Origin of the sequence: Streptomyces sp. NPDC005202 (assembly GCF_040608235.1) — a bacterium.
Taxonomy (GTDB): Bacteria; Actinomycetota; Actinomycetes; order Streptomycetales; family Streptomycetaceae; genus Streptomyces.
The window spans coordinates 171109-226941 of the sequence record NZ_JBEXHW010000002.1 but is presented as its reverse complement, the minus strand read 5'-3'; the positions used below and the strand labels follow the sequence as shown (position 1 = coordinate 226941).

Sequence of the window (55833 nt, the reverse complement as noted above, 5' to 3'; positions counted from 1 at the left end):
GCGCGCGAGCGCACCGCCGCCCTGACGCTGCAACGCGACCTGCTCCCTCACCGTGTACAGGGCGGTGCCGCCGTCGAGGTCGCCTCGCGCTATGTGCCGGCCGACGCGGACCACGGTGTGGGGGGTGACTGGTTCGACGTGATCGAGCTGTCCGGTGTCCGGGTGGCCCTGGTCGTCGGCGATGTGGTGGGACACGGCATCAACGCCGCGGCGACCATGGGCAGGCTGCGCACCGCCGTGCGCACCCTCGCGGACCTCGACCTGCCCCCGGACGAACTGCTGGCGCACCTCGACGACACGGTCCGGCGACTGAACGACGAGGACGCCGACGTCTCCGACCCGGTCCCCGCGGTGGTGGGTGCCACCTGTCTGTACGCCGTCTACGACCCGGTCACCCGACGGTGCACGATGGCGCGGGCGGGGCATCCACCGCCCCTGATCGTCGACGCGCAGGGCAGGGTCACCATCCCCGACCTGCCCGCCGGAGCACCGCTCGGCCTGGGCCTCGGCCTGGTGCCTTTCGAGTCCGTGGAACTGGAGCTACCCGAGGGGAGTGTGCTCGCCTTCTACTCCGACGGCCTGGTGGAGTCCCGCGGCGAGGACATCGACGTCGGCCTGCAGCGCCTCGGCGCCGCACTGGCGCAGCCGGGTGCCTCCCTGGAGGACCTGTGCTCTCGGGCGATGAAGACCTTGCCGGCGCAGGCGTCGTACGACGATGTCACCTTGCTTCTTGCTCGGACGCGCGCACTGCAACCCGCCCAGGTCGCCTCGTGGGACCTGCCGAACGAACTCGTCACCGTCCCGACAGCCCGGCACCTTGCCGCCCGTCAGCTCAGGCAATGGGGTCTGGAGCCGCTGGTGACACCGGTACAGTCGATCGTCAGTGAACTGGTCACCAACGCGATCCGCCACGGTGGCGGCCCGAGCCGCCTGAAACTCATCCAGCACCGGGTCCTGACGTGTGAGGTCTCCGACACCAACACCGGCCAACCGCGCCCCCGTCATCCCCGCATTCTCGACGAGCACGGCCGCGGCCTTTATCTGGTCGCTCGGTTGTCGCGCAGGTGGGGTTCCCGCTCAGCAGCAGACGGCAAGGTCGTCTGGGCCGAACAAGACCTGCCCTCCACAGCCGGCGCCCTCTGACGGCCGACAGCCGACACAGCATCCCCCTCTCTCGTAGCCGCGGGCTCTCGTCATGGAAGCCAGAGACATGGACATATCGAACACTCAGAACACCGGCCCGGCAGGCGCCTCCCAAGGAGCGACGAGTGTCTCCGGCGCCGGGGGCAGGCCGCCCGCCTTCGACGGTCTGGCCGCAGCCGTGCTCGACGATCGAGGCACGGTCGTGGGGTGGACCGGCACAGCACAGGACCTGACCGGGTTCTGCACCGACGAGGTCCACGGCCGCCCCGTGCAGGAGCTGGTGGCCGGCCTCCCGCACGACCCGCTCAGGGCCGCACAATTGCCGGCGACCGGCCGGGTACGACTGCGTCACCAGTGCGGTAACACGATCGACGTCACATTCCGGACCACACGGGTGAACGGCTCGGCGGACTTTCTCGTGCTCGCGGCCCCCACTCCTCATGTCGCCAACCATCGGCACGGCGCAGCGCTCCTGCGCGCACTGTCCGCACAGAACCGGATCACGATCGCTCTGCACGACACGGATCTCACCACTGTGCAGACGAACGCCATGCCGGACACTTCCGACGGCCGTCCCGTACAGCCGGGCGCCCGGCTGGGCGACGTGCTGTGCGCCGAGGACGCCGAGAGCATCGAGGCGGTACTGCGGCAGGTGCTCGAGACGGGTGTCCCGGTGATGCACAGGAGCCAGCGAGTGAGCTGGCGGCACCATATGGCGCGGCGGCATGCGCTGTCGCTGTCCGCCTTCCGTCTGGAGGACGCGCGAGGACGCCCCGCGGGGGTCGCAGCCCTGTACATAGACGACACCGACCAACTGCGTGCCCGCCGACAGCTGGATCTTGCCCATGCGGTTGCCGAGCGGGTGGGGGGCTCCCTGGATGTCGTGCGGACCGCGCAGGATCTCTCGGACGTCCTGTACCCACCTTCGGCGATCTCGCCGCAGTCGACCTTGCGGAAGCTGTCTTCGACGGTGATGAACCCGCCGAGCGGTTGGGCGGCGGGGATCTGCATCTGCGCAACGCGGCCCTGGCGCCGGCCACCGCGGTCTGGCCGCCCGGCATCCAGCGCGGCAACCTCCCCACCCCTGTCCGACCGCCCCCTCCTGCTCCGCTTCCAGTATGGCGAGACGGTCGTCTACGGCCGGGACGACTACATCGCCCTGATCGGCGGCCCACAGTCGGCCGATCAGCTCCTCCCGCACGACACCCACGCGGTCTTGGTGGCACCGCTGCACGCCCGCGGCCTCACCCTCGGCGCGATCGTGGTCTGGCGCACCGGCCCATCCGAACCGTTCACCGAGGACGAGGTGGATCTCATGAGGCAGATCGCCTCACGGGGAGCACTCGCCATCGACAACGCCCGCCGCTACACACGCGAGCACAGAGCGGCCATGGCCCTGCAGCAAAGACTCCTTCCCCCGGCCACGACCGACACTCCGGCAGCCGAGACCGCCGGCGCCTACACACGCCGTGGAGCGGGCACCAGCGGCGACTGGTATGACGCCATCCCCCTGCCCTCTCTCCGTCTGGCCCTCGTCGCCGGAGACGTGATCGGCCACGGCATACCCGCCAGCGCCACCATGGGCCGTCTGCGCGCCGCCATCCAGACCCTCGCCGACCTCGAACTGGAACCGGACGAGCTACTTACCCGGATCGCCGACCTGGTCCAGCGCCTCGCGGCGGAAGCACCACCCGGCGACCATGACGTCATGGGCGCCACCTGCCTGTACGCGGTCTACGACCCGGTCACCCGACGCTGCGCCATGGCCAGTGCCGGGCACCCGCCGCCCGTGCTTGTACGGCCCGACGGGACCACTGAAGCCGTCGACGTTTCCCCAGGGCCGCCCCTCGCCGTCTGCGGCATGCCGTACGAGACAACCACGATCGACCTCGATCCGGGCAGCGTCCTCGCGCTCTACACCGACGGCCTGGTCCACCGCGGCGCGCTCGACAGCGACGATGGGCTCCGGCGGCTGACCGATGCCCTAGCCACCTCCTGCCGCCCGGACCGCGCCTTGGACGAGACGGCCAGGGCCCTCCTCGCCGATCTGATGGCTGTACGGGGTCTGGCGTCGGTTGAAACCGCTGTGTGATCCTCGGCCGCGGGGAGCAGTTTCCGCAACGGGGAGGGTACATGGCTGTACCGAGAGCTGTCGTGTGGCCACGAGACCCGCATACGGCAGCCAAGCACGACCTGCTCAAGAAGTACCTGCAGCCCTGGGCGCGCATCTTGCTGACCCACCAGGACAGCGTCACCTACGCGGAGGGCTTTGCCGGCCCCGGGGTCTACGAAGGTGGCGAACCTGGGTCGCCCGTCGTCGCCCATCGGGTCTTCGCGGAGGCCCTGCGGCAACGCCCCAAGAGGGTGCGCATGGTCCTCGTCGAAGAGGACGCCCGTCGGGTGGAGAAGCTGCAACGTCAATTGGTGCTCGCGTCCGAGCGCACTCCCAATGAGATCAGCGCCCGCATGCAGAGCGACCTCCACACCGGAACCTGCCACCCCACGCTCCTTGAGAGGCTTCGCGCAGGTGGGCACCTTGGCAAGCCGCTCTTCGTGCTGCTGGACAGCTATGGCGGCCCGGACATCCCATTTTCTCTGTTGCAGCAGCTGGCCCAGTTCCGGCGAACCGAGGTGATGCTGACCTTCGTACCGAACTTTCTTACCCGCTTCGCTGAGAAGAGCGACGGCCACCGGGCCGCCGGCGACGCCGCGTTTGGTGGCACCGAATGGCATGGCGTGTGCACACAACCGGCGGGACGCAAGTTCGCGTACCTGCGTGATCGGTATCGAGAGTCGATCCAGCGAGCCGGGTTCACCTACACCCTCTACTTCGAGATGGTGGATGAAGGCGGGCACCCGCTCCACCTCCTCTACGGGACCCCTCACGAGTTGGGCGTAGAGAAGATGAAGGACGCCATGTGGAGTGTCGATCCGCATACGGCGTTCAGTACCGGGATCCCAAGGACGTGCAGCAACAGGCCCTGGACTTGGAGTTTGAGCCCAACACGGATCCACTGCGCCGCATGCTCTTGGAGTTCATCGCCGAGCTGCCCGGAGGGCGGGCGGTCGAAGACCTCCAGCAGTACACGCTGCTCGAGACGGTCTACCGTCCCGCTCAGGTCATCTCGCTCATCGAGAAGATGCGGGACGACAAGGTCGTCGCCACAGAGCCGCGTCGTATCACCAAGAGGACCCAGGTGTTCCCCTACATCGAGAAACCCGGACAAGGCGAGCTCTTCTAGGGCTGATACGACGCATTGGTGAGCTCCACCGGGTGAGCTTTACGGGCGGCGGCGAAGACCGCCCTGCGGGCACTGAACGGGTCGTGGGCCGAGCGCAGCCATGGGTGGGTGGCCAGGGCGGCGGCCAGTCGCCTGCACTCTTCCTGGGCTGCGAGCCACCCTTCTCGTTCTCCGTGCGTGATGTCGGCTCGTCCCGCCGCGATGTCTGCTCCCGCCGGGAGGGCTTCGGCGAGGGCTTCAAGGCGCTGAAGGGCGGAGTCCAACGTCAGCCTCGCCGTCACCATATCGCCGGGGATCTCCCAGCCGTCCACGTTCCACACGGACTTGTACTCGGGCGACGGTTCCTTCGACAGCCAGTCGGAGGCGTCGATGGGGTCGCCGTTGTCACGGGGGCGTGCGAGCTCTGCGCGAATCCAAGGTGTCTGCGCCATAGTGGCAGCGCGGGTCGGGCGGGAGCGGCTCGGCGGGGAGGATCGTGGCGGCCGAGCCGGCAGCCGACGCCGGCAGATAGGGATCCGGTTCCGGACGGCCCTGCAGAAACTCTGCCTTGTCCGACGGCTTCACCCACATGTGCCAGCCACGCCGCCGCCCGGTGCGCGCTCGCATGAACAGCGTCACGAGCTCGCCTGTGGCCGTCATACGCACCATGTCGTCGTAGTGCGCCTGTGTCGATTCCCATGTGGCGTGCCAACCGCCGCAGCGCGTATCCGTCTTGGGGCATTCGTGTTGCGTGGTCCAGTCGCAGCGGACCATGCGCAACGCCTTCACCCCTCCTCGTACGCGCAAGGCGTCTCGGCTGCCCACGTCCTGCCACCGCTGGACGTTCAGCCTGGCCCAGGGAGCCCGGTCGATGGCGAGCGAGTTCTCGTTCGTCACGAGCCACAGCGGTGTCAGGCCGTCGTCCACGGCGGTGCGCGTCCTGGTGTCGACGGAACTGCTGGCGATCGGTGAGATCTGGATCTCGTAGCCGATCTTCTTTCCGCTGACCCCGTCGACCGTCACGTCGGTACGCCGACGACCATGTGCGGCTCGGTCTTCGACGGTGACACCGAAGCCCTCACGGCCGGCTGTTTCGGCGGTGTGGTTCTTCAGGGTCTTGTGCAGCTCGCTCTCGCCCGCTGTCTCGGGCACATGGCCTTTGGCCACGTGCCGGGCGTGGTACCGGCCGTTCTTCTCGACGATCGTCATGAACCCGGGCAGACGGTGCCGTATTCATGGGCTCCGAGGCAGTAGAGAAGGTCGGGCTTGTAGTTGCGGTGAATTTCCTGCAGGAGCCCAGGGTGCTCCGGGTGGCCCAGGTCTGATGCAGTCAAGCCGATAGTGATCCCGTAACTGCGATGCAGCACGTTGTGGATCACGTGTTCAGGGTAAGTCCTGCCTCTGACAACGGAGTTGGCCGAATCGTCAAGCAGCCCATCGCAGCATGCGTCGTCACTGTGTCCTTGTTCGCGCACTCGCTGTCGGCACTGGGCGTCGGCTGTCGAATGGTCTCGGCTGGCGGTCGGTTTTGAACACAGGGGTCCGTGTGCCGTGCGGGGCGGGAGGATGGGCGCGTGCTGTCCCGGGCCTGGGGTCTGACTCATGACACCTGTGACCAAAGTGTCTAAATCACACAGTGTCGGCCGTTGGCCGGGGATGGTGCGTTGTCGGTACCGGGCTGGCGGGGTGTGCCCGATAGGGGCCTGCCGGTCGCTGTGGCGTCCTCACGATTCTGACTGCCCGACGCGGCCCGGTGCCGGCAACGCGACGCGCCATCGAACCGGAAGGGGAACGGGCATGTCCACTTCGATCGTGCCCAGTACGTCGCCTGCTCCGCAGACCCGCCGTCGCCGCCCTGCCGGGGAGGTGGTTTTCAGAGTGGACACGCACCGGGATGCCCATGTGGCTGCGGTGCTCTCCGTGATGGGGACAGTGCTCGCCACCGACGAGTTCCCGGCCAGCGCGGCTGGATACCGCGATCTACTGAAGTGGGCCAGGAAGTCGGGAGCCGTGAGGCGGGCTGGAGTGGAGGGGACCGGCTCCTACGGGGCATCCCTGTCGCGCTATCTGCTGGCCCACGACGTAGACGTGTTTGACGTGAATCGGATGGACCGGGCAGATCGCCGCCGGCGCGGCAAATCGGATCCGCTCGATGCCCAGAACGCGGCGCGAGCCGTGTTGAGCGGTCGAGCCCGCGCCCGGGCCAAAGCAGGCGACGGGCCGGTGCAGATCGCGAGAATGTACGAACTCACGAAGGTGTCGGCCGTCAAAGCCCGCACGCAGGCCATCAACCAGCTCAAGGCCGTCCTCATCACTGCCGACCCCGCTTTGCGGGAAGAACTGGCCGGACTGGGCAATGCCGAACTCTTCCGTACGTGTGCGCGGTTTGCTGACGCGAGCCGTTGCGAGAATGTCGGCGGGGAGTCGGTGCTGCAGGCAGCTCGGATCACGCTGGGTCTGCTGGCTCACCGGATCGGCCAGCTCTCCGAGCAGATCCGGGAGGTGGACGCTCGTCTGGCCCGGCTCGTGGAATGTCATGCCCCGCAGCTGCTCGCAGTGGTGGGGATTGGTCCGGACACGGCGGTCGCTTTGCTGATCACGGTGGGGGACAACCCGGAACGTCTGGACAGCGAGGCGTCCTTCGCCGCTTTGTGCGGTGTCAGTCCTGTCGAGCGGTCCTCGGGACGCCGGCAGTTCCGTCGCCTCAACCGCGGTGGGGACCGGCAGGCCAACGCCGCGCTCCACCGCATCGTGTTCACCCGCCTGCGGGTCGACCCGCGTACTCAGGAGTACTACGAGCGCCGCATCAAGGAAGGCAAGACCAGGCGCGAAATCGTCCGTTGCCTCAAACACTATGCGGCCCGGGAGGTCTTGCACCTGGTCGCACAGTTGCAGCCAGGACCCCGCTCATAGGGGCTGTGTGGGAGGCCGCTGCGGGGACCGGAGTACGAGCAGGGTGATCTCGCTGGGGGCGAAGACGCGGAACGGCGGGCCCCAGAAACCGGTGCCTCGGCTGGTGTACAGGAGGGTGCGGGTGCCGTGGCGGCGAGGCCGGCGAGGGCGGGCTGGTCGATGCGGACGAGGTGGTGGAAGGGCCAGATCTGGCCGCCATGGGTGTGGCCCGAGAGTTGGAGGTCGATGCCGCCTGCTGCGGCCCGGTCGACGAACTTGGGCTGGTGGGCCAAGAGCAGGACGGGCAGGTCGGGGTCGGCGCCGTTCAGGGCTCCGGCGAGGTGGGCGCGGTGGCCGGTCAGGCCGGAGGACTCGGCGGTGACGTCATCCACGCCGGCGACCACGAGGGTGTCGCCGCCGCGTTCGAGCAGCAGATGACGGTTGCGCAGCGGCTCCCAACCCAGCTCGTCCATCAGGTCGACCCAGCCCTGGGCCTCGCTGTAGTACTCGTGGTTTCCGGTGACGTAGACCCGGCCCCGGGTGGCTCGCACGGTGCCGAGAGGAGCGGCCTGGGCGCGGCGGCGTTCGGCCGTGCCTCGCGTCACCAGGCTGTGTCGCCGGATCCGCCACCGTCACCCATAGCCCCGGGGACGCCTCCGTCCGGAGCCTGTGCGTCCGGTCCGTGACCGTGGTCCTGGAGCCTCGCGCCGAGGGCTCCTGGCCGCAGCCGCGCAGCAGCAATCCGATGCTGGCGCTGGTGACCTCGACCGCCCCCGACAGCAAGGGCGTCACCCGCGTCACCGTCCGTGCCGCGCGCACCGGCGCGGTGACCGTCACCTGGGGCCCGCAGGGTGCGGCCGTCTTCACGCTCCGGCTGAGCGTGGCGGCGTATCCGGTGCAGTGAACCAAACGCGCGACGGCCGGTCCGCCTCCCGCTGAAGGGGTGCGTACCGGCCGCCGTGTGACGGCGTATCCGTCCTGGTCAGTCGTTACGGCCCTTGAGGCGCCGTACGTCGAAGGACCACAGGCCGCGGCCGTGGGGGGCAGCGTACAGCTTGCCGTCGGGGCCGAGACGCAGCTGCATCACCGCCGTGCTGGGCAGGCTGTGTCCGAGGACCTGCCACTGGGTGGCGCCAGCGGGCCGGTAGAAGGTGGCCAGGTCGGTGCCGAGGGCGAGACCCCCGTTGGGGAGGAGCTTGACCGTATCCGCGGGGACGTCCGGCAGGTTGGCCGAGATGTCCGTCCAGCTCGCGCCGCCGTTCTTCGACTCGAAGATGTGCCCGACTCCCGCGCCGGGGCCTTCGGTGAACCGGCGGGAGAAACCATTGACGGCCAGGTACACGTGTTGGGCGTTGGCCGGGTCGACCTCGAAGCCGGAGATGTAGCGGTTGGGGATGGTGCCGTCGACGGGGAGGTTGAGCTGGTGCCAGCCGGTGCCGTCGGCGTTGCCGACCGCGATGCCCCGGGTGAAGCCCTGGTTGTTGCAGGGGCCGCACCAGCCGACGTACACCGTGCCGCCCGAGGACGCCACGGCGGTGGCCACGTGGCCGTCACCGAGGTCATAGGCGTTCGTCCACTCCTTCCCGGAGCGGATCGCGAAGCCCTTGGTCTGCACCCACACGTGCCGGCCGCCCGCTATCCAGGTGTTGGTGTCCTTGGCGTCGGCGGTGATCGGGGCGATGAAGCGGGCCCCTGCACCGCCGAGGTCCTTGTCCGGCGGGGCGACCTCGTACTCGGTGGCCTTGGACGGGTCCGTGGCCCACGAGACGTCGTTCACACCACAGTTCTGGGTGACCCACATGTCGAGGTAGACGTACTCCTCGGCGATGTTGCAGCCGTTGGCGGGGTCGGCGATGGTGTCGCCGCCGTCACCGCCGAAGTTGGAGCCCATGACCTTGTCGTGGCCGCGCAGGATCGACTGGCCGTTGTCCTGCAGGCCGCCGGTCACCGAGTCACCGAGACCCCACCCCCGTCGAGGTCCTTGCCGACGCCCACGGAGTAGTACTGCAGGGTGTCGAGGGTGCCGTCGCTCAGTGACTGCCAGTCCTTGGCGTGGCCGCCGGAGTCGACCGCGCCGTTCAGCGGGCGGCGGTAGATGCCGCCGTCATTGCCGACGTAGGCCCACGTCCTGCCCTTGTAGCTGCCGATCGCGACCGCGTGCTGGTCGGAGTGGGTGGTGGGTGAGCAGTCGCCGGTCTGCTTGGCGGGGTCGATGCTCCAGCAGGGGAAGGGGAAGTTCCAGTACGGGCCGGGCACGGTCCAGCTCTGGCCGCCGTTCTTGGTCTCGAAGACCTCTTCAAGGCCGAGGTAGACGTGGTCGGCGTTGGCCGGGTCGACCTGGAGGAACTGGTTGTACCAGGACTGGATCCCGGGCTGGTAGCCCGCGCCCTGTCAGAGCCGATCCGGATGCTTTCAGCTTGGTGTAGTCCGCTATCAGGGTCCACGGTCCGAACGGTGAACCGTTCTTTGACACGTAGACGCCCCTGAGCCCGCTGTCCGGGTTGGCGGCCGTCTGCGCCGGCGACTGGTCGATGGCGTACAGGCGCGAGCCGTCTGCCGCGGCGGCGAACGTCATGTTGCCGACGTCGTCACTGCTGGTGGGCAGGTCGCCGAGTCCGCTGACCGGCTTCCAACTGCCGTCGTCCTGCTTGGCGTACAGCCCGTTGTAGGTGTCACCGCCGCGCCAGCCGACCGCGAGAAGAACCTTGTTCGGGTCCTTGGGGTCGACGGCGATGTCGTTGGCGATGTTCTTGTACGGCGCGCTCGGGTCGGACGCCTTCGAACCACCGGGCAGATAGTCAGGGTTAGGGGCGAACTCCTGCTTCCACGGCCCGGAGAGGGTGGTCGTGGAGTGCGACCACACGCCGGTGCTGGTCGCCGCCCAGACCTTGGTGCCGGCGAAGCGAGCGCGTGGATAACGGTGCTCTCCAGTTCGGCGCCGCCCACGCGGTCGCCGGGCTGGAACTGCCCATGGCGCGGGTCTTTGAGGACGTAGACGCCCGTGCCCACGAAGGACGTTGCCCCGGTGTTGGACTCGCCGGTTGCGTACCAGAGCCGCTTCTGGCCGTCCAGGGCGAGGGTGCCCGTCGACAGGGACGGCAGCTTGTCGGAGATCGGCTTCCAGTGCCCGCCGCCGGTCGTGGACCGGAAGACACCGCCGTTCGCGCCGCCCGCGTACACATCGCCCTGGGCGTCGGCGGCGATGCCGGTGATCCGGCCGGTCACCTTGCCCGCGCCGCCGCTGGAGTTGGAGTTCACATCGCGGTAGCGGGGGTCGTCCGAGTTGTACGCCTTCTTGGTGACGTGGTCCCAGCTGCCGCTCGTGTGCTTCATCGACTGCAGCTGCTGCCAGGCCGCTCCGTAGGCGCCGGAAGCGACCACGCCGGGGGCGGTGCGCGCCTCGGTGAACTGGGCAGTCGCCTCGGCGGAGTTCTCCGCCTCGTCGGCGCCGCCGTCGTCGCCCTCGGTCGCGGCGAAGGCGGACATTCCGTGTCCGGCGTGCACCGCCTTGATGTGCTGGCGGCCGATGGCGGCCTGGTGGCGCGCGTTCCACGGCCGGGGTCTGGTGTCAGTCGATGCAGCGAACGGCTGGGTGGTGACCAGCCCGAACGCGGCGGCTATGACGGTGCAGGTGATGAACCGCCGCTGATGCCGTTGGGGCAGCATGCCCGCTCCTCCCTGCGCCGGGGCGTATGGGGGTGCCCCGACGCAGAGAGGATCTTGGCGTGCCCACAACAGTCACACAAAGGGCTCACAGGAAAAATGGCGGGGTGTTTACCATCTGGCCCACATGAACCCGAACGTCCCTCCAGGCACAGCTATTTGGGGCCATAGATGGTGACGTCGGCCACATGCGTCGCGTGCTGGGCCGACCAGGCCGACACATCGGCTGCGCGGACGACGGTGAACGTGAGATCGCGCTTGCCGGGCAGCATCTTGTCGCGCGGAATGGTCACCGTGCCGGCGGGGCCGTCGAGGGGAAGGTCCAGGCTGTACGAGCCCGAGCCACCGAGCGTCAGGTGCAGCCGGTACCCGTCGGAGGACGTGAAGTGCAGGCCGGTGATCGTGTAGCCGACTGTGGCGGGCAGGGTGATGGTCCCGCCGGGACGCAGTGTGGTGATGCCGAGTTCGGGGGTGGTGACGGACCGTGAGGGTCCGGCCGTGCTCGGTGTCCCGTGGCCCGGCGTCGTGTGCGGGGCCGTCGGCGCCGTGTCAGTCGCCGACGGCGTGGCGGGCGTGTGGGAGGGGCTGTGCCCCGCGGAGGTCCCGCCGCCGGAGGAACAGCCGGTGAGCAGCAGGGCGGCGGCTGCGAACACAACCGCCGTGGGCAGGAGTTGGCGGCGGGCAGGCATCGGTTCCTCCTTGTCCGGCCCGCGTGGGGAGCCGGATCATGTGGTGGTGTCGGTTGGACGCGGGGGTGGTGCCCGGCGTTCCGCTGCCGGGCACCACCCCCGCGTCCTCGGGCGGGATCAGACGCAGTTGTGCGCGTCGCTGGTGGCGGAGCCGACGACGACGTCGACGAGTCCTCCGGCGGCGGTGAGGTGGACGGCGTTCACGGTCAGACCGAAGTCCGCTCCGGGAACGGGTGTCTGCTCGTTGACGACCAGTTTGGCGCCGCCACCGAGGTCGAGGGTGCTGTTGGGGGCGGTGGGCACCGTAGTGGGCACGCCCGCGATGGTGAGGGTGAAGGTGGCGTTCCCGGCCGCCTTCTGGCAGGTGCTGGTGGAGGAGGCGGTCAGTCCGCTGATCCCGATCACCGGGAGGCCCGGAATGCCGATCGAGGCGTCCTTCACGGTGGTGGTGGCCTTCGAGGTCCCCGGCGCCAGCGAGGTGACCACCTTCGGGCACAGCGCATGAGCCGTGATGACCACCGCGTCGACGGACGCCGCGCATGGCGTGTCGGTGCTCGACGCCTGGGCGGTGCGGATGGCGCCGGTGTCCGGGGTCGGCTTCAGGTCGAGCTGGGTCAGGAGCAGGTCGACCTTGCCGGTGATCCCGTAGGCGCGGCCGGTGTAGTACTCCAGCTTGAGCTGGGCGGTGGCCTTGGAGGGCCGGTAGTAGGCGTCACCGTCGAAGGACGCCGTCATCGGGACAGTGGCGGCGTCGTTGAGCGGCTGGTTCGCCTTGTCGATGGTGCAGGACGCGTGCCCGGCGGCATCCGTGGTGCCGGCGCAGGACTGCTGGGAGGCGCCCGTGCCCAGGGCAAAGGAGACCGTGCGTCCGGCGATCGGGACCGTGGCGTCCTCGGTGAGGGTGCCCGACAGGTGCACCGGGGTCCCGTTCGCGATCTTGGCGGGACCGGTGTAGGCGAGGGTGGTCTCCTCCTTGGTGATGGTGAACGGTACGGAGGTGCTGCTCGGGGCGGTGGTGGCGTTGCCCGCGAAGCTCGCGGTGATCGTGGTTGTGCCGGGGACGTCCTGCGGCGTCAGCGAGCAACTCGCGGTTCCGGAGGCGTCGGTGGTGCCGGTGCAGCTCTGGCTGCCGAGCGTGAAGTCGACGTCGGCACCCGACACGGGGCTGCCGCCCGCGGTGAGCTGGGCGCTGGCGGTGAAGGCGTCGTGGTAGTCGGCGGTGGTGGCTCCGGTGTAGGTCAGCTTGCTCGCAGTGGGCGGCTTAACCAGCTGGACCCGGGCGGTGTACATGTCGAAGCTGCTGCCCGCGCCGTCCGGATTGTCGCCGGTGCTGTTGGAGTTGTCCGCCCAGAACGGGTAGAAGCTGCCGTGCTCGTACGCGAGCCCCGAGTAGTCGCCGTAGTCGATGCCGTTGTGCGCCTTCGATGCGTTCGACGTCCCGTCGCTGACGCGGTCGTTGGCGGCGAAGGCGGTGCCGTCGTCGCTGGTGGCGGCATACAGCTGTGCCGTGTCGTTGGCGGAGCCGGCGCCTCGCGCGTCGTGCCAGGACACCGCGATCTTGCCGGATGTCTGGTCCAGCGCGATCTTCGGCAGGAACTGGCTGTTGGTTCCCGTGTCGTCGTTGACCCGGACCGGTGAGCCCCAGTGCGCCCCCGAGTCGTCGGAGTACTTCACGAAGATGTTGGTGTCCGCACTGCTGTTGGAGGGGGCGTCCGTGTAGAGGAAGTACAGCCGCCCGTTGTGCGCGCCGCCGCTGCGGTCCCAGGCGAGCCCGGCTTCCGCGTCGATCGTGCGGGTGCTCTGCGCGGGGATCGGGTAGAACGCGCCGATGTGCAGGTCCACCGCCGTCGCCTCGGCCTGGAAGCCACCGCCGCCCAGGCCGTCGGGGTCGAGCGCCGTGTACAGCTTGCCGGCCGCGCTGCCGCCCTGTGGTCGCTGGTACGTCACCATCACCGCGCCCGTCGGGCCGACCGCGATGTCTCCGTAGTCCCCGGATCCCGCTGTCTGGGGCGCGGAGAAGGCGCCGATGTTCGAGGCGCCGGATCCGGTGACCTTGGCTCCGGCCGCGGTGATCGAGTTCGAGTGGGAGCCGTCGGTCCACACGGCCCAGACGCTGCCGTCCCCGGTGGTGATGGTGGGCTGGTCGGCGGCCGTACCGGCGGCCAGGTCGGCCAGCAGTGAGAAGTTCTTCCCCCCGTCCGTCGACAGCGCGACGTGGATGCCGCCGGTGTCCGTGTTCGAGTCCAGGTAGATCAGGAAGAGGTTCCCGAAGGAGTCCCAGGACACGCTGGGATCGCAGCATGCCTTGGGCAGGCCGCCGGCCGACCCGTCGGCGATGGTCCGGTGCGTCCAGGTCGCCCCGTAATCGGTGCTGTAGGCGGCGGTCATGCCGTCTCCGGCCCCGTCGCCGTTGTTGGACACGGCCGCAAGGCGGCTTGGGTCGGTCGGATCGACCGCGACCGACCCCTCGGCCTGATTCCCCGCGCTGCGCGTCACATTGACGACCGTGCCGACCGTGGCCGCCTGCGCCGGGGCGGCCAGCGCCGCCGACAGCCCCAGCCCGCCGGCTAAGAGAAGCAGGCTGGTCGTCAGAGCCGTACCGGCCCGCCTGATGGAGCCACGTCTCTTGCGCATGCGATCCCCTCCCCGTCGGCGACCTCGCCGCCTATGACATGATCGCGACAATCGTGCCGCGAAGTCCGAGGCTAGGAACGCCTGGTGTCGTTGCGGAAGGGGAGCAGCAGTGAACGTTCTGTGCGGTCCTGTCCGTTTCCGGAATCAGTCGCGCTCACTTCTTCGGCCCGTTGCTCCTCCTGTGCCGGGTCGGGGGCGGACGTGCCCCTCGTCCGGGGCTACGCCGCGGGCATGGGCTCCGTCAGGACGTGGGCGGCGATGGGACGGGCGTCTGCGAGTGCCGCAGGGCGGGCAGGGCGGCGGCCAGCAGTAGCGCCGTGGCACCGGAGAGCAGCAGAGGGACTTGGCCGTCACTGCCCCACGCGAGTCCGGCCCACAGAACGGCGAGCAGAACGGCGGCGCCGGTGACTCCCTGGTAGAGGCCCTGGGCGCTGCCCTGTTGGTGATCGTGGACGAGGGTGGAGATCCAGGCTTTGCCGACGCCGTCGGTGCAGGCGGCGAATCCGCCGTAGAGGGGCAGGAGCACGAAGACCAGCCAGGGCGCGTGAATGAGGCCGAGGCCGAGGTAACCGACGGCGACGAAGACCAGACCCGCCGTGAACACGAGCGGACGGGGCAGCCGGTCGGACAGGGCACCGGCGGGGTAGGACAGGGCGACGTAGGCGAGGTTGTAGACCGCGTACGCGCCGACGACCCCGGCGGTGGACAGGCCCAGTTCGTGGGCGCGCAGCAGGAGCAGCGCGTCGGGGAAGTTGACCAGGTTGAAGACGAGCAGCACGGCTTCGGTACGACGGTCGGCCGCCGCAGCGCACAATAGTTCGCACGTCGTTGCCGGCGTGCGTTCTGGGGAGGGGCATCGTGGAGTTCAGAAAGAGAACGCTGGAAAAGCTGGGCGATCTCATCTGTGGAAATCTCGGTTCGGACGTTCCTCAGGGGGATGCCGAGCCCGCGTACTTTCCCTATCGGTCGAGCAGTTACATCACCGAGTTCTTCGGAGAGCTCGACATGGACTGGGAGCATGACGGTTCGACGCGGCATCGTTGGGTCGCGGGCGTTCTGGAGCAGTTGTTGGTGGAATCGCACGAGGGGCCCGCGTACCCGCCCGAGTCTTTCTGTCGGGTGATCGACCACTTGATGAGTCCTGCGGATGCCCTCAATGAGGGGCGTGATCGGCCCAACGCCTTGCGGCAGTTGAACGATGTGCTTTTCCGTGAGGGCTTCGATGCCTTCTATGGAGAGGATGGGCACTGCTATCTGCGGCACATTGGAACGAAGACCGTCTCGACGTTGGCCAAGAACCCGCATCGTCCGCTGAGTGTCGCCGAGATGCAGCGCCGTGCGAGCCTCGCTGCGTTCTTGGACTCCTGTAGTGAGGATGAGCTCATTGAGGAGGTGCTGCTGCCCTTGTTCCGGCAGCTGGGGTTCCACCGGATCACCGCGGCCGGGCATCGGGACAAGGCGCTGGAGTACGGCAAGGACATCTGGATGCGCTACACGCTGCCGACCCAGCACTTCTTGTACTTCGGTATCCAGGTCAAGCGGGGCAAGCTGGACGCTACCGGGCGGTCCAGGGTTGGCAATGCCAACATCGCAGAGATTCACAACCAGGCGCTGATGATGCTGGCGCACGAGATCTTCGACCCGGAGACCAACCGGCGCGTCCTCGTCGACCACGCATTCATCGTGGCTGGCGGGGAGATCACCAAGGCTGCGCGCAACTGGCTTGGCAATGCATTGGACGCGGCGAAGCGGAGCCAGATCATGTTCATGGATCGCGACGACATCCTGAACCAGTTCGTCGTGAGCAATCTGCCGATTCCCGGAAGCGCCCCACGGCTGGACGCAAGACCCTCCGGGCTTTCGGGGAACGCGCCGTTCTGACGCGGAAGTCACGGTAGGCGTACCGGTTGGTGGGCGCCCGCGAGGTCCTCCTGCCGGCCGTCTACGGATTTCTGTCTTGGGACTTCGGCGAGGGCCGCGTCGCCGGTGGCGGCGTTCTCGACCAGCGGGGGCCTGTTGTAGTGAGTGGTGTCGACGATGGCTTGGGCGAGTTCGGCAGACCAGTGCTCGCACGTCAGCGCCCAGGACCGCATAGCACGTCCAGTTCTCGGAGGAGTTGGGGGAAGCCGGCGAACAACTTGCCCAGCAGCTATCGAACTTGATGGCCAGCCGTTTACCAAAAGGGGGTTGAGGAACTATCCGTGCGATGGTCGACGAAGGACAGCCGGTATGGCGGGCCGCTGGGCCGCGCGTCAGGAACGGTCACGAGTGGACGAGCAGTCAACTCATCGTGATTCTGTCCAGGCCAGGTTGAGCGCCGGTTCGGGCGAAGCCTTCCGGGAGTGGTCGGGGCATGCGGTTGTGCTGGGGGCAGTGGGACGGTTGCGTAGCACCGTTCCGGGCGGGGGTCTGACTCATGACATCTTTGACCGAAGTGTCTTGTCACGGACTTGTCGACTGCCGTTGCGGGATGGTGCCTGCTGTCACCGAGCCACAGGGCGTGTCCCAATAGGGGCCTTGCCATCAATCAGGCGCCATCACGGTTCAGACCCCCCGCTCAGGCCGGTGCCGGCCACCCAGCACATCACCATGCGGGAGGCGGATCACCGTGACACCCAGACAGCGCAGCACCCACGCCACCAGCACCGGCCCACCCGCTCGGGGCGGGATCGTCCTGGGGGTGGATACGCACGGCGAGGTCCATGGCAGCGGTCTGCCCACTGGGTCAGATCCTGGGCACCAAATCCTTTCCGGCCACAGCGGTCGGATACCGTCGGCTGCTCGCCTGGGCCCGCAGGTTGGGGACGGTGCGCAGGGCCGGGGTGGAGGGCACCGGCACCGTCGGAGCGGGCCTGTCACGCTATCTGCTGGCGGAGCAGGTCGTGGTGTTCGAGGTGAACCGGCCCGACCGCTCGGCCCGCCGTCTGCTCGGGAAGTCGGACCCGCTCGACGCACAGGCTGCAGCGCGGGCCGTACTCACCGGTCGCGCCAAGGCGCGGGCCAAATCCGGCGACGGTCCGGTGCAGAGCGCCCGGATGTTCAAAATCGCCAAGGACTCCGCGGTCAAGGCCCGTACCCAGGCGATCAACCAGCTCAAGGCCGTCCTGGTCGTAGCCGACCCGGCTCTGCGGGAGCGGCTGTCCGACCTGGGTAACCGCGAGCTGTTCCGCACCTGCGCGTGCCTCAGCCCGCGCGACGGCGAGGGCGACGAGGATGCCGTCGCCCAGGCCACTCGCATCACCCTGAGGCTGCTGGCCGAGCGCATCGAGCAGCTCACGGGGCAGATCGATGAGCTGAATCAGCGACTGACCGGGCTCGTCGAACGCCATGCCCCGCAGCTGCTCGCGCCGGTTGGTATCGGCCCGGACTCCGCTGTCACGCTCCTGATCACCATGGGCGACAACCCTGAGCGGCTGAGCACTGAGGCGTCCTTCGCCGCCTTGTGCGGGGTCAGTCCCATCGGGTACTCCTCGGGCCGGCAGAGCTCGCGTCGCCTCAACCACGGCGGCGACCGGCAGGCGAATGCCGCTCTGCACCGCATCGTGTTCACCCGGCTGCGCCACGACCCGCGCACCCAGGCGTACTACGAACGCCGCACCCAGGAGGGCAAAACCCGTCGTGAGATCATCCGTTGCCTCAAGTGATAAGCCGCCCGCGAGGTCTTCAACCTGGTCCGGACGGTCCCCACCGACCCCCCCGTTATAGGGGCGTCCGTTGCCTCAAGCGATATGCCGCCCGCGAGGTCTTCAACCCGTGACGAGCTCGAACGCGCTGTGCCTGAGACGCCCGGGCGGCGCCCCGGACTTTTCGTGATCGAGCTCGACGGAGCGATGATCGACACCATCGAGCTCAACCGGCGCGACGCGGAGCGTCGGAGTCAAGTCCGTCCGGATGCCGGGGAGGCGCGGCTACCTGTTCCTGCCGCAGGCATGGGGATGCGGGTACGCCGCCGAGGCGTGCGCGGCGGCACTCGACTGGTACGCCGACGCGCTTCCCGGCGAGCCGGTGGTGCTGTGCACCCAGACCGCCAATCACCGCTCGATGCGCCTCGCGGCGAAACTGGGGTTCACCGAGGTGCAACGGTTCGAGGAGTGGGGCGCCGAACAGTGGATGGGCGTGTGGTCCTCGGCCACGCCGTCCGGTTGAGCTCGTGCTCGACAGCGCGGATCCAAGAGGTCGCCGATCGGTCGCCGGCCTCGGAGCGCCGCTTGGCCTCGTGGAGCATGTCGGAGGGGAAGCGTACGGGGACGGGCCCTGGCAGCGGCTGACCACGAGGAGGAGCGGCCAGCCGCCCGGGGCCACTGCCGGGCCGCCCGTCACCCAGATGGGATATCGGCGCCCCGAGCGATGCCCGGGAACGCGCGCAGTCGTCACTGGGCGTCGATGGGGACATGCGTCAGCCGAGGTGGCGTCACAGCAACGATTCCTCCGCTCGAAGTGGGGTCAGGACGCGTCGTGACTCTGTTCACGTTCTTCGGCCCGCCAGCGATCACACTCCTTCTCTTCGCCGTTGGGGCATTCCCGTACTCGTTGTGGGTGACCAGAAGGAAGCCCTCGCAGCACGCCCGCTGGGCTGTGATCGGGATCGCGGCAGCGATCGCCGCCTACGGGGCCGGAACCATCTACGGGCTCGCCTTCACGAACCCGCTTGACGTATGCGGGAACAAGACCAGCGACGGCTGTACATGGATGCCGGACGGGACTACAGCCTGACATCGGTAAGCGTGGACAGCTTCCCTCCGTCCATCACCTGCCACTGGACCAGCGGCCACAGCACCGAAGAGGTGTGGTTCTGGGCCCCGCCCCTGCTGTACGCCGGGCTGGCCTGCTCCGTCGTCTGCTGCGCCCTGCTTGCCATCAACCGCTGCACGTAAAGAAAGGCTCCTCATGACGACGAGCCTGCCGCGTAGAGGAGGGCCGCTTCTCCGGGGGCGTGTCGGTGGGAGTCCCTGGTTACAGCCCGCAGGAGCCGCGGTCGAGGTGGAAGTGGCGGGCGTTGGCCCAGCGGCACAGCCGGATACCGACGGTGACGCCGACGATGGTGATCAGGGCGGGCAGGTATCCGCTGGCGACCTGGACGATCGGGATTGCCGGGCACCCTCCGGAGATCGCCCAGCCCGTGCCGAACAGCACTGCGCCCGGGACCACGCCGGCGTGTATGCGCCCCGGGGTGCGGCGGACCCGCAGCAGAGCGAATGCGCAGACGATGATCACGACGGCGCCGGCGAAGGAGAGGAGCATGCGTAGGTCCTGGAAGGTGAACATGCGGTTCAGCTCGGTGTAGTCGCCGAAGCCGATGTTGGAGACGGTATAGCCGAGAGCCAGTCCGGTGATGACGTTGGCCAGCAGAATCGCGCCCCGAGTACGCATCAGATCACCTTCCACAGCAGGAACGACACCGCGACGGCGGTGCCGAAGAACACGGCGGTCGCGACGAGGCTGACCGGGCGTAGACGGCCGCAGCCGTTGAGCCCGTGGCCGGAGCTGCACCCACCGGCCAGCCGAGTGCCGAAGCCGACCAGCACGCCTCCGAAGAACAGCAGGACGGTCATGGTGGTCGGATTTGCGGTGACCACGTTCCGGAATCCCGGGCCCATGTCGAAGCGGAGGTGGAACCGCCCGGAGGTGACCGCGGCGATCAATCCGCCGAGGAAAATCGATACCAGCAGGGCAGCCTGGGTGACCAGCGGGGCAGGGCCCGGGCCCGCGACCGAGGTCTCCTCACTCACCGCCGGTTCGACGTCCGTTTCGACCAGTTGTGACGTCCCGTGCGGAGCGGGCGGCACGGTGGGCGCGGCGGGGCTGGTGCCGAAGTGCTCCGCCGTAGCTGCGGCGAGAGCGTCAGCCAGAGCACGCTCGTCGGTGAACTCCTCGTCCGTCCGCTCGAGGCGGCGCTCCCTGCGCCAGTGCAACACGCGATCCCACGCGGACGACACCCCAAACGACCGGTCCGTGGCGAGGGAGTAGTTGATGGTGATCAGAGCGAGCCCGGCAGCGCCGGCCCACCAGGGCCAGTAACCACTCATGCGGGGCCTCCCATCCATTCGGTGAATCGAGCCCACAAGCCGCGCTTCGAGCTGGTCCCTTGCCCCGTGTGTCGATCTGAAGGCCGGGGAAACGGTGGGGACGGTGACGGCCGGTAATGCGAGACCGGAATCGTCGGAGATGCCGGCCCGAACTGAGCCACAGCCTCCGATGCCGCAGGCACAGGTCCTGACGGCTCTGGTGGCCGAGCCGGTGCCGGCTGCGACCATGACGCGCTCTCAGGTGACCAGGGATTGTGCTGTGGTGGCGGGGCCTGCTGGGGTCCCTGCTCTGGGTTGGCGGCGCCGTACCGGCCCGTGTCGGTGGCCGCTTCTTCGAGGTGTCGCGCGCGGGCTCCGTTGGGCAGCAGACTGATCGGCACACGCTCGCCGGTGAGTGACACCTGGTAGCGCGCACAGCCGAGCCACTGATCCTCGCTGTCGCAGTAGTAGTCGCGCCAACCTTGCAAGCTCGCCCTGAGCAAGGGGAAAAGGGGGCATCCTGCGGCGTGCGAGCAACTCACGTTGCTCCCTTCTGACCGGCGCACACCACCCGTTCCGTGAGGGCGGTTGCCGTTCTCGGTCTCTTGCCCTCGCCGCGCCCGGGGTCGACGATCTCAAAAAGGACGCGGTGACGGCCTGTTACAACACGGAAGAGTGCCTCCTGTTCTCGACCGAGCGTGATGCAACCACGGTTTCGGTGTCCCGGGCAACATCAGGGTGCATTCCGGCCGTGACCGCTTGACATCCCTGAGTGAGGCATGCCACGCGAGACTTATGCCCCATGTCTCGCATGATTGGATATTCGTGGCCGATGGCGAGGCCGTTTGGAGCGGGACACGACTTCGTGGCCGGCCCGTCTGTTGGCGGAAGCCATTTGTTCGTGGAGACAGTGCACGCATGGGACTTGGTTGTGGCGGAATTGTGAATTCGGCTGTGACGAAATTGTTGATATTACTGGTCGTTAATAAGGGCGCTAATGAAGGGGAATCATGTGCCGGCGTGTTGTCTGCGGGTCATGTCGGAAGATGACCTATGAGGGCTGTGGGAGACACGTGGAGCAAGTGCTGGCCGACGTGCCGACACTTCAGCGGTGCATGTGTGAGTCGGCGAAGCGCAGTCGTGCATGTGCAGAGGAGCCGATGATTCGAACGGGGCCGGAGCCGGTCCGACCGGACGAGTCGGCGCGCCGCACACAGGTTCCCCCACGCCCAGACAGTTCACAGGGCCGATCGACGGGTGGCTGGTGGGCCCGGCTCGTCGCTTGGATGAGAAGCCCGGCATGAAGTAAGTCGAAGGAGAGCAACCGCGCTCGCTGTACGAGTGACCGGGAAGGCTGCCAGCAGCTGGAGCCAGCCTGCGGCAGCCTCCAGCTGCTGGTCGACGGCAAGGTCGTGTCGTCCGCCGCCGGCACCGGTCACGCAGTCGCCGTGCGCGCTGTCCACCAGTCCGGCAAGACCGCCACGAGCGCCGCGGTGAACGTGGTGGCGGAGACGACCGCGCCGATCGTCTACATCAAGTAGTCCCCACCTCCCGCCGGATCGGGGATGTGCGGTACAAGGGACCTTTGCGGTGTGGGAGGTCCGGACCTGTCGATGACGGCAGTCCCGCCTCGTATCGGGCGCTGCCTACGGCCGGTCGGACGGCCCCTTCGGCGGCTTGGTCTCGGCGCTTGGCTTCTCCCGGCCCTTGCCTGTTTTCTCCGCGTTCTTCGTCTTGCCGGCCTTCCTGGCCTTGTTCGTCTTCGTCGGCGTCGGGGTGGTGTCGTCCGTCGATCTGGACAACTGGGCGCAGTATCCGGCGACCTGTTGTTCACCGCCGGCGGCGCGGACAAGGCGTTGCCACGCCGTGGCGTTCAGGGCATGGCCACGGCCCTTGATCCTTTCGTAGGCACGGCAGTGGGCCTCGATGTTCTTTGCGGTGCCGGGGTGAGAGGGGGAGGCGGTCGGTGCCGTCCCTGGCGCGGTGGACGGGGAGCGCTGTCCGCGAGGGGTGGCTGTGGGCGGCCGAAGCGGGCTGTTACTGGTGCGGGCTTCGGGAGCGTGGTGCTGTGTGCTGTCGACCACGCCGATGGAGGCGACGGCGATACCGCCCAGGAGGGTGCTGGCCGCGAGGGTCAGGGCGCTGCCGCGCGTCCAACGTTGTTTTCGCGTCCTCGGGCGCCAGTCGTCCCGGCGCCGGGTGCGCACGGCTCCGTCGTTCGCCGTGCGTGCGCTGCGGAAGGCGGTAAGGGCGGCCTGTTCCGCACTGGTGTCCAGGGGCTGCTGACGCAGCGCCTCCCCGATCCGCTCGGCGATGTTGTCCAGGTCGAACGCGCCGTCGCGTTCGGTAGTGGGGCCGAGGTGTGGGGCAGCATTGGGCCGGTGAGCCTCGCCGCTCAACTGTTCGTCTCCGTTTCGGTGGGTGCTCATCCCGGTTCCCCCAGCGTGCGCACGACATGGTGTGTCACATCGCTGGTGTCCAGCAGACGGGCGAGGCTCCTCAGGCCACGACGCTTCAGGACCCGTACGACAAGGACGGGCCTGCGCATGACCCGGGCGACCGCCGGTTCGTCGAGGCGTACGACATGGCGGAGGAGGACCGCCTCCGCCTGGGCTTGGGGCAGCCGGGCGACCAGGGCCTGGGCCGTCTCGGCGGACAGCACGGCTCCTGGCGGAGGATGGCCGGTGTGGTCTCCGGTCGGGGGCGTTTTGGTGCTTGCCGAGTTGTGTGGTGCGCCGCGACGCCGGAGGTGGCCGCGTGTGTGGTGCCGGGCGATGCTCGTCGTCCAGCCGCGGAATCCGTGGCCATCGCCACGAAATCGTGGCAACTCGCGTGCGATCTCCCGCCAGACGGCGGCGGCCGCGTCCTCGGCGCCTTCGCCCAGGAGCCCACGCAGGTAAGCGTTCAGGCCGGGCTGGACCGATCGGTACAGCACCGAGAACGCCGCCTCGTTACCATCTTGGGCCCGTGCGACTGCCGTGCTCAGCGCCAGATCTTCGGCCGACGCGCCCTGCACACGCCCTTCCTTTCGCACGATCGATCCGTCCCCCCAGTGACTGAGCAACGCCCCGGAGCGTACGACACGTCACACCGGCCTCCCAAATGATCGGTGGCCACTCCACACAACGGTCCCGCGCCAGCGGGCCCATGCCTGCCAAAGCCCCCCTGTCAGCCTCGGCGTTCCGTGTCGTCGTCAGGGATGGCCCAGGACGGCCGGGCCGGGGAGGTCGCCTGCTGTGGTCGCCGCGCGGGGCCGGGGCGCGAGCGGAGAGCAGGGGTGGCGGCCGGTCGCGGCGGACCGGATGCGGGCAGGGGCGTGAGCTGTCCTGGGCCGGCGGGTGACGAGCCGCGTGGTGGCGTGAAGCGGGCCACCTCGCTCGGGGGCAGGCCGAGTAGACGCCCGGCGTCACCCTGGCTCACGTGGAGCTTGTCCACGAGTTCGTGAACAGCGGCGGCGATTGCCTGATTCTCGGCGGCGACCGCGGCCGCCCGGCGGTGCCGCGCTTCGACCACTGAGCCCAGCACGGGAGCGAGTTCGGGCACCAGAATGTCCAGCACGATCACGTACGGAGGGACCCCGACAGCTTCGGCGACGAGGCCACGCGCCAGATCCTCCACCCTTTCAAGGGTGCGGCACTGGCTGTGGAGGTCGAGGCGGGGAATGTCGACGGCCCACCATCGGCCGATACGGTGCAGCAGGACTTGGAATTCGTAGCGGGGACTCATGGGCCTCTGCGTCTTCTCCCTTCCGTCGGCCGGGGCCGTTGCTCACGGGCTGACACGCGGCTCGCGAACCCCGTTCCCTCGTCCTGCCGGGAACGGCCGGGTGCGGGCGTGGTCAGCCGAGGCACAATCCGAGCAGGCAGACCTCCGTCGGCGACGTCGACGCCCGTGAGGGGCTGGTCTGGGGCGTGCCCGGCTTCGTGCCGTTGCCTGTCGCGGGCGCCGGCTGCTGTTGCGCCGTCGTACCGGAGCGGTCGGGGGTCGTGTCGCCGGCGGCCGGTGCGGTGCTCTGCGGCTGCGGGGTCGCCGTCGCGGCCGGGCGGGCAGGAGCTACGGTGTCCGGCCGGGCGATCGGTGACGTCGCGCGGGAGGGTGCCGCGAGGGACTGCTGCCGCGGCGCGTTGGTCGTCGGCGGAGGCTGTGGCTGGGAAGCGGCGCGTGACGGCTGGTGGGTGTGCTGAGCGGTCGCCGGTGCGGCAGCCGGTCGGTTCTGCTCGGGCGTCTGCTCCTGCCCGGCACCTGCCCTCGGGTCGTCCGGCGCCGTGGCTGCCTGCGCCCGGTCCGTGGCGTGCCGGTCCATCATGGCGATGCTCAGGCCGCCTCCGACGAGTGCGACAGCGCTCGCGACTGCTGCCCGGCGCTTGTTCTTCCTCCAGCGGGCCAGTCGGCGACGGCGTGCCGCACGCCCCTGCCGCGCGGGCGGCAGGGGCTCGGCATCGGCGGCGACGCGCGGGGCCACGTCCATGGCAGTGCTGGACTCCGCCTCGCCATCCGGGAGGCTGTCGTGCCACGTGACGGAGGCCGCAGGGTCCCGGTGGGCCGTTGTGGCCGGCCCGGCGCTCGCCATCGCCGGGGCCGAGCCGCTGTGGCCGTCAGCGACGGGCGGGGCGATGTCCGGGGCGTAGGCGCCGCACCCCGGGCACACCAGGGCGCCGTTGAGGTGCCGACGGCATGAGGAACAGTAATCCATCTGCGGTTTTCCGGTCTTCCTGGTTCGACGTGCCGTCGGCCCGCCTGGGCCACGGCTTGGTCCTTGGGTGAGGACGGGGACATGTGGACGTACCCGCGCCGAGGCTCACCGCTACGGCGGCGACCGGCGCCACTCCGGCTTACCAGCCGCAGCGGCTCCGGTGCTGCCGCCCCAATGACGGGCTTGCTGAACCGCGTCCCGTCCGGGCAGCAATTGCGCTGCCTGGTGGTGCGTGTGTTCCGCGGCGCGTTGAGCTTCGGCGACGACGTCACCCCGCTCACGTATCAGGTCCTCATAGATCGGCAGGTGATCGTTTCCAGTGGAGCTGTGTGTCATGGTCGGCCCACTTTCATGGCGATCGATAAAGAGGCCGGTCCGCTGTCAGGCTCGGTTGAGCCGGGCAGCGATCCCGTGACCGATCAGCAAATAGATGACGGTCGGGAGGCCGTAGTTGAGGACAACGCGTAGCCAATCGGTGTCCATCGTGAAAATGTCCTGTGACCACCAGGACAGCCAGTCCGCTGTGCCGTGCACGAATTCGACGAACACGTTCCCGCGGTTCGCGTCGAGCAGGAACAACAGGATCCACAGGCCCAGCAGGCCGGCCGCAATGTCGGCGATCGTGCAGATGGCGATGGCCGTACGCCGTGTGGTGGCCTGGCGGTGCAGAGAGCGGTCCGGGCCCGGCGGCTCGTTGTATGCCTGGTATCCGGGAACCGGGTCGATGTTTCTCACAGGGATTTCCGATCTGACGTAGTGCCGTGTCTGCGCGCTCGCGCCAGGGCACCCAGATTCAGCCGGTCGGTGCCCCGGTTCTCCCTAGTTCTGCGTTCCGCATGCACTGCAGCGTTACACCGACGTCTGGGGTGTCACCAATATGGCTGCCTATACAGGCACTTGCCTGAATGTTCGTATGTCTGGGCAGTCTTCCGGACTGAATGGAGGAGTGCGATTCGGGTGCCGCCGCAGCCCCCGGCCGCCAGTATTCGCGTATTTCATGACCAGGTTATGAAGAAGTTCAGGGTATTCCTCCACACAGTTGTCGGTCTCGCAACCATTCCCGTCTCCCCGGTGACACTCCTGGCCTGCGGCGCGCTGTTGGAAGTGACCCCGGGCGGGGTCATGGCGCCCATCCTCCGGGGGGAGGGTTTGCAGGCGCCGACATGCTGGGGCAGGTCCGGTTCCCCCCGTGCCGGGCCTGCCCCGCTCATCCAGCTCGGGAGCTGTGCGGGGCTGGGTGCCCCAGGGGTGTGACGGCCCGTCACTCCAGTGCGCTGTACGAGAGTGGGCCCAGGGACCCAGGGGCCTCGTGGCACCCGCTCGCCCCCAATGCCGAGCGGGTGGTCGCGCAATGAGGGGCAGGCAGGTGAGTCCCCCGTCGTCTGCCTGCCCCGTGCGCACCTCGGCGCCCGGTCCGAGAGGGAGCGTGCGTCGGCCTGGGCAACCGGGACCCGAACGCACGCAAACCCAACCACCGGGCCTGGGGGAACTACGAGCAACGCGATGATCGGGGTGGGTGTGCAGGGTCTGCTGGCGGACCGCTATGAGTTGCAGGAGCTGCTGGGACGCGGCGCGATGGGCGAGGTGTGGCGGGCCTGCGACCACCTCCTCGGGCGGCCCGTGGCCGTCAAACTGCTGCATGCCGCAGAGGCGGAAGACGCCGAGCGATTCCGCCTGGAGGCGCAGATCGCGGCCCGGCTCAACCACCCCAACGTCGTGGGCATGTACGACTTCGGCGCGCACCATGACCAGCCCCACCTGGTCATGGAACTCGTCGACGGCTGGAACCTGGCCCAGGAACGCTCCCTGCGCGGCGCCCTGGACCCGGCGGAGGCGGCAGCCATCACGGCCCAGGCGGCCGCCGGCCTCTATGCCGCACACCAGCAGGGGGTGGTCCACCGGGACGTCAAACCCGCCAACGTGATGCTGACCACCGACCGCACGGTGAAGATCACCGACTTCGGCATCGCACGGTTCGCCGAGCAGGCCGCCAGCGGCCTGACCGCCACGGGCAAGATCATCGGCACTGCCGACTACCTGGCTCCGGAACGTGCGTTGGGCCGTCCCGCGCAGCCCGCGTCCGACGTCTACTCCCTCGGTTGTGTCCTGTACGAACTGCTCACCGGGCGGCCTCCGTTCAGCGGAGCCACGTCACTGGCCGTGGTCCAGCAGCACGTCAGTGCCACACCGGCACCGCCCGACCGCCTGCGCCCCGGCATACCGCAGCCGCTGTCCGACTACGTGCTGCACATGCTCGCGAAGGACCCGGCCCACCGGCCCACCGCCGAACAGGCAGCCGCCTGGCTCGCCACGCAGAACGGGACACCACGACCGGCCGAGCACGACGGCACCACCCCCATGCCCACCCCGGCAATTCCATCGCCTTCGGCCCTGCACGCCGGTGAATCCCGCGCCAGCACGCACTCCCGCCCCAGCGGTCGCCGCAAACTGGCCTCCAAAGCCGTTCTCGCCGGCGCCGGCCTCGCGCTGTTCGCCGGGGCGACGGCCCTCGGTGCCTCGCTGAATTCCGGTGCCGACGCGCCTACGTCTCCAGCCTCTCCCTCACCCACCCGCATAGCACCAACACCCGCCGGTCGGACCCCGGCCGTAACGCCATCGCCTGCCCCTCCGACCGCCAGGACGTCACCCAGGCCGGAGCACGGTGGCGACAAGGGCGGCCAGTGGTCAGGCAAGCACGCCGACGGGAAAGGAGGCAAAGGACGGCAACGGCACGCCGACGACTGAGCCGCTGGGAGATGCCGCGTACAGCCGTCAGGGCAGACAGAGGGAACCAGGTTCGCCTGCGTGAGGACTGCGGTGATGTTTTGGGGGTATTCGGGTGCGCAACTAGTGGCGCTTCGGACCTGAGGCTGAACGTATGGAGCTGCCTGGGCAGGAGGAGGGTACACAGCCACTCGTGGACCGTTGGATCTCGGCGTCTGCCGCGTTCGAGGGCACTGAGGAGATCGCCGAGGGCCGGGACCTGGCCCGATCCTTCCTGACCGAGGTGCAAGCGGTGCATGGACTGCCAGTGTCAAGCCGCGCGAGCGGCATGGTGCAACTGGTCGTCAGCGAGCTGGTGACCAACGCCCACAAATACGCTCCCGGCCCGTGCCTGCTGACGTTGGAGGTCATCGAGGGCTGCGTGGAGGTGACAGTGTGGGACAGCGAGCCGCGCCTGTCGGTCGCCCGCGCTGCTGACCCGAGCCGGGTGGGGCAGCACGGACTGGAGATCGTCATGGCGGTCTGCCGGAGCTTCGAGATGCATCGAGAGCCGGTGGGCAAGCGGATCACCGCGACCGTCGTGTTGGCCGATGACCCCGGCGGGGCAGTGGCAGGCCGCCAGATCCTCTGAGATCCGCGTGCATGCGGGCGCTTCTACAGATACTCGTGGACACGACGTGCCTGGCTGAGCGGGTCGAGCTGGAACGGCTGTGGTCACAGCGGCTGGAACGCGCCGCGCAGGACGTCGTCGACGAGGCTGAGGGCCCGCAGTTCCCGTTGCGGAAATGCCAGGTCGGGTGCCGATTCGCGGCCCCTTCCTGACGGGAGTGCCCGGACAACCAGTGTTCGGCCCGACTCCGCACAGGCGCACCCTGCCACGCCTTCGCCGAGGACCTCGGCACCCGCCCGCATGGCTTCGGCCAGATCTCGGTGAGCTCGACGTGCGCCGTCCGCCGTTCTGACACCAGCGCCAGCCGGCGCAACCTTCGCGAGGCGACAGGCGGAACACCGGCCATGGCGCGTTTTCGCTAGCGGCTGCCGTCCGGCCGATATAGCGGTTGTGATCAGCAGTCGTGGTTCCGAAGTCCCGTTCGCCCGTGATCGCCATCACGGGCGTTCTTGCGTGTCAGCGCCTCTCCGGACCAGGGCGATCACCTCCCGGGCGCGCAGGGTGCGGGCCCGGTTTCCCTCGAAGGAGACGGTCATGGCCAAGGGCACTGTCAAGTGGTTCAACAGCGAGAAGGGCTTCGGCTTCATCGAGCAGGAGGGCGGCGGCCCCGACGTCTTCGCCCATTACTCCAACATCGCTGCCCAGGGTTTCCGCGAGCTGCAGGAGGGCCAGAAGGTCGAGTTCGACGTTACCCAGGGCCAGAAGGGCCCGCAGGCGGAGAATATTCGCCCCGTCTGATCGCGCCATCCTGATGATGCCCGGCGTCCCGACTGCGGAACGCCGGGCATCAGTCGAGGCTCACCCAAGGGCTGTGAATGATGCGCGGATTGCGTGCAAGTAGCGTGGTCTGCCCCGTCGAACGGCGTTGGGCGCTTCGGCCTGCCGTCCGAAGCGAACGGGTAGAGGCCAGGCCGAAACAGTGACGCCCCACCAGGCCGCGGCGCGCGAGGGGCCCCTCTCGAGGTGATTCTCATCTGAGAGCAACCTGTGATAGCGGGTGATACGGCGGAGCCCCGTCGGGAACCACCCGACGGGGCTTTTGCGGAGTCGTGGCCGCCGGTGACCTGTCGGCCTACGCGGACGCCGGTCACCTGGCCTCCGCGGCCGGGAGCGCATCTGCTCAACGTCGGTCGGGCGCGGCAGCCCGTGGCGAGCAGCAGCCGTTCCTCCTGGGCGGCCTCTTCGTCGCCGTGCAGGGGCTTGTGCGGGGATGCGGGGCAGGGATCCGGAGTGGGCCGGGAAGGATGCGGCGATGGCGTCCACGACGGAGGCGAGGGCGTCGGCCTCGGCCGGTGTTGTGGTAGGCGCGGGGTGCGGGAGCGAGGCGTCCCGTGCCGTGTGCATCAGGTGCGCGGCGGCCTCGCGCAGGCGGCGTCGGGCGTGTTCGGCCACGATGATCCGCGCGTACGTGGGCGTGTGCCGGGGGGCGGGGCATGCGCTGATGAGTGCGTGAAGGTGGGCGGCGGTCGGTCTCCGCGCGCCTGCTCACGGGAGCGGTGAGCACCTTGCCGAGCCAGGCCATGTCTTCGGTGCGCTCGGCCGGGCCAGGGGCGGACCGGGAACGCGGTGCGAACACGGCGGCGTGATCGGTGGTCTCGGCCGGATCACGGGCCGACCGGGCACGAATGCCGGCGGACACCGCGGCGTGCGACGGGGTGGAGAACGCGTCTGGGCCGCTGCTGGTCACGTTACGAGGCGCTGCAGTTCAGACAGGGGGCGTCGAGCAGGGCCTGCTCGGCGTAGTACACCGGCGGACCTCCTCACGGCTGGCGGCGAGATCGGAGACTGCCTGGTGGACGAGCGGCTGGTCGACCATGCCAAGACGCTTGCCCGCCATCAACCGCGCCTGGCACGGCGGGGAGGCGGTCAGCCCGGGAATCCGACCGGAGAAATCCATACGGGATAGCGGGCGACATCGGTCTGAATCGTCAGCTGAATGACTCGAGCCCTGGTTTTGCGGGCTCGGCTGTCCCACTCCAGGCGGGTGTCCCGGGCCCCGGGGACGGTGAGGGCGTGGCTCCGGCCGCCGGGGCCGGCGAACAGGTCATGATCCGCCTCACGAGGCTGGCTCGGAATTCTCCTGTACCGGCTCGGCTTCGGCATGGCAGGCCCAGGGAGAGCAGCCGTCGACCACCCCGTTCTCCGGCTCCTCCGCAGCGGTTCGGGGCCGGTGCTGCTGGCGGGCGGCCGATTCGGCGGCAGTGACGTGGCCGATCGCGGCCTGGGCGAGCGGTTCCCGGGAGCGGCGCAGGAACGCCTGCGCGAGCAGCCGACCCGCCGCACGAAGGCATTCCCCGGTGCGAAATACTCTCCCGATGAGTTCACGCACTTCCCCGGTCAGCCAGCCGATCACGATACGGAGGGCCGTCGCGCGGGATGCGAAACGGCTCACGCGGCTCGTGCGTGGCTCAGGCGCCTACGAGGGTAAGTACGCAGCCGCAGTCGCGGGCTACCGGGTCGGTCCTGATTACATCGAGGCCCACCGCGCCTTTGTGGCCGTCGGCGCCGACGAGCACGGAGGCCGGGTCCTCGGGTTCTACTCGCTCGTCCTCGCTCCACCGGAGCTCGACCTGCTGTTCGTCGCCGACGAAGTGCAAGGGCGGGGTATTGGACGGCTACTCGTCGCGCACATGCAGTCCGAGGCCCGTGCCGCCGGGATCGACCGTCTCAAGGTCGTGTCGCACCTTCCCGCCGAGGACTTCTACCACCGCGTCGGTGCGGTGCGGACCGGGACCGCGTTCGCGAACCCGCCCGCCGTGCCGTGGGACCGTCCCGAATTCGAGTTTCGCATTCCTTCGGGATGACGCGGTGTGCCGGTTGGCGGGGCACCGGCTTCGCCTGCATGGTGGTCGGCTTGCAGGAGCCGCTGGACGCCGCGCGCTCCGTGTGTGCCGTCTCCTCTGCCCTGGCGTGGTGATCGCCTGCGCCAGCGGCCCCTCCCCGGCGAATTCCTCACCTCCGGCACTCCCAGAGCTGTCGCAATCGGCACGCATTCCCTGCCCACCTGTCGGGCCGTGGTGCTGGTGAGCCGTCTTCCGCGCGACTGGAGCCGGTGGGTGAGCCTGTGTCTTCAGCGGATACCCCGAAGCTGTTGGAGTGCTGACAGCGTGCTGGGAAGGTTTGCGGCGATTGGGCTCGGGCCCAGTTGGCCGCGGTGGTCCATGAGGTGCTGGAAGAGGTCGATCGCTTCGTCAAGGCGACCGACCTTTGCGTACTGCACCGCCAGCATCCCGCAGTAGTTGAGGGAAAACGGGTTGGTAGGCCCCCTGTCGAGCGTTCGTCGGCAGTCGGCAGTACCGTCGCCTCAACCGTGGAGGCGACCGGCAGGCCAACGCCGCCCTGCACCGGATCGTGCAGACCCGCCTGCGCTTCGACCCCCGCACGCAGGCGTACTACGAACGCCGCATCAAGGAGGGCAAGACCCGACGCGAAGTCGTCCGATGCCTAATGGGAGCTGCCCGGGAAGTCTTCCACCTGGTCAGATAGCTGCAGCCAGGACCCCGCTCATAGGGGCTGTCGTGACAGATGAGAGGGTCAGGCGGGTGAGTGAGACACCGGTGAACACCCTGCAATACCGCTTTGACGGGCCAGAAGACGCCCCGGTCCTGATCCTCGGTCCCTCACTGGGTACCACATGGCACATGTGGGACCGGCAGGTCCCGGAGCTGGCGAAGCAGTGGCGAGTCTTCCGGTTCGACCTGCCGGGGCACGGCGGCGCGCCCGCGTACCCGGCCAGCTCGGTCTCCGGCCTGGCCGCCCGCCTGCTCGTCACCCTCGACGGACTCGGCGTGCAGCGCTTCGGCTACGCGGGCTGCGCGCTCGGCGGCGCGATCGGCGTCGAGCTGGCCCTGCGCCACCCGGAGCGCCTCGCCTCGCTCGCGCTGATCGCCGCCTCGCCAAGGTTCGGCACGGCCGACGAGTTCCGGCAGCGCGGGGTGATCGTCCGCACGAACGGGCTCGACCCGATCGCCCGTACGTCCCCGGACCGCTGGTTCACCGCGGGGTTCGCGGCTGCCCAGCCCGCGATCACCGAGTGGGCCGTACAGATGGTGCGCACCACCGATCCCGGCTGCTACATCGCGGCCTGCGAGGCCCTCGCCGCCTTCGACGTCCGGGCCGAACTCGCCCGCGTCGGCGTGCCGACTCTGGTCCTGGTGGGCTCGGAGGACCAGGTCACCGGGCCCGCAGAGGCCCGCACCCTGGTCGCCGGGATTCCCGACGCCCGCCTCGCCGTCGTGCCCGGCGCCTCGCACCTGGTGCCGGTCGAGCAGCCCGCCGCCGTCACCGACCTGCTGGTGAGGCACTTCTCCACCGCCTGGCAGCCCGCCTTCGACTCGACCACCGGACAGATGGCGATCGTCGCGCCCCCCGCCAAGCCGGTCCTGGCCGCGGCCCCGCAGACCGCGCCCGTCGCCGAGATAGCCCCGGTGGCCGTGCCGCCCCAGCCCCTGGGCCGACCGGACACCTACGACATCGGCCTCAAGATTCGCCGCGAGGTGCTCGGCGACGCGCACGTCGACCGGGTGCTGGCGGAGGCCGACGAGTTCTCGGGCGACTTCCAGGAGTTCCTCACCCGCTACTCCTGGGGCGAGATCTGGGACCGGCCGGGCCTCGACCGGCGCACCCGCAGCTGCGTCACCCTCGGCGCGCTGGTCGCGGGCGGCCACTTGGAGGAACTCGCCGTCCACACCCGGGCCGCTCTGCGCAATGGCCTCACCCCGGACGAGATCAAGGAGGTGCTGCTGCAGGCGGCCGTCTACTGCGGCCTCCCCGCGGCGAACAGGGCCTTCAAGGTGGCCCAGCAGGTCATCCGCGAGGAGACCACTCCGACGGAGTGAGAGAGGTCGTCCGGGCACCCGGAGCACCGGCCTGATCCGCCCGTGCGCCGGGCCCGCGCGGCAGGATGGGAATCATGAAGCTCACGAAGAAGTCCCACGCCTGCGTCCGCCTCGAGAAGGACGGGCGCACGCTCGTCATCGATCCCGGCACCTTCAGCGAGGAGGACGCCGCGGTCGGCGCGGACGCGATTCTGGTCACGCACGAGCACCTCGACCACTTCAACGAGGACCGGCTGCGGGCCGGCATGGAGGCCAACCCGGGCGCCGAGATCTGGACCCTCGCCTCCGTCGCGGAGAAGATCTCGGCGGCGTTCCCGGGCCGCGTGCACACCGTCGGCCACGGCGACACCTTCACCGCCGCGGGCTTCGACGTCCAGGTCCACGGCGAACTGCACGCCGTGATCCACCCGGACATCCCGCGCATCACGAACGTCGGCTATCTCATCGACGGTGGCAAGGTCTTCCACCCCGGCGACGCACTCACCGTCCCGGACCACCCGGTGGAGACGCTGATGCTCCCGGTGATGGCGCCCTGGAACAAGATCTCCGAGGTGATCGACTACCTCCGCGAGGTCAAGCCGCAGCGCGCGTACGACATCCATGACGCCCTCCTCACCGACCTGGCCCGGCCGATCTACGACAACCAGATCGGCGCCCTGGGCGGGGCCGAGCACCTGCGGCTGACGCCGGGGGCGTCGGCGGAGGTCTGAGAACGGCGCCCCGGAGACCGGGCGGGACGTGTTGTCGGTGCCGCCCGATAGTTTGTGACGCATGCGCATCGCGACCTGGAACGTGAACTCGATCACCGCCCGCCTCCCGAGGCTGCTGGCCTGGCTGGAGTCCAGCGGCACCGACGTGCTGTGCCTCCAGGAGGCCAAGATCGCCGAAGACCAGTTCCCGTTCGACCAGCTGCGCGACCTGGGCTACGAGGCGGCGGTCCACGTGACCGGACGGTGGAACGGCGTGGCGGTGCTCTCCCGCGTCGGCCTCAAGGACGTGGTCAAGGGCCTGCCCGGCGACCCCGGCTACGAGGGCGTCCAGGAGCCCCGCGCCATCTCCGCGACCTGCGGCCCGGTCCGCGTCTGGTCGGTCTACGTGCCGAACGGGCGCGAGGTGGGCCACCCCCACTACGCCTACAAGCTCCAGTGGTTCGAGGCCCTGAAGGCGGCCGTTGCCGGCGACGCGGGCGGCAGCCGCCCGTTCGCGGTCCTCGGCGACTACAACGTGGCGCCGACCGACGACGACGTCTACGACGTGGCCGCCTTCGAGGGCAGCACCCACGTCACCCCGGCCGAGCGTGCGGCCCTTGCCTCGCTGCGCGAGGCCGGCCTCTCGGACGTGGTCCCGCGGCCCCTGAAGTACGACCACCCCTTCACGTACTGGGACTACCGCCAGCTCTGCTTCCCCAAGAACCGCGGTATGCGTATCGACCTGGTGTACGCCAACGAGCCCTTCAGGAAGGCGGTCACCGACGCCTACGTCGACCGCGAGGAGCGCAAGGGCAAGGGTGCGTCGGACCACGCACCGGTCGTGGTGGACCTGGACGTGTAGGGGCACAGACCCTCCACGGCGCGGTCACGACACCGCCGTCCGCACTCGTGCGCGACGGCCGTGCGAATGCGACGCTGGACGCATGAACATCCCCTTCCTGGGCAACAGGCACAAGAAGCGTGGACCCGCACTCGGCGCAGTGGTCTCCGCGCGCCGCGATGAAGGCGCTGACGACGGCAGGGGCATCGCCGACCTGCTCTCCGAGTGCGACCTGCTCCGCTCCCAGGCGTCCCAGGAGGGGATCCGACTCGATGACTCGATGTCCTCGTTGGAGGCGCTGGACCAGCTGATCCCGCGCTGGCGCGACGACGAGGAGGTCCTGCCCTGGCTCGGCAACGACGCCGGTCTCTACCTCGGCACGGTCATCGTCCGCACCGTCCCCGGCGCGGCCTGGGAGATCTGGCCGAACGGCCAGCCCGTCGTCCGGCTGGCCTCCGGCCGCGAGTTCGATGTCGTGGCCTGCGGCCACGAGTGGGCCGCGAGCGGTGTCCCCGAGCTCTCTCAGCTGTACGCGGAGGTCGCGGAGGCGTGACCCCGCGTCAGCCTCCGGAACCCAATCCGAGGTAAATACGGCTAATGCACGGAAGGTGCGTGTCGTTTATCAAGTCCGGTCGGGTCTGGATAGTTTGCGGACACCACGACACAGCTGAGAGTGGGTGGGGCTGCGTATGGCCGTGGGTCCGGTGAGCGAACCTCGGCTACGATGTGCCGTTCATCCCCCGAGAACGCTGCTGCGGGGAGGGGTCCCCCACGGCCCCCGGGCCGTAGGGGGCAGCAGTTCACCAGGCCAGGCCCGCCCGGCGGCAGCCGGAGATCACTGCTCGCGCAGCGGGACGGACACGTAGGACGGATCGTCCGCCGTCGAGGAGAAGGTCAGCTGCGCGCCGGACGGGTTGTGCTCGAAGTAGAGCGGGTCGACCGTGTCGACGACCAGCGCGAGCCGGTGCCCGGCCGGGACGTCGTAGGCCGTGGAGAACAGGTCCAGGTCCACGTCGAACGGCGTGCCGGGCGTCCGCCCGTGCCAGGTGTACGGCGCGTTGGTGACCAGCTTGGCGAGGCCGAGCGGACCCACGTCGTACAGGTAGGCGACGAGGGTGCCGCTCTCCTTGGTCGGGATGAGCGTGGTGTGCAACCTCGCGGTGCCGCGGATCTGTTGGACGGTGGCGTAATTGTCCGACTGCCAGACCGCGGCCCAGCGGCGGGGGAGGAGAGGGATCGCCGCCATCGGGGGCAGCCGGAAGAACTGGTCCACGGCGTTGGAGAGGATGAAGATCCCGCCGTCGGCGCCCGAGTCCACGTTGGCGTGGATCGTGGTGGTGCCCGTGAGGTCGATCTTCCGCCGCGTTGCGCCCACCGACTTCCAGTCGGGGTAGCCCTCGTAGCCGCCCGTGGAGCGGGACTTGAGCTGTACCGGCTGCTCGCGGTCGATGCCGTTGTCCTCGCCCTTGAGGTAGTGGTCGAACCAGCGCTCGGTGTCGGTCCACACGTCGTTGGGCAGCCCGAGCAGACCGGTCACCTCGGGGGTGGCGTGGTCGCCCGGGCGGAATTCCAGGCGCTTGGGAACCGTCAACTCGTCGTAGAACTCGGCGTACTGGTTGGGCGGGAAGGCGGTGTCGCCCCAGGCGTTGGCCAGCATCACGGCGGCGCCGTTGCGGTTGAGCTGATCCAGGTAGGTCGCGGGGGAACGGACCTTCCCCCAGGCGATCATGTCCTGTTCCTTGGAGAGGTCGGAGCCGAGGAACTCCTTCAGCATCTGCTGGAAGTGGCCGCTCGGCCGGCCGGTGAGGTAGCCGGTGCCGCCGAGGAAGGAGACGGCCATGGCGTGCTGGGTACGGCCGGAGTAGATCGAGTCGATGAGGTCGGCCCAGCCGCTCATCGCGGCGACCGCCTTGATCCGGGCGTCGTGCGCGGCGGCCAGCAGGCTGATGCCGGCGCTGTAGGAGACCCCCGCCATGCCGACCTCGCTCGGGTCCGCCTGGGTGTTGGCCAGGGCCCAGTCGATCACCTTGGAGGCGTCGGCCACGTCGGGCGGGCCCGCCACTTCTATCTCGCCGCCGGACTGCCAGAAGCCACGCACGTTGTAACTGACCACCACATAGCCGGATTCGGCGAGTTTCTGTGCCTGCGCGAAGTATTCGACCTGCGGTATCGACCAGCTGGTGGGCAGCACGAGCAGCGGGTAGCGGCGGGAGGTGTCGGCGGGGGCGACGACGTTGGCCTTGAGGATCGTGCCGCCATCCCCGGCGATGTCGACGAAGCGGATGCCGGCGGCGGGGGCAGCCTGGGCGGGAGAGGTGACACCGAGGGCGGTACCGGCGATCAGCGTGGCCGACACGGCACCTACGGCGGTCGTACGCAGGGCCCTGCGCGACTGTCCCACGGGTCACTCCTCGGTCGCGTCCGTACAAAGCGACCCGAGAGTAACCTCGGCCTCTTATCCTAGGTAACCCGTCGGTAAGTTACGTACGAGCAAAAGTTGTTGATCGCTCAAGTCGCCCGGTGCGAGGCACGGGTCTGCGTCGGCTCAGGCAGGGGCGCCTGTGCCGCCCGCGTCACGTCCGCGACGAGTTCGACGACGTCCGGGCCGTACGCCTGGGAGTTGACGACCTTCAGCAGCAGGACGAAGGAGTTGTTGCCGTACTTGCGGGCCAGCCGCTCGTGGTTGCGGGCGAGATAGCGGGTGGCGGCCTGGTTCGTGATCGCACGCTGCCCGCAGAAGAGGAACACGGGCCGTGCCTCGCGGCGCTCCCCGGCGGTGAGCCGGGCGAGGAGGACGTACTCGCTGCGGCCGCCCTCCAGCCGGTAGTGCTCGCTGCCGATCTGGAAAGCGCCGCGGTCCGGCCCCGGTTCGGCGTCGACGTTCACCCGAATGCCGGGCAGCAGGGAGTGAAGGTGTGCGGCCATTCGGCGGTTGGAGGCCGGTCCGCCCACGCAGAACTCGGTGCGCTCGCCGAAGCCCTGCTGGGCGGCGTCGTGCGCGACGACCTGGGCATGCGCATGGCAGTCCTTGATCAGGGCGGAGAGCTCCAGGAGCGCGAACACGTCGTGCCGCATCACTGTCAGCTCGGGGCCGCCCGCCTCACGGTTGACCACGAGTAGCGACTCGGAGTTGTCGGGCAGCCCGAAGAAGGCCTGCTTGCGGCGGAGCTTCCGCTTCCACAGGTAGGTGCGGGCCAGCCAGCCGAGCGCGGCGCTGATGCCGGCCGCTATGACACCCAGGACGATGTTGCGCACGTCGTCGGTCATGGCCGGGCATGGTAGCGGTTCGAGCGGAACCGTGTTCGAAACCCTCCTGACGGGATCATGGCAATGGATTAAGCTGCGCGGACGGTCTCTGACTGGAGGTGCGGATGCGTCGCCCTGTCGCACGGAAACTGGCGGTCCTGGCGGTCTCGGCCGCCGTGGTGTCGGTGGGGGCGGCGGCGCCTCCCGCCGCGAGGACGAAGCCGACCGAGAAGGTCCCGGTGGCCGTCGGCTACGGCGGTGCCGTCGCGAGCGTCGACGCGGACGCCTCCGCCGCCGGCATCGAGGTGCTGAGGAAGGGCGGCAACGCCGTCGACGCGGCCGTCGCCACCGCCGCCGCCCTCGGCGTCACCGAGCCCTACTCCTCCGGCATCGGCGGAGGCGGCTACTTCGTCTACTACGACGCCCGCTCCCGCACGGTGCACACCATCGACGGCCGCGAAACCGCACCGCTGACCGCCGACTCCGACCTCTTCGTGGAGAACGGCAAACCGCTCGCCTTCGCCGACGCCGTCAGCAGTGGCCTGAGCGTCGGTACCCCGGGCACGCCCGCCACCTGGCAGACGGCGCTGGACGAGTGGGGCACCAAGCGGCTCGGTACGGTCCTGAAGCCGGCCGAGCGGATCGCCCGCGACGGTTTCACCGTCGACGACACCTTCCGCTCGCAGACCGCCTCCAACGAGACGCGGTTCCGCTACTTCCCCGACACCGCCAAGCTGTTCCTGCCGAACGGACAGCTCCCGGTCGTCGGCTCGACCTTCAAGAACCCCGACCTCGCGCGTACGTACGAGCAGTTGGGCAAGCGGGGAGTCGGGGCGATCTATCAGGGCGACCTGGGCGACGACATCGTCGACACGGTCAACCACCCGCCCGTCGACCCGGGTTCCGGCTGGAACGCCCGCCCCGGCAAGCTGTCCGAGAAGGACCTCGCGGCCTACCACGCCAGACTCCAGGCGCCCACGAGGACCTCGTACCGAGGCCTCGACGTCTACTCCATCGCGCCCTCCTCCTCCGGCGGCACGACCGTCGGCGAGGCGCTCAACATCCTGGAGAGGACGAACCTTTCGAAGGCGAGCGAGGTCCAGTACCTGCACCACTTCATCGAGGCGAGCCGCATCGCCTTCGCGGACCGCGGACGCTGGGTCGGCGACCCCGCCTTCGAGGACATACCGACGAAGGAGCTGCTGGCGCAGAAGTACGCCGACTCGCGGGCGTGCCTCATCAAGGACGACGCGGTCCTCACCAGCCCGCTCGCCCCCGGCGCCCCGCGCCACCCGGCGCCCTGCTCCACCGGCGGCACGGCGGCCCCGACGACGTACGAGGGCGACAACACCACGCATCTGACGGTCGCCGACCGGTGGGGCAACGTCGTCTCCTACACGCTCACCATCGAGCAGACCGGCGGCAGCGGCATCACCGTCCCTGGCCGCGGCTTCCTCCTCAACAACGAGCTGACGGACTTCTCCTTCACCCCGGCCAACCCGGCGGTGCACGACCCGAACCTGCCCGGCCCGGGCAAGCGGCCGCGCTCGTCGATCTCGCCGACGATCGTGCTGGACAAGTCCAACAGGCCGGTGGTGGCGCTCGGTTCGCCCGGCGGCGCGACCATCATCACCACCGTGCTGCAGACCCTGACCGAGTTCCTCGACCGCGGCCTGCCGCTGGTCGACGCGATCGCCGCGCCGCGGGCCAGCCAGCGCAACGCGGCGCAGACGGAGCTCGAACCCGGCCTCTACAACAGCGACTTGCGCAAGCAGCTGGAGGCGATCGGGCACTCGTTCAAGCTCAACCCCGAGATCGGCGCCGCCACGGGCGTGCAGCGGCTGCCGAACGGCAGGTGGCTGGCCGCCGCCGAGAAGGTACGGCGGGGCGGCGGCTCGGCGATGGTGGTGCACCCGGCGCCGTAGGGCCCGGTCGGGGGCGGGGGCCGCGTCCCGCGCACGGAACACGCCCCCGGCCTCCGGCCTGAGGCACTCGAGCGGAAGTGGCAACCGTGCCCCGGGTGTGGAACACCGGCCGCGTCCTGAAGCGCCCCAGGGCGACGAGGACGGCGTCCCGCGTGTGGAACACCGGCCCCGGCCCTGCGGTCGTGCGGCGGGGCCGGGTGCCGTGGTGCCCAGTGTGAACGCGGCCCCGCCCGCCTTGAGGTCACTCGGCCGGTCACTCGGCCGGCGTCGGCGCCACGGCCTCCGTCCGGAACGCGAGCCGCCCGTCCTCGACGTCCACCGTGACCCGGCTGCCCTCCGCCACCCGGCCGTCCAGGAGCAGCCGGGACAGCTGGTTGTCGACCTCGCGCTGGATGGTGCGGCGCAGCGGGCGGGCGCCGTACTCGGGCTGGTGGCCGCGCTGGGCGAGCCAGTCGACGGCCGCGTCGGTGAACCCCACGGTGATGCCCTGCGCGTGCAGTAGCCGGCGGGTCCTCTCCAGCAGCAGGTTGGTGATCTGCCGCAGCTGCTCGGTGGTGAGCTGGCGGAAGACGACGATCTCGTCGATGCGGTTGAGGAACTCCGGCCGGAAGTGCTCGCGCAGCGGCCGTAGGATCTGCTCGCGCCGCGCCTCCTCGTCCGCCTCCGTACCCCCCATGCCGAAGCCGATGCTGGCGCCGCGGCGGATGATGAGGTCGGAGCCGAGGTTGCTGGTCATCACGATGACGGTGTTGGTGAAGTCCACCGTGCGGCCCTGGGAGTCGGTGAGCCGTCCGTCGTCGAGGACCTGCAGCAGGATGTTGAAGACGTCCGGGTGCGCCTTCTCCACCTCGTCCAGCAGGAGCAGCGAGTACGGGTGCCGGCGCACGACCTCGGTGAGCTGACCGGCCTCCTCGTGGCCGACGTATCCGGGCGGGGCGCCCACCAGGCGGCTGACGGTGTGCCGCTCCTGGTACTCGCTCATGTCCAGGCGGACCATGCGGTCCTCGCTGCCGAACAGTGCCTCCGCGAGCGCCCGGGCCAGCTCGGTCTTGCCAACGCCGGTGGGGCCGAGGAACAGGAAGCTGCCGATCGGCCGGTCCGGACTGGCCAGCCCGGCGCGGGAGCGCAGCACCGCCTCGGCGACGACGCTGACGGCCTCGTCCTGGCCGACGACCCGCCGGTGCAGATGCTCCTCCAGACCGAGCAGGCGCTCCTTCTCCTCCTGGGTGAGGCTGCTGACCGGGATACCGGTCTGCCGGGAGACCACCTCGGCGATGGCCTCCGCGGTGACCTCCAGGTTCTGCCCCTCGTCGGCCTCGTCGTCGCCCGTGGCCCGGACGATCCGCTCCCTCAGCTCGGTGATGCGGTCCCGCAACTGCGTGGCCTGCTCGTACTGTTCGTCCGCGACCGCCTGGTCCTTGTCCCGGGTGAGCTGCTCGACCTCGCGCTCCATGGCCCGTACGTCCGTGCCCTTGGTCCGGGCACGCAGCCGCACCCGGGCACCGGCCTGGTCGATCAGGTCGATCGCCTTGTCCGGCAGGCGGCGGTCGCTCAGATAGCGGTCGGACAGCTCCACGGCGGCCACCAGCGCCTCGTCGGTGTAGCGGACCTGGTGGTGGGCCTCGTAGCGGTCGCGCAGGCCGCGCAGGATCTCGATCGCGTCCGCGACGGACGGCTCGGGCACCAGGATCGGCTGGAAGCGGCGGGCCAGCGCCGCGTCCTTCTCGATCCGCCGGTACTCCTCCAGCGTGGTCGCGCCGACGACGTGCAGCTCGCCGCGGGCCAGCGCGGGCTTGAGGATGTTGCCCGCGTCCATCGAACCGCCCTCACTGCCCGCGCCTGCGCCGACGACGGTGTGCAGCTCGTCGATGAAGATGATCAGACGCTCGGAGTTGGTCCGTATCTCGTTGACGATGTTGTTCAGCCGCTCCTCGAAGTCGCCCCGGTAGCGGGTGCCCGCGACCACGGCCGTCAGGTCCAGGGCGACGACCCGGCGCCCGATGAGGACGTCGGGCACGTCGCCGTCGGCGATCCGCTGGGCGAGCCCCTCCACGATGGCGGTCTTGCCGACGCCCGCGTCACCGATCAGCACCGGGTTGTTCTTGCCGCGGCGGGAGAGCACCTCGATGGTCTGCTCGATCTCCTGCTCCCGTCCGATCACCGGGTCGATGCGCCCCTGCCGGGCCAGGTCCGTGAGGTCGCGTCCGTACTTGTCGAGGGTGGGCGTCGCGGTGGGCCGCTGCCGTTCGGCGCGCGGCTGCGCGGCGTCCGACGCCTCGGACGGCAGGCCGGTGGGCGCGAACCGGGCCGACTGCAGGATGTGCCCGGCGGCGGAGTCGGGGTTCGCGGCCAGGGCGCTGAGCACGTGTTCCGGGCCGATGTACCCGGCGCCGCTCGCCCGCGCCAGGTCGTGCGCGTCGAGCAGGGCGCGCTTGACGGCCGGGGTGAGCGAGAGCGAGGTGGGCGGCGGCTTCTCGACCGGCGGGTGCTGGACCGGGCCGGACCGCTGGTCGATCTGCGTCGCGAGCGAGTCGGGGTCCGCGCCGGCGCGGCTGAGCAGGCTGCGGGTGGGCTCGGTGGCGAGCGCGGCCCGCAGCAGGTGCTGGGTGTCCAGGTCCCGGCTGCCGTGCTCGGCGGCGTACTGGGCCGCATCCCGCACGAGATCCCGGGCGGGCTGGCTCAGCAGCCGTCCGATGTCGATCTGCCGGGGACCGGGGTGCGATCCGCCGAAGAAGCGGGCGAGGAATTCGCCGAAGGGGTCGCCCTCCGGGCCGATGAAGCCGCTGGGCATCGCTTTCCGTTCCTTCGCTGACAACGTACCGAAGCCGAGTAACCCGGGGTGGGGCCGTTCATGCCACGATGGCACGTTCTGTTTCGGAGGCATGTCCAGGAACGCCTGCGGTCCGGCAGCTCGATCTTGTCTCTCGGGTGCGGGTGCGGGTGCGGGTGCGGGTGCGGGTGCGGGTGGGGGTGCGGGTCGTGGGTGGGGGTGCGGGTCGTGGGTGCGGGTGGTGGGTGGGGGTGCGGGTCGTGGGTGCGGGTGGTGGGTGGTTGCTCGCGCCCGGCGACGGAGTCGCACAGCGTCACGGTCCCGCGCCCCTTTCGGGGCGCCTACCTCGCCGTGAGGATTCTCGGTCCCGCTTCCGTGATCGCCACCGTGTGCTCCACGTGGGCCGCGCGGGAGCCGTCGTTCGTCCGCAGCGTCCAGCCGTCGGGGGCCGCGTGGTAGCCGTCCGTGCCGCCGCGATCAGCATGGGTTCGATGGCGAGCACCATGCCGTGGCGCAGCGGCAGGCCCCGCCCCGGCCGTCCCTCGTTCGGGACCGGAGGGTCCTCGTGCATGCGGCGGCCCACGCCGTGGCCGCCGAAGCCGTCCGGGATGCCGTACCCGGCCGCGCGGCACACCGAGCCGATGGCGTGGGCGATGTCGCCGATGCGGTTGCCGACGACGGCCGCCTCGATGCCCGCGGCCAGCGCCCGCTCGGCGGTCTCGATCAGCCGTACGTCGGCGGGGCGCGGCCTGCCGACGACGAAGCTGATCGCCGAGTCGCCGACTGCAGGACCTGGCCGCGGAACACGGGCCCGCGGCCGCCGCGCCGGAGCGGGAACGGGCCCGCGCCCTGCACGCCGCCGCGCTCGCCGCGTACGACGCCCGGCCCGGCGGCCGGGACGCCCTCGGCGACCGCCTCGACGTCATGCTCCGCGAGCAGAGGTACGCGGCCGAACGCCAGGCGCAACTGAGCCGCCGCCTCGCCTCGGCCACTACCCGCGAGGAGGCCGACGCCCTCCACCTCGACCTCGCCTGGGCCCGGGACGACCACGAACGCGCGACCGCCCGCTGCGCGGAACTCCGGGCACGGATGGAGGTGTTGGATGGGCGCGGGGTGGAAGGCCGGGCCCGGGACGCGCAGACGATACGGCATGAGGGTCCTTCCGCGGACGGGACCGTGCTCCGGACCGATGGAGACGACGCCCGGTTCCCGGGCGAGGGCGCACAGGCAGGCGATGCGCGGTCGGGAGGCCCGCGACCGGACGGCCGGACTCCGTACGACGACGGGCCGCATTCCATCCCGCGGCACCGCGAGACGCATCCCGCGGCCGACGGCGCGACGTCCGGAGCGACTGGTTGGGGTGACGGTGCGGTGGGTTCGGGGGCGGCGAGCGGTTGGGATGGTGGTGCGGTGGGTTCGGGGGCGGCGAGCGGTTGGGGCGGTGGTGCGGTGGGTTCGGGGGCGGCGAGCGGTTGGGATGGTGGTGCGGTGGGTTCGGGGGCGGCGGCCGGTTGGGATGGTGGTGCGGTGGGTTCGGGGGCGGCGGCCGGTTGGGGTGTTGACGGTGCGCGCAAGTCGGAAGGCGTGACCGGCTGGGGCGACGGCGGACCTGCGGCCGGAAGCGGCGAACGGCGCGACGGACGACAGGCGGCCGACGGGGTGGAGCCTGCGGATGGCGCAGCTCGCGACGGCTTCGGTTCTTCGGCCTGTGCCACCGGCGGCAGTCCTGAAGGCACGGCCACCGCCTTCGGTGTCATGGGCCCAGCCCCCGGCACTCCCACCGTGGCTCCGAAGCCGACCGCGCCCGAGCCGCCCGCTGCCGACCCTGCCCCCGCCCCCAAGCCGCGCAAGCGTCGCCGTGGCAGTGCTCGGTTCGCCGGGATGGCCGACGAGGAGGCCGCGCCCCCGGTCGAGCCGTCGAACGCCGTACCGGCGCTGCCCGCACCTGCCCCCACCGCCCGCCGCACCCCGCGGGGTGCGCGCTTCGCCGGGGCCGCCGCAGAGGCCGCAGAGGCCGTGGAGGAGCGGGCGCTGCCGCAGGCCGAGCCGGTGGACGCCGAGGCCCGGCAGGCCGTCGCCGGGGCCGTCGAGAGGCTCGTACGGCTGCGTGGCGAGGGCCGCAGCGGTGAGGCGCATGCCCTGCTGGTCGAGGCCGCCCACTGGCCCGCCGGTCGCCTCCCGCTGCTCGCCGCCGAGCTGGAGCGCGCCGGGCTCGGCGCCGACTGGGTGACCCTGCTCTGGGAGGCCGCCTCACTGCCCGCCGACCGTCTCGTCGCCGCGGCGGACGCGCTGGTCGCGGCGGGTCGCGCCGCCGACGGGCAGCAGATCGTGCGGCAGGGCGTCGCACGGCCTGCCGCCGAGATCGGCGAGGCCGTGCTCGACCTGGTCGGCCAGGGCCGCCACCGAGAGGTGCGCGCCCTCCTCGACGCGTACGTCCGCGTCCGCACCCCCGAGGAGGCCGCCCACAGCGTCCAGGCCGACCCGCAGCGTCTCGTCCCCCTTCTGCTGGAGTCCGCCCGGGGCGTTGCGGACGAGCGCCACTGGGACCTCGTCCACGCCCTCCGGGTGGCCGGATTCGCCGCCTGACGGGCACACCGCGCCACACCCCGGGCGCGCCCCGGGATGACGCCCCACCGCCCCACAGGACGCACAGACCCCACAGGATGCACCGCCCCACAGGACGCACAGCCCCACAGACCCCACAGGACGCACAGACCCCACCCACACCCGCCCTCACCAGCCCTCCCACTCACCCACCGGAGTGTGAAACGTGATCGACTCCGCCGGTTAACGACGATGGTCTTGGCAAGGCGGTCCCGGAGGCTTACGTTCGTCCCTCTACGGCCTGCTCTACGGGCGTAGAGGCTCTGACGTACCGTCGAAGGAGCAGCTCATGGCCAACGTCGTCCGCGCGGCCCTGGTCCAGGCCACCTGGACCGGCGACACCGCGTCCATGGTCGCCAAACATCAGGAGCACGCCCGTGAGGCGGCCCGTCAGGGCGCCAGGATCATCGGGTTCCAGGAAGTCTTCAACTCGCCCTACTTCTGCCAGGTCCAGGAGCCGGAGCACTACCGCTGGGCCGAGCCGGTCCCCGATGGGCCGACGGTGCGTCGTATGCAGGATCTCGCCCGCGAGACCGGCATGGTGATCGTCGTCCCGGTCTTCGAGGTCGAGCAGTCGGGCTTCTACTACAACACCGCCGCCGTGATCGACGCCGACGGCACCTACCTCGGCAAGTACCGCAAGCACCACATCCCGCAGGTCAAGGGCTTCTGGGAGAAGTACTACTTCAAGCCCGGCAACCTCGGCTGGCCCGTCTTCGACACCGCCGTCGGCAAGGTCGGCGTGTACATTTGCTACGACCGGCACTTCCCGGAGGGCTGGCGGCAGCTCGGTCTGAACGGCGCCCAGCTCGTCTACAACCCCTCCGCCACCCACCGCGGCCTGTCCTCCTACCTCTGGCAGCTGGAACAGCCCGCCGCCGCGGTCGCCAACGAGTACTTCATCGCCGCGATCAACCGAGTCGGCCAGGAGGAGTACGGCGACAACGACTTCTACGGCACGAGTTACTTCGTCAACCCGCGCGGGCAGTTCGTGGGGGACATCGCCAGCGACTCCAAGGAGGAACTCGTCGTCCGCGACCTCGACTTCGACCTGATCGAAGAGGTGCGGCAGCAGTGGGCCTTCTACCGCGACCGCCGCCCCGACGCGTACGAAGGGCTGGTGCAGCCGTGAGCGACCTGTACGCCCGCCACCGGGCCGTCCTGCCCGACTGGCTCGCCCTCTACTACGAGGACCCGATCGAGATCACCCACGGCGAGGGCCGCCACGTCTGGGACGCCGACGGCAGGAGGTACCTCGACTTCTTCGGCGGCATCCTGACGACGATGACCGCGCACGCGCTGCCCGAGGTGGCGAAGGCGGTCAGCGAGCAGGCCGGGCGGATCATCCACTCCTCCACGCTCTACCTCAACCGGCCGATGGTCGAACTCGCCGAGCGCATCGCCCAGTTGAGCGGCATCCCGGACGCCCGTGTCTTCTTCACCACCTCCGGCACCGAGGCCAACGACACCGCGCTGCTGCTCGCGACGACGTACCGGCGCAGCAACACGGTCCTGGCCATGCGCAACAGCTACCACGGCCGCTCCTTCAGCGCGGTCGGCATCACCGGCAACCGCGGCTGGTCCCCGACCTCGCTGTCCCCGCTGCAGACGCTGTACGTCCACGGCGGCGTCCGCACCCGCGGCCCCTACGCGGAGCTGAGCGACGCCGCGTTCATCGCGGCCTGCGTCGAGGACCTGAAGGACCTGCTCGGCCACACCCGCCCGCCCGCGGCCCTGATCGCCGAACCCATCCAGGGCGTCGGCGGCTTCACCTCGCCCCCCGACGGCCTGTACGCGGCCTTCCGGGACGTGCTGCAGGAGCACGGCATTCTGTGGATCGCCGACGAGGTGCAGACCGGCTGGGGCCGCACCGGCGACCACTTCTGGGGCTGGCAGGCCCACGGGCAGAGCGGCCCGCCGGACATCCTCACCTTCGCCAAGGGCATCGGCAACGGCATGTCCATCGGCGGCGTCGTCGCCCGCGCCGAGATCATGAACTGCCTGGACGCCAACAGCATTTCGACCTTCGGCGGCACGCAGATCACCATGGCGGCCGGCCTCGCCAACCTCACCTACCTCCTGGAGCACGACCTGCAGGGCAACGCCCGGCGCGTCGGCGGCCTGCTCATCGAGCGGCTGCGGGCGGTCGCCGCACAGCTGCCCGGCGTACGGGAGGTGCGCGGGCGCGGGCTGATGATCGGCGTCGAGCTGGTCAAACCCGGCACCGACGAGGCCGATCACCAGGCGGCCGCCGCGGTGCAGGAGGCGGCCCGCGAGGGCGGGCTGCTCATCGGCAGGGGCGGCGGCCACAACACCAGCGCCCTGCGCATCGCCCCGCCGCTGTCCCTGACCTTCGCGGAGGCCGAGGAGGGCGCCGCGATCCTCGAACGCGCGCTGAGGAGCACGGAGTAGCACCGGTCCGAAGCACCGGTCCGAGCAAGGGAACACCGCCATGACCACCGCCTCGGAGCCCTTGAAGCCCCTGGGGGCCGCGCAGCCCCAGGAGTCCCTGGAACCGGCCCTGTCGGTCCGGCAGGTCCTCACCCTGGAGCGGGTGCTCGCCGGGGAACCCGAGGTGGTGGCCGGCGCGAGCCAGCTCGATCGGCTCGTGCGCTGGGTGCACGTCGCCGAGGCCCCCGACGTCGGCGTGATGCTCAGCGGCGGCGAGATGGTGCTCACCACCGGGGTGCTCCTCGCCGGCGACGAGGACAAGCAGGCCGAGTACATCCAGTCCCTCCACCGGGCGGAGGCCGCGGCCGTCGTCCTCGGACTCGGCCGCGCCTTCCCGGCCCCGCCCGACGTGATGCGCCGGGCGGCCGAGCGCTGCGGACTGCCCCTGGTCGTCCTGCACCGCCCCTTCCCCTTCGCCGAGCTGACCGAGGAGGTACAGTCCCGGCTGGTGCGGCGGAAGTTCGCCGCCGTCAGCCTGTCGGAGGCCGTACGCACCGCGCTCACCTCGCTCATCACCGCGGGCGCCCCGCTGCAACGCCTGCTCGACGAGGTCGCCCAGCACAGCGCGTGCCCCGTCGTCGTCACCAACCTCGCCCACCGCGTCCTCGCCACCGCGGGGGAGCGGCCCGCGGTGGACGACGTGCTGCGCGACTGGGAGCGCATCGCCCGGCAGGCGGGCGGCAGCGAGGGCGACGGCTGGATCCGCGCCGAGCTGGGCGGGCGCGGCGAGCGGTGGGGCCGGATCGTCCTGTGCGGCTACCGCGGCGACACCGCCACCGGACGGCTGCTCGCCGACCGCGCCGCCGAGGCCCTCGTCCTGCACCGCATGCTCGGCGGCTCCGCGCACACCTGGGAGGAGCAGTCCGCGCAGAGCCTGCTGACCGACCTGGTGAGCGGGGTCGTACCGGCCAGGCAGCTGCTGCCCCGGGCGCGGGCCGCCGGGCTGCCGGTCAACCGGCGGACGTTCGTGCCGCTGGTCGTGCGGGACGGCGAGCCCGCCGAACTCGACCGGCTGCTCCGGCTGTTGGGCCTGTCCGGGCTCGTCGGCGAGCTCGCCGAGGGCGCCACCGCCGTGCTGCTCAGCCTCGCCCGGGACCAGGACGCCGACGCGCTCGCGGCGCACTTCGCGGCCCGGCTGCGCGCGGAGTCGGGGGCGGCCCGCACGGTCGTGGCCGCCGCGGACGCCCGGACCGCCTGGGACGACGTGCCCGCCGGACTGTGTGAGGCGCGGCACGTCGCGGACGCGGTGGCCGAATCCTCGGCCGCCCTCGACCTCCCGGCCGTTGTACGCCTGAGGGACGTCCATCTGCGCGGCCTGATCCGGCTGCTGCGGGACGACCCGCACGTGCAGTCCTTCGCCGAGCGGGAGCTGGACGGCCTGTTGTGCCCGGCCGACGACGACCTGCTCTCCGTGCTGCGGACATACCTCGCCACCGGCCGCAACAAGTCCCGCACCGCCCAGCTCCACCACGTCTCCCGGCCCGCGCTCTACCGCCGCCTGGAGGCCATACAGACGCGGCTCGGGGTGGACCTCGACGACTTCGAACAGGCCGCCTCGGTGCACATCGCGCTCCTCGCGCACGATGCGCAACAGGAATGAAACATGGCAGGACCTGGGAAAACGGCGGTGAAACATGGGACAGAGCCGGGGTGACACGGTGGCACGCCGCACCCCCGCAGACGTGACACGGTGCACCTCAAAGCGGGCTCGCCGGCTCTCTACGCTCGCCGCACACCGAGCGACCGGAGGTCCCGATGAGCAGAGTGATCCGTGCCGCCCTCTTCCAGACCGCCTGGACCGGCGACAAGGAATCGATGATCCAGGTCAACGAGCAGGCGGCCCGCGACGCGGCCGCGCAGGGTGCCCAGGTCCTGTGCTTCCAGGAGCTGTTCTACGGACCGTACTTCTGCCAGGTCCAGGACCCGGCGTTCTACGAGTACGCCGAGCGGATCCCCGACGGGCCGACCGTCAAGCGCTTCCAGGACCTGGCCAGGGAGCTGGGCATCGTCCTCGTGCTGCCGATGTACGAGGAGGAGCAGCCGGGCGTCCTCTACAACACCGCGGCCGTGATCGACGCGGACGGCTCCTACCTCGGCAAGTACCGCAAGACCCACATCCCGCAGGTGAAGGGCTTCTGGGAGAAGTTCTACTTCCGGCCCGGCAACAGCGGCTGGCCCGTCTTCGACACCAAGGCCGGGAGGATCGGCGTCTACATCTGCTACGACCGGCACTTCCCGGAAGGCTGGCGGGCCCTCGGTCTCGCGGGTGCCGAGATCGTCTTCAACCCGTCGGCCACCTCGCGGGGCCTGTCCGGCTACCTGTGGCAGCTGGAGCAGCCGGCGGCGGCCGTCGCCAACGAGTACTTCGTCGGCGCGATCAACCGGGTGGGCGTCGAGGAGCTCGGGGACAACGACTTCTACGGGACCTCGTACTTCGTGGACCCGGAGGCGCAGTTCGTCGGCGAGGTGGCGAGCGACAAGGAGACCGAACTCGTCGTCCGCGACCTGGACCTGGCCAAGCTGCGCGAGGTCCGCGACCGTTGGCAGTTCTACCGCGACCGGGCGCCGGGCGCGTACTCGCCGCTGACCGCCCCCTGACCGTTCTCGGGCGGCCGCCGGTCCGGCGCCCGGGGAACCGGACCGGCGGCCGCCCACCGATCCGTACGACATCAGTACCGACCACGGCAGGAGAGGGAGCATGAGCCGTACCGTCATCCGTGGTGGCCTCGTCATCACCGCCGCCGACGAGATCCACGCCGACGTCCTGATCGAGGACGGCCGCATCGCCGCCCTCGCCGCCTCCGGCACCCCGGCCGCCGAGGCCTGGACGGCCGAGCGCACCATCGACGCCGTCGGCAAGTACGTGATCCCGGGCGGCGTCGACGTCCACACCCACATGGAGCTGCCGTTCGGCGGCACCTTCGCCTCGGACACCTTCGAGACCGGCACCCGGGCCGCGGCCTGGGGCGGCACGACCACGATCGTCGACTTCGCGGTGCAGAGCGTCGGCCACTCCCTGCGCGAGGGCCTGGACGCCTGGCACGCCAAGGCCGAGGGCAACTGCGCCATCGACTACGGCTTCCACATGATCGTCTCCGATGTGAACCCGGAGACGCTGAAGGAGATGGACCTGCTGGTGGAGGAGGGCGTCACCTCCTTCAAGCAGTTCATGGCCTATCCCGGCGTCTTCTACAGCGACGACGGCCAGATCCTGCGCGCCATGCAGCGCTCCGCCGAGAACGGCGGCCTGATCATGATGCACGCCGAGAACGGCATCGCGATCGACGTGCTGGTCGAGCAGGCGCTGGCCCGCGGCGAGACGGATCCGAGGTATCACGGGGAGGTCCGCAAGGCCCTGCTGGAGACCGAGGCCACCCACCGCGCCATCAGGCTCGCGCAGGTCGCCGGCGCCCCGCTGTACGTCGTGCACGTCTCGGCGATGGAGGCGGTCGCCGAGCTGACCAGGGCGCGCGACGAGGGGCTGAACGTCTTCGGCGAGACCTGCCCGCAGTACCTGTTCCTGTCGACCGACAACCTCGCCGAGCCGGACTTCGAGGGCGCGAAGTACGTGTGCAGCACCCCGCTGCGGCCCAAGGAGCACCAGGCGCAGCTGTGGAAGGGCCTGCGCACCAACGACCTCCAGGTGGTCTCCACCGACCACTGCCCCTTCTGCTTCACCGGCCAGAAGGAGCTGGGCCGCGGCGACTTCTCCAAGATCCCCAACGGTCTGCCGGGCGTCGAGAACCGCATGGACCTGCTCCACCAGGCCGTCGTCGACGGGCACATCTCCCGCCGCCGCTGGATCGAGATCGCCTGCGCCACCCCGGCCCGGATGTTCGGCCTGTACCCGAAGAAGGGCACGATCGCCCCGGGCGCCGACGCCGACGTCGTCATCTACGACCCGCACGCAGAACAGGTGATGTCCGCTGCGGAGCACCACATGAACGTCGACTACTCGGCCTACGAGGGCAAGCGCGTCACCGGCCGGGTCGAGACCGTGCTCTCACGCGGCGAACTCGTCATCACCGAGCGGGAGTACACCGGACGCGCCGGTCACGGCGTCTTCACCCCGCGCTCCACCTGTCAGTACCTCAACTAGGAGTGGCGCCCATGGACTTCGGACTCGTCCTGCAGACCGACCCGCCGGCCTCCCGCGTCATCAGCCTGATGAAGCGGGCCGAGCGCAACGGCTTCACGCACGGCTGGACCTTCGACTCCGCCGTGCTGTGGCAGGAACCCTTCGTGATCTACAGTCAGATCCTTGCGAACACCACCAAGTTGACGGTCGGCCCGATGGTCACCAACCCGGGCACCCGCACCTGGGAGGTCACCGCCTCCACCTTCGCCACCCTCAACGACATGTTCGGCAACCGGACCGTCTGCGGCATCGGACGCGGCGACTCCGCCATGCGCGTGGCCGGCCGCAAGCCCAACACCCTGGCCCGGATCAGCGAGGCCATGAAGGTCATCCGGGCGCTGGCGCGGGGCGAGGAGGCCGACCTCGGCGGCACGGTGATCAGGTTCCCGTGGATCAAGCCGGGCGCCGAACTTCCCGTCTGGATGGCCGCGTACGGCCCGAAGGCGCTGAAGATGACCGGCGAGGAGGCCGACGGGTTCATCCTCCAGCTCGCCGACCTGTACCTGACCGAGTACATGGTCAAGGCGGTGAAGGACGCGGCAGCCGCGGCCGGGCGCGACCCGTCCGACGTCAAGATCTGCGTCGCCGCCCCCGCGTACATCACCGCCGACGACTCGCCCGAGGCGCTCGCCCACGCCCGCGAGCAGTGCCGGTGGTTCGGCGGGATGGTCGGCAACCACGTCGCCGACCTGGTCGCCAAGTACGGCGAGCACTCCGCCGCCGTACCCGACGCACTCACCGACTACATCAAGGCCCGCCAGGGCTACGACTACGCCCACCACGGGCGCAGCGGCAACCCAGACACCCAGTTCGTGCCCGACGAGATCGTCGACCGGTTCTGCCTCATCGGGCCGGCCGAGGCGCACATCGAGAAGCTGAACGCGCTGCGCGAGCTGGGCGTCGACCAGTTCGCCGTGTACGACATGCACGACGCGCAGGAGGCCGTGATCGACGCCTACGGCCACAAGGTCATCCCGGCCGTCAACTCCTGACCCACCGACCGCTCCTCGACGAACTCCTCGACGAACTCCTCGACGAACTCCTCGGCGAACCCCCCACCCCCTGTCCCCCCTCCCCACCTCCCCGGGGAGGGGCCGGGCGCCCGCACCGCCACACGTCGACCCACCTCATCGATTGGGCTGCCCATGACCGACACCGCTCCCACGGCCATACCGCCGTCCGCCCAGGTCACCCTCCCCGACGGGCGCGTGGAGATCCCCCCCGGCACTCCGCTGCCCAGCGGCCCCTACGCCAACGAGGACCTGCTGCCGGTCCCCGTCGCCAGGCGCACCTGGACCACGTACAACTTCTCCGCGCTGTGGGTGGGCATGGCCCACAACACGGCCTCCTGGACTCTGGCCTCCGGTCTGATCGCCGTCGGCATGGACTGGAAGCAGGCGGTGTTCACCATCGCCCTGGCCAACGTGATCGTGCTGATCCCGATGCTGCTCACCGGGCACGCGGGACCGAAGTACGGCATCCCCTTCCCCGTCTTCGCCCGCGCCTCCTTCGGCGTGCGCGGCGCCAACCTGCCTGCCGTCGTACGGGCGTTGGTGGCGTGCGGCTGGTTCGGCATCCAGACCTGGATCGGCGGCGAGGCGATCTACTTCCTCGCCGGGAAGCTGATCGGGGACAGCTGGTCGAACGCCTCCCGGGTGGGCGGCTACGCCTGGACGATGTGGCTGTCGTTCGCGATCTTCTGGGCGATCCAGGTGGCCATCATCTACCGGGGCATGGACACGATCCGCCGGTTCGAGAACTGGGCGGCTCCCTTCGTGCTCGTCGGCGCCTTCGTGATGCTCGGCTGGATGAGCAGCAAGGCCGGCGGCCTCGGCCCGCTGTTCGACCAGCCGTCCAAGCTCGGCTGGGGAGCGGACTTCTGGAAGCTGTTCGCGCCCTCTCTCATGGGCATGATCGGCTTCTGGTCCACCTTGTCGCTGAACATCCCGGACTTCACCCGGTACGGCAGGAGCCAGAAGGCCCAGACGTGGGGCCAGGCGCTCGGCCTGCCGACGACGATGACGCTGTTCGCGTTCCTGTCGGTGCTGGTCACCTCCGGCTCGCAGGCGGTGTACGGCGAGGCGGTCTGGGACCCGGTGCAACTGGCGGCGAAGACGGACAACGTGGTCGGCCTGCTCTACGCGCTGGTGACCGTGCTGGTGGCGACCCTGTCGGTCAACATCGCGGCCAACCTGGTCTCCCCGGCGTTCGACTTCTCCAACGTCGCGCCGCGCAGGATCAGTTTCCGTACGGGTGCGCTCGCCACCTGCGTGCTGGGCGTGCTCATCTTCCCGTGGAAGCTGTACTCCGACCCGCAGGGCTACATCTTCACCTGGCTCGGCCTGGTCGGCGGTCTGCTCGGCACGGTCGCCGGGATCCTCATCGCCGACTACTGGTTCCTGCGCCGGTCCGCCCTCGACCTGGTCGACCTGTACCGCACGGGCGGACGCTACTGGTACGACGGCGGCTGGAACTGGCGGGCCGTCGTGGCCTTCATGGCGGGCGGCGTCCTCGCCATCGGCGGCGCCGACTTCCACCCGCTGGTCGACGGCCGCCCCATTCCGGCCCTCCAGCCGCTCGCCGACTACGGCTGGGCCGTGGGCCTGGGCACGTCGATGGTGCTGTACCTGGCGCTGATGCTGCCGAGGGTCCGGGAGAAGGCCGCGGGCTGACGCGTCGCGGAAAACGGTCAGCCCTTCCGGCCGTCCTCCAGCGTGGCCACCGCGTCCCGGGCGGCCTTGATGGCGCCCTTGTTGATCTCGTCCGTACCGGGCGCCTTCTTGGTCTCGAAGTCGCTGCCGTTGTACGTGACGACGACGAGCGCGTTGGAGGCGCGGACCATCACCACGCCCTCGCGTGTCTGCTGCTTGTCCTCGGTGGTGAGGTTCACGACCGAGTACGCCGTGTCGCCGAGCCCGGGGACCGCTCCTCCGCCGCTCTTCTCGGTCGTCCGCTCCTGGTAGGACTTCTGCGCCGCCGCGTCCGAGTCCATGATCTCGAAGGACACGTCGAGCCAGCGGTAGTCGAACCCCTTGAGCGCGTTCCAGGAGCAGGTGCGGCGCACCTTCGCGTCCGTCGACGGGATCTCCTTGCCGGCCGTCTTGGCGCCCGGGACCAGGGACGTGATGGTCTTCTCCGCCAGGCTGGTGCAGGGCGCGGGAGCGGATGTGTACGTCTTCGACACCGCCGCCGTCGACGGGGCGGAGGCCGACTGGGTGGGGTGGGTCTCCTGCTGGGTCGGCTTGTGCTGGGCGGTCGGTGTCGCGGCGAACGGACCGGACGTCAGGGCCCAGCCCGCGCAGGCGAGCACGACGACCGGGCTCAGACGCGCGGTGAGCGCGAGCGGCAGGGGAAGATCACGCACGGCGCACTTCTCGTGAGGGACGGACGGTGCGGAGGGAGTCCACACTGCGGACGGGACGACAGTGTCACACGACTCCCTGTGCGGCGGAAGTGCCAACTCACTCCGTGCCCGTGCGGTCACCGAGGCCGACTGTCGACCGGCTGTGTATCCCGATTTGTCCCTACGGAGTCCGGGTGCCACGCGTTCTCGATCCGGTCGACGGCCGAGAAGGCCCCGTACGCGACGACCCGGACCAGACAGCCGTCGGTGCAATCCGGCGTGCGTCAGGCGGCCACGACCTCGTCCGTGATGCGGTACGGCGCGAGCGCGGCCAGCACGGCCAGGCGCGCCCCGGGCCGCTCGCGCCGGTCCGGCAGTCCGGGCAGGGCGAGCGGCGGGTGCGCGCCGTCCCAGTCCCGCAGGGTCCGCCGTACGAGAGCCCGGTCGTCCGCGTCGAGCAGGTCCGCGCCCGCCGACGCCGCCGACCGCAGCGCGGCGTACGCGGGACCGACCGGCGTCCCGCCTGCCCAGGCCGGACCCGGACGAGTACGTCTTCGACGTCCTGCGGGCGGGCGCGAGCGACTTCCTGCTGGAGGACACCGAACCCGCCGACCTGCTCCAAGGCATCGAGGTGGTCGCGCGCGGGGAGGCCCT

General features: G+C 69.9%; 51 protein-coding genes and 9 pseudogenes (2 of these 60 cut by a window edge). 31 read left to right on the top strand and 29 right to left on the bottom strand.

Going from position 1 to position 55833, the window contains the following annotated elements:
• From ABZV31_RS04775 to ABZV31_RS04760, 4 genes and pseudogenes are all read left to right on the top strand, one after another.
• On the top strand, positions 1-1143 hold the 3' portion of the coding sequence (locus tag ABZV31_RS04775; protein ID WP_355889006.1) for a SpoIIE family protein phosphatase. It extends 1056 nt beyond the left edge of the window; the window shows 1143 of its 2199 coding nt (coding positions 1057-2199); the start codon falls outside the window, past its left edge; it ends in the stop codon at positions 1141-1143.
• Between the two features lie 67 nt (positions 1144-1210).
• Positions 1211-3235, top strand: coding sequence for a SpoIIE family protein phosphatase (locus ABZV31_RS04770; RefSeq protein ID WP_355888101.1), 2025 nt, complete (start codon positions 1211-1213; stop codon positions 3233-3235).
• A gap of 41 nt (positions 3236-3276) precedes the next feature.
• A pseudogene (tcmP, locus tag ABZV31_RS04765) lies at positions 3277-4011 on the top strand (three-Cys-motif partner protein TcmP); the annotation flags it as partial.
• Between the two features lie 155 nt (positions 4012-4166).
• Positions 4167-4385 (top strand): hypothetical protein, encoded by a 219-nt coding sequence (locus tag ABZV31_RS04760; RefSeq protein WP_355889049.1) that lies wholly within the window; start codon positions 4167-4169, stop codon positions 4383-4385.
• Here the strand turns inward: ABZV31_RS04760 and ABZV31_RS04755 are convergent.
• The 3 genes from ABZV31_RS04755 to ABZV31_RS04745 are packed head-to-tail and all read right to left on the bottom strand — an operon-like array spanning position 4382 to position 5743.
• Positions 4382-4816: a hypothetical protein gene (locus ABZV31_RS04755; protein ID WP_355888098.1), complete on the bottom strand. Its 435-nt coding sequence runs from the start codon at positions 4814-4816 to the stop codon at positions 4382-4384. The two genes, ABZV31_RS04760 and ABZV31_RS04755, sit on opposite strands and share 4 nt — an antisense overlap.
• Positions 4770-5573: a hypothetical protein gene (locus ABZV31_RS04750; RefSeq protein WP_355888095.1), complete on the bottom strand. Its 804-nt coding sequence runs from the start codon at positions 5571-5573 to the stop codon at positions 4770-4772. Before ABZV31_RS04750 ends, ABZV31_RS04755 begins: the two co-directional genes overlap by 47 nt.
• The gene (locus tag ABZV31_RS04745; RefSeq protein WP_355888092.1) at positions 5570-5743 is read right to left on the bottom strand and encodes a hypothetical protein; all 174 of its coding nucleotides are present in this window, start codon (positions 5741-5743) and stop codon (positions 5570-5572) included. Before ABZV31_RS04745 ends, ABZV31_RS04750 begins: the two co-directional genes overlap by 4 nt.
• Positions 5744-6161: 418 nt before the next feature.
• Here ABZV31_RS04745 and ABZV31_RS04740 point away from each other — a divergent pair, with 418 nt between their 5' ends.
• Positions 6162-7277: an IS110 family transposase gene (locus tag ABZV31_RS04740; protein ID WP_355888089.1), complete on the top strand. Its 1116-nt coding sequence runs from the start codon at positions 6162-6164 to the stop codon at positions 7275-7277.
• On the opposite strand, the pseudogene ABZV31_RS04735 reads toward ABZV31_RS04740, so the two are convergent.
• Positions 7272-7852: pseudogene (locus tag ABZV31_RS04735) on the bottom strand (metallophosphoesterase); the annotation flags it as partial. The gene ABZV31_RS04740 and the pseudogene ABZV31_RS04735 overlap by 6 nt on opposite strands.
• An 86-nt stretch (positions 7853-7938) precedes the next feature.
• Here ABZV31_RS04735 and ABZV31_RS04730 point away from each other — a divergent pair.
• Positions 7939-8160 (top strand): hypothetical protein, encoded by a 222-nt coding sequence (locus ABZV31_RS04730; protein WP_355888086.1) that lies wholly within the window; start codon positions 7939-7941, stop codon positions 8158-8160.
• A gap of 78 nt (positions 8161-8238) precedes the next feature.
• Here the strand turns inward: ABZV31_RS04730 and ABZV31_RS04725 are convergent, their stop codons facing one another.
• From ABZV31_RS04725 to ABZV31_RS04700, 6 genes are all read right to left on the bottom strand, one after another.
• Positions 8239-9204, bottom strand: coding sequence for a hypothetical protein (locus tag ABZV31_RS04725; RefSeq protein WP_355888083.1), 966 nt, complete (start codon positions 9202-9204; stop codon positions 8239-8241).
• Positions 9201-9512 (bottom strand): hypothetical protein, encoded by a 312-nt coding sequence (locus ABZV31_RS04720; RefSeq protein ID WP_355888081.1) that lies wholly within the window; start codon positions 9510-9512, stop codon positions 9201-9203. Before ABZV31_RS04720 ends, ABZV31_RS04725 begins: the two co-directional genes overlap by 4 nt.
• 315 nt (positions 9513-9827) lie before the next feature.
• A complete protein-coding gene (locus tag ABZV31_RS04715; RefSeq protein WP_355888078.1) occupies positions 9828-10922 on the bottom strand; it encodes a hypothetical protein in 1095 nt (364 codons plus the stop codon).
• 152 nt (positions 10923-11074) lie between these two features.
• Positions 11075-11608 carry a hypothetical protein gene (locus ABZV31_RS04710; protein WP_355888076.1) on the bottom strand — a complete coding sequence of 178 codons (534 nt, stop codon included), beginning with the start codon at positions 11606-11608 and terminating at the stop codon, positions 11075-11077.
• 117 nt (positions 11609-11725) lie between these two features.
• Positions 11726-14242, bottom strand: a complete 2517-nt coding sequence (locus ABZV31_RS04705) for a choice-of-anchor P family protein (RefSeq protein ID WP_355888074.1) — start codon at positions 14240-14242, stop codon at positions 11726-11728.
• Between the two features lie 241 nt (positions 14243-14483).
• Positions 14484-15020, bottom strand: a complete 537-nt coding sequence (locus ABZV31_RS04700; RefSeq protein WP_355888071.1) for an MFS transporter — start codon at positions 15018-15020, stop codon at positions 14484-14486.
• Between the two features lie 80 nt (positions 15021-15100).
• Here ABZV31_RS04700 and ABZV31_RS04695 point away from each other — a divergent pair, with 80 nt between their 5' ends.
• Positions 15101-16123: a hypothetical protein gene (locus tag ABZV31_RS04695; RefSeq protein WP_355888069.1), complete on the top strand. Its 1023-nt coding sequence runs from the start codon at positions 15101-15103 to the stop codon at positions 16121-16123.
• A gap of 8 nt (positions 16124-16131) precedes the next feature.
• On the opposite strand, the gene ABZV31_RS04690 is transcribed toward ABZV31_RS04695, so the two are convergent.
• Entirely contained in the window at positions 16132-16335 is a 204-nt protein-coding gene (locus ABZV31_RS04690; protein ID WP_355888067.1) for a hypothetical protein, read from the bottom strand.
• 609 nt (positions 16336-16944) lie between these two features.
• On the opposite strand from ABZV31_RS04690, the gene ABZV31_RS04685 reads away from it, so the two are divergent.
• The 4 genes and pseudogenes from ABZV31_RS04685 (at position 16945) to ABZV31_RS04670 (ending at position 19116) form a co-directional block, all read left to right on the top strand.
• Entirely contained in the window at positions 16945-17886 is a 942-nt protein-coding gene (locus ABZV31_RS04685; RefSeq protein ID WP_355888064.1) for an IS110 family transposase, read from the top strand.
• A gap of 108 nt (positions 17887-17994) precedes the next feature.
• Positions 17995-18388 (top strand): annotated as a pseudogene (locus ABZV31_RS04680) (GNAT family N-acetyltransferase); the annotation flags it as partial.
• 309 nt (positions 18389-18697) lie between these two features.
• A complete protein-coding gene (locus ABZV31_RS04675) occupies positions 18698-18955 on the top strand; it encodes a hypothetical protein (RefSeq protein ID WP_355888061.1) in 258 nt (85 codons plus the stop codon).
• Between the two features lie 11 nt (positions 18956-18966).
• Complete coding sequence (locus ABZV31_RS04670; RefSeq protein WP_355888058.1) at positions 18967-19116, top strand: hypothetical protein; 150 nt, start codon at positions 18967-18969, stop codon at positions 19114-19116.
• Positions 19117-19195: 79 nt separating this feature from the next.
• On the opposite strand, the gene ABZV31_RS04665 is transcribed toward ABZV31_RS04670, so the two are convergent.
• Together ABZV31_RS04665 and ABZV31_RS04660 are read right to left on the bottom strand one after the other, a co-directional pair.
• Positions 19196-19612: a YeeE/YedE thiosulfate transporter family protein gene (locus ABZV31_RS04665; protein WP_355888055.1), complete on the bottom strand. Its 417-nt coding sequence runs from the start codon at positions 19610-19612 to the stop codon at positions 19196-19198.
• Entirely contained in the window at positions 19612-20268 is a 657-nt protein-coding gene (locus ABZV31_RS04660) for a YeeE/YedE thiosulfate transporter family protein (protein ID WP_355888052.1), read from the bottom strand. Before ABZV31_RS04660 ends, ABZV31_RS04665 begins: the two co-directional genes overlap by 1 nt.
• 1391 nt (positions 20269-21659) lie before the next feature.
• On the opposite strand from ABZV31_RS04660, the gene ABZV31_RS04655 reads away from it, so the two are divergent.
• Positions 21660-21788, top strand: coding sequence for a hypothetical protein (locus ABZV31_RS04655; protein WP_355888050.1), 129 nt, complete (start codon positions 21660-21662; stop codon positions 21786-21788).
• Between the two features lie 105 nt (positions 21789-21893).
• Here the strand turns inward: ABZV31_RS04655 and ABZV31_RS04650 are convergent, their stop codons facing one another.
• The 6 genes and pseudogenes from ABZV31_RS04650 to ABZV31_RS04625 form a co-directional block, all read right to left on the bottom strand.
• Complete coding sequence (locus tag ABZV31_RS04650) at positions 21894-22676, bottom strand: hypothetical protein (RefSeq protein ID WP_355888047.1); 783 nt, start codon at positions 22674-22676, stop codon at positions 21894-21896.
• Positions 22673-22909 (bottom strand): hypothetical protein, encoded by a 237-nt coding sequence (locus tag ABZV31_RS04645; protein ID WP_355889046.1) that lies wholly within the window; start codon positions 22907-22909, stop codon positions 22673-22675. Before ABZV31_RS04645 ends, ABZV31_RS04650 begins: the two co-directional genes overlap by 4 nt.
• Before the next feature lie 84 nt (positions 22910-22993).
• Positions 22994-23182, bottom strand: a pseudogene (locus tag ABZV31_RS04640) (sigma factor); the annotation flags it as partial.
• Between the two features lie 233 nt (positions 23183-23415).
• Positions 23416-23973, bottom strand: coding sequence for a hypothetical protein (locus ABZV31_RS04635; protein ID WP_355888045.1), 558 nt, complete (start codon positions 23971-23973; stop codon positions 23416-23418).
• A 112-nt stretch (positions 23974-24085) separates the two neighbouring features.
• Entirely contained in the window at positions 24086-24940 is an 855-nt protein-coding gene (locus ABZV31_RS04630) for a hypothetical protein (RefSeq protein WP_355888042.1), read from the bottom strand.
• A gap of 381 nt (positions 24941-25321) precedes the next feature.
• The gene (locus ABZV31_RS04625) at positions 25322-25675 is read right to left on the bottom strand and encodes a hypothetical protein (protein WP_355888040.1); all 354 of its coding nucleotides are present in this window, start codon (positions 25673-25675) and stop codon (positions 25322-25324) included.
• Positions 25676-26443: 768 nt separating this feature from the next.
• On the opposite strand from ABZV31_RS04625, the gene ABZV31_RS04620 reads away from it, so the two are divergent.
• The 3 genes from ABZV31_RS04620 (at position 26444) to ABZV31_RS04610 (ending at position 29072) form a co-directional block, all read left to right on the top strand.
• A complete protein-coding gene (locus tag ABZV31_RS04620; protein WP_355888037.1) occupies positions 26444-27685 on the top strand; it encodes a protein kinase in 1242 nt (413 codons plus the stop codon).
• Between the two features lie 133 nt (positions 27686-27818).
• Positions 27819-28295, top strand: a complete 477-nt coding sequence (locus ABZV31_RS04615; RefSeq protein ID WP_355888035.1) for an ATP-binding protein — start codon at positions 27819-27821, stop codon at positions 28293-28295.
• A gap of 573 nt (positions 28296-28868) precedes the next feature.
• On the top strand, positions 28869-29072 hold the full coding sequence (locus ABZV31_RS04610) for a cold-shock protein (RefSeq protein WP_020120296.1): 204 nt from the start codon (positions 28869-28871) through the stop codon (positions 29070-29072).
• Positions 29073-30093: 1021 nt separating this feature from the next.
• Here the strand turns inward: ABZV31_RS04610 and ABZV31_RS04605 are convergent.
• Positions 30094-30437, bottom strand: a pseudogene (locus ABZV31_RS04605) (DNA cytosine methyltransferase); the annotation flags it as partial.
• On the bottom strand, positions 30391-30687 hold the full coding sequence (locus ABZV31_RS04600; protein ID WP_355889043.1) for a hypothetical protein: 297 nt from the start codon (positions 30685-30687) through the stop codon (positions 30391-30393). The gene ABZV31_RS04600 and the pseudogene ABZV31_RS04605, both read right to left, overlap by 47 nt.
• On the opposite strand from ABZV31_RS04600, the gene ABZV31_RS04595 reads away from it, so the two are divergent.
• From ABZV31_RS04595 to ABZV31_RS04570, 6 genes and pseudogenes are all read left to right on the top strand, one after another.
• Positions 30650-31138, top strand: coding sequence for a GNAT family N-acetyltransferase (locus ABZV31_RS04595; protein WP_355888032.1), 489 nt, complete (start codon positions 30650-30652; stop codon positions 31136-31138). The two genes, ABZV31_RS04600 and ABZV31_RS04595, sit on opposite strands and share 38 nt — an antisense overlap.
• Positions 31139-31625: 487 nt before the next feature.
• Positions 31626-31820 (top strand): annotated as a pseudogene (locus tag ABZV31_RS04590) (IS110 family transposase); the annotation flags it as partial.
• 56 nt (positions 31821-31876) lie between these two features.
• Entirely contained in the window at positions 31877-33172 is a 1296-nt protein-coding gene (gene pcaC / locus ABZV31_RS04585; RefSeq protein ID WP_355888029.1) for a 4-carboxymuconolactone decarboxylase, read from the top strand.
• Between the two features lie 74 nt (positions 33173-33246).
• Positions 33247-33882, top strand: coding sequence for an MBL fold metallo-hydrolase (locus ABZV31_RS04580; protein WP_355888026.1), 636 nt, complete (start codon positions 33247-33249; stop codon positions 33880-33882).
• 61 nt (positions 33883-33943) lie between these two features.
• Positions 33944-34723 carry an exodeoxyribonuclease III gene (locus tag ABZV31_RS04575; protein ID WP_355888023.1) on the top strand — a complete coding sequence of 260 codons (780 nt, stop codon included), beginning with the start codon at positions 33944-33946 and terminating at the stop codon, positions 34721-34723.
• An 82-nt stretch (positions 34724-34805) separates the two neighbouring features.
• The gene (locus ABZV31_RS04570; RefSeq protein ID WP_355888020.1) at positions 34806-35255 is read left to right on the top strand and encodes a DUF6278 family protein; all 450 of its coding nucleotides are present in this window, start codon (positions 34806-34808) and stop codon (positions 35253-35255) included.
• A 282-nt stretch (positions 35256-35537) separates the two neighbouring features.
• Here ABZV31_RS04570 and ABZV31_RS04565 read toward each other — a convergent pair whose 3' ends face one another.
• Both ABZV31_RS04565 and ABZV31_RS04560 read right to left on the bottom strand, forming a co-directional pair.
• A complete protein-coding gene (locus ABZV31_RS04565) occupies positions 35538-37103 on the bottom strand; it encodes a CocE/NonD family hydrolase (RefSeq protein ID WP_355888018.1) in 1566 nt (521 codons plus the stop codon).
• A gap of 107 nt (positions 37104-37210) precedes the next feature.
• Positions 37211-37969 carry a hypothetical protein gene (locus tag ABZV31_RS04560; protein WP_355888015.1) on the bottom strand — a complete coding sequence of 253 codons (759 nt, stop codon included), beginning with the start codon at positions 37967-37969 and terminating at the stop codon, positions 37211-37213.
• Positions 37970-38073: 104 nt separating this feature from the next.
• Here ABZV31_RS04560 and ggt point away from each other — a divergent pair, with 104 nt between their 5' ends.
• Complete coding sequence (ggt, locus tag ABZV31_RS04555; protein ID WP_355888013.1) at positions 38074-39873, top strand: gamma-glutamyltransferase; 1800 nt, start codon at positions 38074-38076, stop codon at positions 39871-39873.
• A gap of 253 nt (positions 39874-40126) precedes the next feature.
• Here the strand turns inward: ggt and ABZV31_RS04550 are convergent, their stop codons facing one another.
• From ABZV31_RS04550 to ABZV31_RS04540, 3 genes and pseudogenes are all read right to left on the bottom strand, one after another.
• Complete coding sequence (locus ABZV31_RS04550; RefSeq protein ID WP_355888010.1) at positions 40127-42664, bottom strand: ATP-dependent Clp protease ATP-binding subunit; 2538 nt, start codon at positions 42662-42664, stop codon at positions 40127-40129.
• A 320-nt stretch (positions 42665-42984) separates the two neighbouring features.
• Positions 42985-43424, bottom strand: a pseudogene (locus ABZV31_RS04545) (M24 family metallopeptidase); the annotation flags it as partial.
• Positions 43367-43795 carry a hypothetical protein gene (locus tag ABZV31_RS04540; RefSeq protein WP_355888008.1) on the bottom strand — a complete coding sequence of 143 codons (429 nt, stop codon included), beginning with the start codon at positions 43793-43795 and terminating at the stop codon, positions 43367-43369. The pseudogene ABZV31_RS04545 and the gene ABZV31_RS04540, both read right to left, overlap by 58 nt.
• Before the next feature lie 630 nt (positions 43796-44425).
• Here ABZV31_RS04540 and ABZV31_RS04535 point away from each other — a divergent pair.
• The 7 genes from ABZV31_RS04535 to ABZV31_RS04505 all read left to right on the top strand — a co-directional run bounded on the left by ABZV31_RS04535 (position 44426) and on the right by ABZV31_RS04505 (position 52828).
• Complete coding sequence (locus ABZV31_RS04535) at positions 44426-45229, top strand: hypothetical protein (protein ID WP_355888005.1); 804 nt, start codon at positions 44426-44428, stop codon at positions 45227-45229.
• Between the two features lie 307 nt (positions 45230-45536).
• A complete protein-coding gene (locus tag ABZV31_RS04530) occupies positions 45537-46379 on the top strand; it encodes a nitrilase-related carbon-nitrogen hydrolase (RefSeq protein ID WP_355888003.1) in 843 nt (280 codons plus the stop codon).
• Positions 46376-47659, top strand: a complete 1284-nt coding sequence (locus ABZV31_RS04525; protein ID WP_355888001.1) for an aspartate aminotransferase family protein — start codon at positions 46376-46378, stop codon at positions 47657-47659. The genes ABZV31_RS04530 and ABZV31_RS04525 overlap by 4 nt, the downstream gene beginning before the upstream one ends.
• Positions 47660-47699: 40 nt before the next feature.
• Positions 47700-49298, top strand: coding sequence for a PucR family transcriptional regulator (locus tag ABZV31_RS04520; protein WP_355887999.1), 1599 nt, complete (start codon positions 47700-47702; stop codon positions 49296-49298).
• A 155-nt stretch (positions 49299-49453) separates the two neighbouring features.
• Positions 49454-50296: a nitrilase-related carbon-nitrogen hydrolase gene (locus tag ABZV31_RS04515; protein WP_355887997.1), complete on the top strand. Its 843-nt coding sequence runs from the start codon at positions 49454-49456 to the stop codon at positions 50294-50296.
• Between the two features lie 100 nt (positions 50297-50396).
• On the top strand, positions 50397-51797 hold the full coding sequence (gene hydA, locus ABZV31_RS04510; protein ID WP_355887995.1) for a dihydropyrimidinase: 1401 nt from the start codon (positions 50397-50399) through the stop codon (positions 51795-51797).
• Between the two features lie 11 nt (positions 51798-51808).
• Complete coding sequence (locus ABZV31_RS04505; protein ID WP_355887992.1) at positions 51809-52828, top strand: TIGR03842 family LLM class F420-dependent oxidoreductase; 1020 nt, start codon at positions 51809-51811, stop codon at positions 52826-52828.
• Here the strand turns inward: ABZV31_RS04505 and ABZV31_RS04500 are convergent.
• Positions 52792-52983 (bottom strand): hypothetical protein, encoded by a 192-nt coding sequence (locus ABZV31_RS04500; RefSeq protein WP_355887989.1) that lies wholly within the window; start codon positions 52981-52983, stop codon positions 52792-52794. The two genes, ABZV31_RS04505 and ABZV31_RS04500, sit on opposite strands and share 37 nt — an antisense overlap.
• Here ABZV31_RS04500 and ABZV31_RS04495 point away from each other — a divergent pair.
• The gene (locus ABZV31_RS04495; RefSeq protein ID WP_355887986.1) at positions 52982-54508 is read left to right on the top strand and encodes an NCS1 family nucleobase:cation symporter-1; all 1527 of its coding nucleotides are present in this window, start codon (positions 52982-52984) and stop codon (positions 54506-54508) included. The genes ABZV31_RS04500 and ABZV31_RS04495 overlap by 2 nt on opposite strands.
• A 17-nt stretch (positions 54509-54525) precedes the next feature.
• Here ABZV31_RS04495 and ABZV31_RS04490 read toward each other — a convergent pair whose 3' ends face one another.
• Complete coding sequence (locus ABZV31_RS04490; protein WP_355887983.1) at positions 54526-55200, bottom strand: hypothetical protein; 675 nt, start codon at positions 55198-55200, stop codon at positions 54526-54528.
• Positions 55201-55316: 116 nt separating this feature from the next.
• Positions 55317-55718 (bottom strand): annotated as a pseudogene (locus ABZV31_RS04485) (hypothetical protein); the annotation flags it as partial.
• 2 nt (positions 55719-55720) lie between these two features.
• On the opposite strand from ABZV31_RS04485, the pseudogene ABZV31_RS04480 reads away from it, so the two are divergent.
• A pseudogene (locus ABZV31_RS04480) lies at positions 55721-55833 on the top strand (response regulator transcription factor) (its annotated part continues 292 nt past the right edge of the window); the annotation flags it as partial.

Coding starts and splice junctions, on each gene's coding strand:
- ABZV31_RS04630 (WP_355888042.1), bottom strand. CDS start 24,940: ATGGATTACTGTTCCTCATGCCGTCGGCACCTCAACGGCGCCCTGGTG.
- ABZV31_RS04755 (WP_355888098.1), bottom strand. CDS start 4,816: ATGGCGCAGACACCTTGGATTCGCGCAGAGCTCGCACGCCCCCGTGAC.
- ABZV31_RS04610 (WP_020120296.1), top strand. CDS start 28,869: ATGGCCAAGGGCACTGTCAAGTGGTTCAACAGCGAGAAGGGCTTCGGC.
- ABZV31_RS04540 (WP_355888008.1), bottom strand. CDS start 43,795: ATGCCGTATCGTCTGCGCGTCCCGGGCCCGGCCTTCCACCCCGCGCCC.
- ABZV31_RS04615 (WP_355888035.1), top strand. CDS start 27,819: ATGGAGCTGCCTGGGCAGGAGGAGGGTACACAGCCACTCGTGGACCGT.
- ABZV31_RS04685 (WP_355888064.1), top strand. CDS start 16,945: ATGGCAGCGGTCTGCCCACTGGGTCAGATCCTGGGCACCAAATCCTTT.
- ABZV31_RS04750 (WP_355888095.1), bottom strand. CDS start 5,573: ATGACGATCGTCGAGAAGAACGGCCGGTACCACGCCCGGCACGTGGCC.
- ABZV31_RS04690 (WP_355888067.1), bottom strand. CDS start 16,335: ATGCGGTCCTGGGCGCTGACGTGCGAGCACTGGTCTGCCGAACTCGCC.
- hydA (WP_355887995.1), top strand. CDS start 50,397: ATGAGCCGTACCGTCATCCGTGGTGGCCTCGTCATCACCGCCGCCGAC.
- ggt (WP_355888013.1), top strand. CDS start 38,074: ATGCGTCGCCCTGTCGCACGGAAACTGGCGGTCCTGGCGGTCTCGGCC.
- ABZV31_RS04620 (WP_355888037.1), top strand. CDS start 26,444: ATGATCGGGGTGGGTGTGCAGGGTCTGCTGGCGGACCGCTATGAGTTG.
- ABZV31_RS04710 (WP_355888076.1), bottom strand. CDS start 11,608: ATGCCTGCCCGCCGCCAACTCCTGCCCACGGCGGTTGTGTTCGCAGCC.
- ABZV31_RS04665 (WP_355888055.1), bottom strand. CDS start 19,612: ATGCGTACTCGGGGCGCGATTCTGCTGGCCAACGTCATCACCGGACTG.
- ABZV31_RS04575 (WP_355888023.1), top strand. CDS start 33,944: ATGCGCATCGCGACCTGGAACGTGAACTCGATCACCGCCCGCCTCCCG.
- ABZV31_RS04570 (WP_355888020.1), top strand. CDS start 34,806: ATGAACATCCCCTTCCTGGGCAACAGGCACAAGAAGCGTGGACCCGCA.
- ABZV31_RS04500 (WP_355887989.1), bottom strand. CDS start 52,983: ATGGGCAGCCCAATCGATGAGGTGGGTCGACGTGTGGCGGTGCGGGCG.
- ABZV31_RS04495 (WP_355887986.1), top strand. CDS start 52,982: ATGACCGACACCGCTCCCACGGCCATACCGCCGTCCGCCCAGGTCACC.
- ABZV31_RS04530 (WP_355888003.1), top strand. CDS start 45,537: ATGGCCAACGTCGTCCGCGCGGCCCTGGTCCAGGCCACCTGGACCGGC.
- ABZV31_RS04740 (WP_355888089.1), top strand. CDS start 6,162: ATGTCCACTTCGATCGTGCCCAGTACGTCGCCTGCTCCGCAGACCCGC.
- ABZV31_RS04635 (WP_355888045.1), bottom strand. CDS start 23,973: ATGAGTCCCCGCTACGAATTCCAAGTCCTGCTGCACCGTATCGGCCGA.
- ABZV31_RS04560 (WP_355888015.1), bottom strand. CDS start 37,969: ATGACCGACGACGTGCGCAACATCGTCCTGGGTGTCATAGCGGCCGGC.
- ABZV31_RS04660 (WP_355888052.1), bottom strand. CDS start 20,268: ATGAGTGGTTACTGGCCCTGGTGGGCCGGCGCTGCCGGGCTCGCTCTG.
- ABZV31_RS04550 (WP_355888010.1), bottom strand. CDS start 42,664: ATGCCCAGCGGCTTCATCGGCCCGGAGGGCGACCCCTTCGGCGAATTC.
- ABZV31_RS04505 (WP_355887992.1), top strand. CDS start 51,809: ATGGACTTCGGACTCGTCCTGCAGACCGACCCGCCGGCCTCCCGCGTC.
- ABZV31_RS04650 (WP_355888047.1), bottom strand. CDS start 22,676: ATGAGCACCCACCGAAACGGAGACGAACAGTTGAGCGGCGAGGCTCAC.
- ABZV31_RS04715 (WP_355888078.1), bottom strand. CDS start 10,922: ATGCTGCCCCAACGGCATCAGCGGCGGTTCATCACCTGCACCGTCATA.
- ABZV31_RS04705 (WP_355888074.1), bottom strand. CDS start 14,242: ATGCGCAAGAGACGTGGCTCCATCAGGCGGGCCGGTACGGCTCTGACG.
- ABZV31_RS04515 (WP_355887997.1), top strand. CDS start 49,454: ATGAGCAGAGTGATCCGTGCCGCCCTCTTCCAGACCGCCTGGACCGGC.
- ABZV31_RS04770 (WP_355888101.1), top strand. CDS start 1,211: ATGGACATATCGAACACTCAGAACACCGGCCCGGCAGGCGCCTCCCAA.
- ABZV31_RS04595 (WP_355888032.1), top strand. CDS start 30,650: ATGAGTTCACGCACTTCCCCGGTCAGCCAGCCGATCACGATACGGAGG.
- ABZV31_RS04760 (WP_355889049.1), top strand. CDS start 4,167: ATGCTCTTGGAGTTCATCGCCGAGCTGCCCGGAGGGCGGGCGGTCGAA.
- ABZV31_RS04580 (WP_355888026.1), top strand. CDS start 33,247: ATGAAGCTCACGAAGAAGTCCCACGCCTGCGTCCGCCTCGAGAAGGAC.
- ABZV31_RS04520 (WP_355887999.1), top strand. CDS start 47,700: ATGACCACCGCCTCGGAGCCCTTGAAGCCCCTGGGGGCCGCGCAGCCC.